Origin of the sequence: Paenibacillus pinihumi DSM 23905 = JCM 16419 (assembly GCF_000422505.1) — a bacterium.
GTDB classification, from domain to species: Bacteria; Bacillota; Bacilli; order Paenibacillales; family Paenibacillaceae; genus Paenibacillus_D; species Paenibacillus_D pinihumi.
Map to the genome: position 1 here is coordinate 1141020 of NZ_KE383864.1, position 57671 is coordinate 1198690.

The following is a 57671-nucleotide window of genomic DNA, read 5'->3' on the forward strand; positions in this document are numbered from 1 at the left end:
GGTGTGTTCTCCCCTTTCCTCTGTCATTCCCTAGCATAACGGAACAAAGATAGTGCCGCAAGCCTTCCAATTTATATGCTATATTTCAAACTATCTCATTTAATAGGAGGCGGATTATGAGAACGTTCCGATTCTGGCTTGTTCTGGTATCTCTGATCATCATCCTGATCCATTTATCCGGTCATGATGAATACGGTATTTTGCTTATGTTCAGCAACCCTCTAATATTATGGATTTATGAAGCCTCATCGGCTTTCCGTCAGGCTCAAATACCCGTTGGTTATTATTATGTAACAGCTCTGCTCTTTTGGTTCCTGGCCGGCTCTCTGATAGATTATCTGATCAAACGGATAAAACACCGCAACAGAAGTTAATCCAATCAATGAATATCAAAACTGCTGTCCAAGGAATTAGCCACTACCCATACAAGCAAGCTGGCGCTGCCTTATATAGAGGCAGCGCCAGCTTGCTTGCTATTTTAGTTGCAGTATTAATCGCTACAGATTATGAGTTCTCTTGTGAATGGCTTCTTCATATACAGCCATCATACGCTGAACCATCGTGTCCAGTGCCCAATGCTTCATTGCAAATTTATGGGCGCGGGCACCAAGCGCTTCATGGAAGTTATCATCATGCAGCAGTTCATAGAAAGCTTCGAACAAGCTGTCCGGGTCCGATACAGGCGTGAGCAGGCCGGTCACACGATGCTCCGTCATCTCCGGCAGTCCCCCGGTATTGGTCGTAACGACAGCCTTGCCAGCAAGCTGTGCTTCGATAACGGACATCGGCTGATTCTCGATCAGGCTAGGGAGCACATAAATATCCGACTGTTCCAGAATCCCCGGAATATCATCTCTTCTTCCCCAGAATACTACCATATCGCCCAGGCCAAGCATCTGGCTTTGCTGGGTTAATTCCGCCTTCTTGTCACCATCTCCGACAATCCAGCATTCCCAGTCCAGCCGGGATGCTTTGAGCCGGGCGAGCGACTGCAGGAGGTGCTGTACCCCTTTCAGTTCCACCAGGCGTCCCGTGTATACGATAACTTTTTTGCCCGGAGGCCGGCGAAGCGCTGAAGGTGTTTGCATCGCATTTAAAAATTTTGGGATATCATAACCGTATTGGAATACTTTCAACTTATTTTCAGGTACGTGGAATTCATCCGTCAAATTGTTTTTCATCCAGTTATTTGCAAGTGTCGTATACTCCGCTGACGAACCGCCGAAATGTTCCATCTGGTCATAATACACCCGGGCAATATGCGAGGCAGGGCTGCTGTACAGACTCGTCTCCAGGTGATACCGCATTTCATGCGCTACACATCCGTGAATTGTAGCAACCTGAGCGGTTCGCGGATGGCGGATACGATTGATCGAAATTGTCGAGAAAATATCCTGGGTATGAATAACATCGTAGGATTCGATACCCAAATAAGCAACTGACAGCTCATAGGCATAGCGCCTGAATTCTGTATATTCGATTAGTACATGTTCATGAATCGCCGGATAAAGACCAGAATTAAGCTTGGCTCTTAACATTGGCAGAAAATGACTGGTCTCAATTCGCTGCCCTTTATTGGCAATATGAACAAAACTGCCTGCTTCATCGCCGTAACCAAGCAAATCTACCTCATGACCCAACGCTTCCAGTTTCATCTTCAATTGTTCCATATAAGGCCACACGCCCCCCAGATGCGGGACATGCCAATAGGTTGCAAGGAGTATTTTCATTCAGATGCGCTCCTTTACTGTTTCTTAAGATGAAATCCGGTATGATGGCAAGAGACCGCTGCCTTCCAGCAGCGCCCTGATTTCAGACATGGTCATCAGTGAGTGCTCGCCCAGGTTGGAATATGCCTCAGCAGACGGAAAGTTGACGTAAGAACGGTTCAATTCAGAATGTCCACTGGCAGGAAGTACAACAATATAATGATCGTCAAGGATGACCGCATTTTGGCTCTCAAACGGCGAGAGCAGAATCTCATGCAGCTTCTCCCCCGGCCGGCAGCCGATCTCTTTCAGTTCTACCTGCTGCTCGCCGTAAGCTTCAATTAACACCTTAGCCAGATCAGTAATTTTACATGCCGGCATTTTGAGCACAAAGGTCTCTCCACCCTTGCCGTGCTCAGCCGCAGTAAGCAGCAAACCGCTTGCCATCTGCGGCGTCATAAAATATCTGACCATCCTCTTGTCAGTAATACTGATCTGCCGGCCCTCCGTAATCTGATCCAGGAACAGATGCAGGACGCTGCCGCTGGAACCGAGTATATTGCCGCCCCTGACATTGACGAACCGGGTGCGGGAGGTCTGCAGATTGGCATAGGTGATCAGCTTCTCACCAATCGCTTTGGTCATTCCGTAGAAGTTAACCGGGTCAGCCGCTTTATCGGTCGAAATATTAATGACTTTCTTGACATGGCATGCCATTGCAGCTTCAATGACGTTTTGCGTTCCCCCGACATTCGTTTTTAATGCTTCATTTGGCTGTTCTTCACAAATATTAACATGCTTGAGCGCCGCAAGATGAAACACATAATCCACTCCGCTGCAGGCTTTCAGCAGCGCCTCGCGATCCCGTACATCTCCGATGCAAAACTTCAAACGGGAATCATCCAGCTCCCACCGCATCTTCACCTGACCCGACTCATTGCGCGAGTAGACGATCACCTCACGCGGATTCTGAAGCAAAAGCTGCTTGACCAGCTCTTGTCCCCATGAGCCCGTCCCTCCGGTGACCAGAATGACTGCGTTCTCGAACATGTGTTTACCTCCTTAGATTAAATAAATGCCCTGGAGCATATGCTGCCATAAATGATTGTTGCCAGCCCACTTCTCCCCGTTAGGAAGCTGTATCCCACACACTTTCTCCAGCGGCCAATCCAGCTCGATAATAGTGCTTACAGGGGCATGATTGACAACCAGCACTTTGAAATCATGCTGAACAAGACCGGAGAGGACATTTTGCAAAGCAGCCGCTTCCTCCAGTGTGCCTTCCGTGCGGACGAACAGCATCCGCTGGCTTGTCGCCGCCTTCTCAAGGAAGCGTTGAATCCGGCGGTCATATTTGGCTTTAACTTCCGCATAAGTGCCCAGATGGTACAAGGAGTTAGGCCCTATCTCAAAATCATGATTGGACACAAAATTATAAGTGTCATCCGATACACAGATATGGGTATCTCCAGCGTATCCGATGACCCGCAGATTTTGGGCATCCATTAAGCCCGCAAACCGGTTCTGCAGCAGCCGGGTAACATCCGGCAATATGGGCGAGCCTGCCCAGTCCAGCACGCCTGCAAACGTGCGGAGGTTGTTTTGCTTGAGCTGAATAGATGCAAGACAGAGATCGCCGAGGCTGTAAATGGCATTGTAAGACCCTTTAATATCCTGAAGCTTCATCCCTGATCATCTCCCTGTTCGTCTTCATCTTCTTTCCATACCCGGATTTGACCCTTCATCGTGTAGCGGTAAGCAGCTTCGAGCCCCGCCTTGAGCGGCTGTTCGGGCTTCCACAGCAGCGCTTGCTGTGCCTTGATGTTGCTTAGGCAACTGTGGCGGATGTCTCCTGTTCTCGCAGGCTTGTAGATTCTCTGCAGCTCCCGGCCATTAATCTGACCCATCAGGTCTGCCAGTTCATTAACCGAGACACTGGCGGCCGTGCTTGCATGAAGCGTCTGCCCGTCCCCCCTGCTTGCTGCAGCCAGCAGGGCGGATACAATATCTCCGACGTAAATAAAATCACGGGTCTGTCCGCCGTCTCCATGGATCGAGACTGGCCGGCCCGTTTGCAGCCGCTCCAGAAATACGGCGACTACACCGCCTTCGCCTTTTGCCGTCTGGCCGGGACCAAACACGTTACTGAAGCGAAGAACCGTATACGGGACGCCATAAAGCTTGTTGTAAACCTGAATGTACGATTCTGCAGCCCATTTGGACAGCCCGTAGCAGGATATCGGGCGGGCAGGGTCCTGCTCCGAAATTTGCGTTTTCTCCAAATCTCCATACACAGCCGAGGTAGAAGCAAAAACAAGCTTGCTTCCCGTCACCCGGCAACCCTCCAAAAGATTGATCGTTCCCCCAATATTGACATCCGCATCATACCCGGAATTCAGCAGAGATTGCTGGACATCCGTTTGCGCTGCAAGATGAAAGACGACATCCGGCTGCTGCCGGACAATCAGTTCGCGCGCCTCACGGCTCCGGATATCAAGCTGCAGAAACTGCACCTTGGGATGTATCTTCTTTACACTTCCGGAAGCCAGGTTATCAATGACCGTAACCTGATCTCCACGGCTGGCAAGAGCGGCTGCAAGATGGGAACCGATAAACCCGGCCCCGCCTGTCACGAATGCTTTCATGGCGACTCTCCCCTATGGTTTTTTATATCCTATGTCAGATGGGAGACTTTGGAGTAAGATATTCGCCTGAAATGAAAGATAAATAGGTAGACAACGAGTTCTTCTAATTGGAGGATTCATATATTAATAGCAGCAGAACCTTTTCTTCACGCTAAATTGTGGCCAAAAACCGCTCACTTCCGTCGTAAAAAGACATATAAGGAGGCAGCATGAATGTCTGTCTATCGCATTTCATCCAATGTGAATCATTTGATTTCGAGCCCTCATGTTCAAAGCTTTGATCTGAGTGTTCATAACAGGGGGACCCGCAGCTTTGAATCACTGCTTGAGGTAACGGGGCCAAGCGGCATTTTCTACATGTCGCTGTGCAGCCTCGCTCCGTATTCTGGGGAGGGAGCCACCCATGTTTTTCGGGATGTCGCCACCTGGTATACCCCTTTTGATTTGAAGCTGGTTACGAACATCCACAATACGGATTCAGTAGCACTCGACCTGGAGATTAAAAATTGGGGCGGTGTTGTAGCCAGGTTTTCACATCTCGAATTTGAAGTCAGTTGAGAGCAGCTCAACTGAAAGGCAGATTTTGCGGCATGAATTTGAAGGTTGACCTGCGGTAAAACTATTAATTCATTATATGTATCAGGCTGCTCTCAGCCTGGTCTTGTAAAAGGAGGCGTTCGTTTGAGTTTTCCAGTGACGGGAGATTTGTATAACCGGATTTTTCAGCAGCAAATTTCCAACCCTGAAGTTCAGGTCGATTATGAAGTCTGGACACGGATCAATACCTTGCTGCCTGCCCATTATTCCCTGCCGGACAATAAAGTCATTCCGGTCATATCCCACATACCTAAATAAAACCAGGACAGTTGTAAAGGTTCACGGCACTGCTGTCCATTTCGCCGGGAAGAAGCCTCCGCCAATTCAAGATCATTGGCAGGAGGCTTACCTGGTATCAGACTTATGGCCGCCCGTTATATTTTCGAAACATACATAGAAGCAAAAACTGAACTTTTCACTTAACTCGAACGTCCAATTAGGACAAATGGAGCTGGTGCATCGTAATAAAAAACTACCAGCCTGGAAATAGTGGAGATAGTGCAAAAAAAAGGAGGCGCTTCATAATGCGCAAAAGACTGTCACTGCTCATGGTCCTGCTCGGCATCGCCACCTTGCTTGCGAGCTGCGGTACAGCAAATCAAGGCGCTGGCAACGGGAAGCCGCCCGTGTCGGAAACGAACAAACCGCCGGTAACAACTCCGGAAAAGCCTGAGGAAGAGCCAGCTCCCCCGGCAGACCCGATCCTGGAGCAAATAAGCAAGATGACAATCGAGCAAAAAATAGGCCAAATGATGCTGGTCGGCCTGGACGGCACAGCGCTGCAGACTGAAGCACGGGAGATGGTGGAGAAAAACCATGTGGGCGGGTTTATTTTGTACAAATATAATATTACCAGCCCTTCTCAAACACTCGGTCTGCTTAATGAATTGAAGCGTGAAAATAAAGATAATTCGGTCCCGCTGTGGCTGAGCGTTGACCAGGAAGGCGGCAGGGTCAGCAGAATGCCGAAGGAGTTTGTGAAGATCCCTTCCGCCCGCGCAATTGGCGGGGTCAAGGATTCCGGGTATGCCCGTGGTATTGGAGAGGCGCTTGGCGCGGAACTGAGTGCGCTTGGCTTCAATATGAATTTCGCTCCTGTAATGGATATCGACAGCAACCCGGCCAATCCGGTAATTGGCGACCGCTCTTACGGACGCAAGCCCGAGCAGGTCATCGATAACGGGATTGCTGTTATGAAGGGATTGCAAGCCCGTGATGTCGCAGCAGTAGTGAAGCACTTCCCGGGACACGGCGATACTTCGGTCGATTCCCATCTGGATCTGCCTGTCGTAAGCAAATCGCTGAAGGAGCTGGAGAGCTTTGAGCTGCTGCCGTTTGCTGAAGCTGTAAAGGAAGGGACAGATGCGGTCATGGTTGCCCATCTGCTCATTCCGGCGCTGGACAAGGATTATCCCGCTTCCATATCCAAAAACATCATTGGCGGATTACTGCGGGAAAAGCTGGGGTATGACGGCGTCGTCATTACCGATGATATGATGATGGGAGGCATTACAAAGCATTATGGGCTGACCGAAGCTGCTGTGCGTTCCGTTCAGGCAGGCAGCGATATTCTGCTGGTTGGCCACGATTATAAGCAGCAGACTGCTGTGATTCAGGCACTGATCAAGAATGTAGCGGATGGAAAGCTGACGGAAGACCGAATCGATGAGAGTGTCTACCGGATTTTGAAGCTCAAGAGCAAGTACCGTCTCGAGGACAAGCAGCTGGACAGTGTAGATGTGAAATCGGTGAACAAAGAGATTCAGGCCGCATTGAATGCAGGAAAGAAATAAGATAATGCTAACGCCCAAAGGCTCATGCTGCTTACTGGCCTTTGACAATAAAAAAACGTTGCCTTCTCATTTATTGAGAAGGCAACGTTTTTTGTTTCATCGGCATCATTTGGAGGTGATCCGCCAGCTGTGTAGAGACAAGCTGCGGGAGATTAGATCCGGCTTACACCAAGTGTTACAATCTCACACGGACCAACCGGAAGCTGGCAGACAGACTGTACGCTTTTTGCCAGCGCTTCGCCTTTATCCTCCAGCACATTGCTGCGGTATGCCAAGCCAAGCACAGGCGCGGCAGAACCGGCAGCAAGCTTAAGCCCGGTTTGTTCCGGTTTCATGTTATACCAGCGAAGCAGGAAGTCCCCGGATTGCTCGTTCACCTTCAATGAGGAGAAAGCAACCGAATCGCCCGACCAGTCGAAGAGAGCGCCAGCCGGAGCAAGCGTGCCTTCGTGCACAGCCGTCTGGCTCGCTGTCCATGGCACCTGGAACTGATAAGCCGCAGCATAAGCGCCGGACGCAGCCCCGTCTCCGTTATGCGGCAAAATCATCAGGCTGAAGCTATGCTCGCCCAGACATTGCGCCTCCGGTGTCGGGAATACGCCCCAGTCGCCCAGTTCGGCTACAGCGCGAAGCAGGGTAACGGCAATTGTATTGCGTCCGTCGCGCAGCACCTCGTATTCGTTCAGACCAAGATTGGCAACTGTCAGACCCGCCTGGTCGCTGCTGACATCAACGAATGCCTGCTGATGCTGGGCATTGCTCGGATTGATCCATTCTGCTGCAGGCTCATTGTCGCGCTCGGCGATTTCAAAGATGGAATCGGCGTGGTGAACAGATGCCACAAGGTCAGTCGGGAACAGAACACGGACACGGTGGTCCTTGGCCTGGTTATTGAAGGTGGATTTCCATTCAATGCCCTGGCCTTCACGAGTCAAGGCAATTACCGTACGGATCTTCAACGGAACCATCTCAGCTCTCCGCTGTGCTTTGCGCTCAGGGAAGTAAACCGCTTCACGCTTCTCCACTTCGAACAGCTCGTCCGCAGAAGCAGGGATTTCCCACTCATGAACAATTTCAATCGCCGCGCGGTAAGGGCTGTCCTCCTGAATGCGAATGCTCGCATTCAGTCCTTTCGTCGTCAACGCCTGTTCGCCATTTGGCTGCTTGTACATGTACTCGTTGCCGATATCGCCTGTATTCTCATAGACGCCGAGATCACGGTATACTTGGCCTGTACGCTTGTCAGTCAGGCTGAAGGAGCCGTCTTCGGCAACCTCCACGCGAAGATAGTCATTCTCCAACGCTTGTTGCCCTGCAACCATGGAAGTCTGCGACTGTCCGCTTACATTCGCATTGCGGACCCATGCGAAAGCTGCCAGTCCAATTGCCGGCACCTGCTTCGCCTCAAAGGTCAGGCGCACTTTGCGGCTCATGTACGGCTGGCGGAACTTGTCATCCGGCAGCTCATAGCCGAATTGCAATCCCAGATCGGCAACCGTATGCGCAATAACAGCACCCTCATGGTCTACAAGCGTCCGTCCGGTTACATCGACGGCATACATCCGTTTGTTCATTTCATCAAGCGGCACGCCTTCACGGAAGTAAATACGCGCAACATCGATTTCAACCTCAACGATTCCGCTGCGTGTCCATCCTGTCGTATTGTATACGACAACCGGCAGCGCATCCTCGCCATACTTTGCGAAGACTGTCGTATCTACAGCTTCTGCGATAACTGCCTTGCTCTCATCAATAATCGCCTCTGCTACGTGACGGCTCTTGTCAAAGCGGGTGACCATCTCACGGTGTACTTCATCAACACTGCAGCCGCAAATACTGTCATGCGGATGGTTCTGCATGAGCGTTTTCCACGCATACGTAAACAGATGATGCGGATATTCGTGTCCGAGCGAGTAGGCAAAGGCTGCAAGCGGCTCAGCGACCTTCTCCAGCATTGCCTGTCCAAGCTGGTTCATCTGCTTCAGATATACGCGGGCCGAAGCCGTATTCACAAGCGTTGACCAGCCGTCTGTCCGCTGGCTGCGCAGCTCGCCCTTGACGACAGACAGGTCTTGGATAAGCGACTTATTCACTGCCGCCAGATAATCCTCAAAGTTGGAGTGGATAAACTCCGTATCCGGATACAGCTTGCGGGCCATTTCGATAGCAGCAGGCAAATCCTGCTGGATCGGCTGATGGTCGCAGCCGTTCATGAACAGCAGCTGTCCGGTTGCTGCATATTTCTGTGCTTCCGCCAGCTTGCGCTCCCAGTATTCCGCCGCTTCTGCTTCATCAGTCGGCACTTCATTGCCGTTGCTGTACCAGTTGGCGAACAAAATGCCCAATACCTGCGAGCCGTCCGGCCCTTCCCAGATCAGCTCGGAGAAGGAGGATTCGTAAGCGGAATCGGCAACTGTATTATTGAAGCCGGTCGGCTTCACGCCTCTGCCGAACACCGCGTTGTCAATGCCGGCCTGGCGCATAATTTGCGGAGCCTGGCCGATATTGCCGAACGTATCCGGGAAATAGCCGACTTTGGCAATCGTGCCATAACGGCTGGCATCCTGATGCCCGATTTGCAAGTTGCGGATATTCGCTTCACTGCTTGTCAGGAATGCATCCTGCAAAATATACCATGGCCCGATTGCGATCCGGCCTTCCTTGATGTAATGCTCCAGACGCTCCCGGTTCTCAGGGCGGACCTGCAAATAATCTTCCAGAATGATCGTTTGTCCGTCCATGTAATAGCTCTTGAAGTCCGGATCCGTATCCAGCTTGTACAGCAGTGTATCCACCAGCTTTACAAGCAATACATGATGCTTCTCATATGGCAAATACCATTCCCGGTCCCAGTGGGTATGGGAGATGATATGGGCTGTTCTTTTTTGGGTCATTGCTTGAACACCTCTTTATGTTAATCAGTTCGCGGGTACTGCCTTGATTTCCACCTGACCGGGACGGTACACCGACAATATCCGGCCTTGCTGATCCGCTGCAAACAGTACGGAACGCTCCTTCTCCAATACAAATGCGTATTTGACGCCGGTTACCGGGTCTTCGACCTCAATTTCTGCATCCGCACCAAACTCAGATACAAAGGTGAAAAGCGCGCCATCTTTGAAGGTCAGCTTGCGGCCATAGATACCGTGCAGTTGTCCGCCTTGCAGCCAGTTCAGCTCAGTGCTGCAACCGGAAGAAGCGAGTGCATATTGGTAAAGCGCGGATACCGGCTCTGTGCGGTCATTCAGCTCCACAGGAAGCGGACACCACAAAATTCTTCCTTCGCCGTGCGCCAGCTCAATCAGCTGATCGGCACCTTTTGGAGTTGCGGCTGTCTGAGCTTCCTTCCAGACCTGCGCAATTCTGCGGCTGCCGAATGATACCGGGAGCAGTTGATCGCCGATGCGCAGCAACTCCTCACGGCGCACGTTTACCAGTTCTCTTGCTCCAAACAGCTCCTCATGACGGTCAACTGGACGCCAGTATGCATCAATGCCCGTCGGACCTGTCAGCAGCAAGGTCGCTCCCGTCCGCGCCGTATAATCCAGCAGCTGATCCAATGCTGCATCATCAATGTTATGAGCGCTTGGTACGATAACAAGCTTGGCAGGCGCCTGTTCCAGTTCTTGCAGCTGGTATTCACCGACACCGCGGAACGGCTTGTTCAGCTCATAGGCCAGCACGCGCGTTGCCCGGGTTGTCGCATCGAAAGCCAGCTTGCGGTTGGAGAAATCATTGGAGTACGGGAAGACGACTACGGTGTCCTCCAGCTCACGCCCGGTGAACAAGTCTCTGATCTCGTGAATGAAGCGTCCAAAATCATACGAAACATCCGCCTCCGGCTTCTCTGTCCCATCTGCCCGGAGCGCACCGATATGCGATTCGTTGGCGTTGTCCATGTAGAAGTTCGTATTCCAAATCCACTGGACAGCTCCCGCTCCGCCTGTTGCAAAGGCATAAGCATATTTACGCTCCAGAATGCTGCGAAGCTCTTCTTCTGAACGCTTCGCCCGGCCTTCCGGGGTCTCTACATACATAATTCCGGTCTCTTGAACGATTGTCGGCTTGTTCAGCGTCTTGGCGAAGATGCTGTCCCATACCAGCTGGTCATTAAGCCACCACGAATGGACAGTTGTATAGTCAACAGCCTCCCCGTAGAAGAACGGTGATGGACGCTGTGCGCCGAGCGCTTCGTCCTGACCGACGGTTACCATATGATCCGGGCATTCCGCCTTGATTGCCTCATACAGCTCTTTTGCCCAGCGGTTATGCATCTCCATCGAGAATAGTGCATAGTCCAGCCAGCGTGTTCCCTTTTTGCCCTGATGCATGTCCTGCACGTCAAAGTTGATTTCCTCTGCCTCTGGCGGCAGGGCCGACTCAAAGCCAGACAGCTGCTCCGGGGTCATATTCCACAGCATTTGCAGACGCTCTATGCTCTGGTGACGTTCCTTCAGCCACGCGGAGAAAGCTGCTTTCTCGAACGGATCACGCGCCGATCTGGGGCCGTCGGAGAAGATGCGCGGAGGATCGAACATGGACGGCTCATTAATCAAATCCCAGTCCACATGTTTGGAATCTGCATGTCTGGAGACAATCGATGTAATGAACCGCTTCTGCGCCTCTACGCTGCGCGGATCCAAATATGGATTCTCTCCTTCCCACGTCTCCGGGGTAAAGGAAAAGAAGGTAAATGTAATTTGCAAATCATGACGCTTCGCCGTCAATAAAAACGCATCGATCGCGCGCAGCACTTCCTCAGAAGCATGGCCGTCTACTTGCATCACATTGCGGTAAGCGGTCCAAATGCCGGTGCGAATCCAGTTGATGCCCGCATTGCGCATCTGCGCCATATCCCGGTCCCATACTGATGCATTAGGCAAAAACAAAAATTTGCGCGCAACATCCGAGGTCATATACGTCATGCCGACAACCGGCAGCGGACGGCCATCCTTCTCGAAATAATCGCGTCCGCAGGTAACCGGACTGCCTTCTGCCAGCAGCTCGCGATCCATTCCCCAGAAGCCCTGGCGGAGAATGCGAACCTCTCCTGTGAAGGATTCTGCCTTGCAGGTAACGGTGTAATAGCCGCTCTCCAGTTCAAGCGGAACCGGAATCCGTACAATGCGCTGTTTGGCAGAAGCTTCAATCTTCACTTGTTCATTCCAGCGCTGATCCTGTTTGCTGTCGTGCTCGATTCCAATGGAGAAGCACCAACTCGCACCAGATTCAGTATGCTCTTGTGTAGCAGAACGCGCGAGCTGCTGAATTTGCAATGTCAGCATGGCACGCTCGCCCGGCTCATAAGAGGCATAATTCGGTTTGATCCATAGCTCCGTTACACCTTGACCGCAAAATTGTGCCCAGCGTCCAAGTGTCTCCGCCCCATCAGCCGACCAGAAACGTTCGGACAACGGCTGATTGACAAACAGCCAGCGGCTGCCAGCGAAGCTGCCCTTCGTGTTCTCCCATAGCAAGACAGGAGCGGCAACCTGTCTGCCATCTACAGAAATTCCCTTGAGCAATGGATACAGGTGAGCATCCATTGGTCCGGCTGACCCCATCTGATGCGGCAGATCACTGCTCTTGGTTACATGCGGAACCATATTCCATGTATCCGATACGTCGAACATTGCTTCCTTGCCCTGCAGCAGCGGAATGTCCGCATTCGCAGACAATGTACGAATCGGCGCTGAATTTACAGGCAGCATCTCATGAATCCGAAGCTCGCGATGGTAGGCAGTCTGCTCGCTTTCCGCGATCCATGCCCCCGCCCCATTACGGACAACAGGACGCTTGAACGGGGAGGCACCAACGCTTATCAGGCCGCCACCACGTTTCAAAAAGCCGATAATCTCGCTCCATGCTTCTTTCGGGAAGTACGGCGCGTGCAGATTGACGAAGCTGCCGCCTTGTGCGGAGCGCAGCGCTGCTGCAAGGTCCCCTGCATCGACCACTTTCCCTTGACGGGAAAGCTGATCTTCTGCTTCAGAGCTTAAGCATGACTGCTGCGGAAACGATGCGTCGTAGAAAATAATGTTGCTCATAAAATCTCTTCCTTCATCGCCTTATACACAAGCTGGGAGAACAGGCTGTTCGACCATGCAAACCATTTGCGCGTAAAGATGGTTGGATCGTCAGCATGGAAGCCTTCATGCATATAGCCGGTATCCGCATCTGTCGCTTCCAGCATGTTGATCATCGCCAGCTTCTCCTCGTTGCTGGTCGCAGTCAGACCCTGCATCGACAAAGCCATATGCCAGATGTAGTCTGGCGGAGTATGCGGGCTGCCGATACCCTTGGCCATTTTCCCTTCATAGTAGAACGGATTATGCTTGCTCAAGGCAAATTTTCTTGTGTTCTGATAGATCGGATCATCAGCAGTCGTGTAACCCAGGTAAGGAATAGACATCAGACCCGGTGTACCCGCGTCATCCATCAGACAGTAATTGCCGAAGCCGTCTGTCTCGTAAGCATAGATCGGACCGAATTCAGGATGGCGGTAAACGCCATACAGCTGAATGCCGTGATCCACATCTTCCTCGAGCTTCTTCAGTTCTTTGACAAAGTCCATGTCACGGAATACCCACTCGGCAATTTCACCCATTTGACGAAGCGATACCACTGCGAACATATTGTCCGGCACATTGTAATGGAAATCGCAAGCATCATCGCTGGAGCGGAAGCCGGACCAGATCATTCCGGTATAGTTCACTGGCATGCCAAGACCGCTATTGCGCAGCGAATCTGTCGGAATACCATTGTCTCTTGTGAAACGGTAAGGCGATTGCTCAAAGTGGCGCTGTTCTGTCTTCCACAGTTCAACGATACGGCGCATTGCCGCTTTGAAGCCGGAATCGAAAATATCTGTCTGTTCTGTCTCTTTCCAGTAAGCATAAGCCAATCGGATTGAGAAGCAGATGGAATCGAGCTCAAACTTGCGCTCCCATACCCATGGGGACATTTCAGTCTCATCTGTGGTATTCCAGTGCCAGTCATTTGCCGATTCATTGAATGCATTGGCATACGGGTCAATTTGAATATACATCATATGACGCTTGATCAGACCGCTGATAATACGCTGCAAATCCTTGTCATCCTTTGCAAACGGCACATAGTGGATCACCTGCTCAACGGAATCGCGCAGCCACAGCGCAGGGATATCTCCTGTAATAACGAAGGTCGTGCCGTCGTCCATCAGCTTGGTCGTGGTTTCCAGTGTGTTCGGAAAACAGTTCTTGAACAACTGCAGCAGCTTCGGACGATGCGCAAGCTTCTCCTCCGCTTCCTTCAATACATCCTGAACCGCCTTCGGCAGCGTAAGCTCAGGCATCGGAATTTTTGGTAATCTGAATTGCTCCATAATGTATAGACTCCTTTTAAGGCTCAACATAACAGTCAGTTCTTGTCAATTCGGCTCCAGCAAGGCTGCGGGAGAATCCTCCCTCCCTTCGCCAGCTGCCTTATTTCCAAGCATTTTTGTTGAACTTCGTATGATAGTGTAGCAAAAGCTTAAATATATCCCTCTCATCGGGGATAGCTTTGTTCAAACTACTCTTTCACCGCACCAACGGTCAGACCTTGAACGAAGTAGCGCTGGAAGAACGGATACGCTAATACGATCGGCCCGGTTGCCAGTACAACCATCGCCATACGCGAAGTATCCTGCGGCATGGATTGCAGCACGCCGACGCTCAGCGATGTATTTTGCGCGTTTTGCAGAATGAATTGCATGCTGTTCTCAATTCGCATCAGCATGGACTGCAACGGCACCAGATCCGGGGTGTTAATGTACAGCAGGGCGTTGAACCAGTCGTTCCAATAACCCAGTGTACTGAATAGGGCAATCGTAGCCAGACCCGGCAGGGACAGCGGCAGCACCAGCTTGAAGAAGATGCCGAACTCTCCGGAGCCGTCAATTCTTCCCGATTCAATAATGGCATCCGGTACCATTGTTGAGAAGAATGTACGCAGAATCATAATGTAAAAGGCATTGACAGCAAGCGGCAAAATGAGCGCCCAGATCGAATCCTTCAGGCCAAGCAGCTGCGTAACAACGATGTACGTCGGTACAAGTCCGCCGTTAAACAGCATCGTAAAGAAAGCCATAAATGCGAAAAAATTGCGGTACTTAAAGCTTTTGCGTGAAATCGCATAGGCAAATAGCGCCATACAAACCACACCGATGACAGTACCGATAACGGTAACTGCAATGGTGACTCCATACGAGCGGAGCAATTGGTCTCCTGCTTTAAACAAATAAGCGTAAGCTTCCACGCTCCATTTTTCCGGGATGAGCTGATATCCGTTTTTTGCAAGCGTCGCCTCATCCGTAAAGGAGAGAATGGTGACGAACAGAAAAGGAAATACGCAGAGTAGCGCGAAAAAGCCAGCCACGGTATGGAAAGCGATATTCCAGACAGGCGTCAGCCTGTGAAAGTCGCGAGATTTCGTCGTTCCAGCGGACACAACGGGTTCCTCCCTTAATCAATGCTTGCCTGATCAGACAGGCGAATTTTGAAGTCTAGAACAGAGCATTGTCTTTATTAAATTTACGTACAATTCCGTTCGATGTGATAACAAGAATGAAGCCGATCAGCGATTGATACAAGCCTGCTGCCGTACTCATGCCGATCTCACCGGTTGATTTCAGACCGCGGTATACATACGTGTCAATAACATTGGTGACACTGTAGAGCGTTCCCGAGTCGCGAGGGACCTGATAGAACAGACCAAAGTCAGCATAGAAAATTTTACCGATGGCAAGCAGTGTCAAAATCGTAATGAGCGGCGTCAGCATCGGAATCGTAATGTTGCGGATTTGCTGCCACTTGTTCGCTCCGTCAATCATTGCAGCCTCATACAGCGATTTGTCGATCCCCATAATGGCGGCCAGATAAATAACACTGTTATAACCAACGGATTTCCATAAGAATACGACTACAATAATGATTGGCCAATACGTCGGATCAGAGTACCAGTTGATCGGGTCTATTCCGAACCAGCCGGTAATTTGATTCACAACACCGCGATCCAGGCTCAGAAAGCTGAATACGAAGTAGCCGACAATAACCCAGGACAGGAAATAAGGCAGGAACATCCCGGTTTGATACACTTTGGCCAATCTCTTATTGGCAAGTTCGGCGAGTATAATCGCCATCGCTACAGCAAGAACCAGGCCGATCACGATAAAGAAAATATTGTATACAACTGTATTGCGCGTGATAATATAAGCGTCATTCGTACTGAACAAAAATTTAAAATTTTGCAGACCGACCCATTTGCTCTCGATAATACTGGCCAAAAAGCCATCCCGGCTATACCGGTACTCCTTGAATGCAATCACCATACCGGCCATTGGCAAATAGGAGAAAAAGATAAACCAGAGTGTTGCCGGCAGCACCATGATCAACATGGCTTTGTTTCTATTAATGTCTTTGAAAAAACGCCCCAGGGCTCCCACGGGATTCACCTCTCGTCTTTCGGTTTAATGAGAGAAGGTATGAGGGCGAATGTGATCCGCTTGCCTCATACCTCCCCTTCGTATTACTTGTTCGCTGCTCTCCACTCGTCTACTTGACGCTGGGCTTCAGCCATAATTTTATCCAGTCCTGCCGCTTTGAATTTCTCGTTGGCACGGGCCAGATACGTGTCCGGATCTACAGTACCGGTCATCAGTGCTGCCCAGTACTCTTCTCTTACGTTTTGAACGGAAGCGATTTCTGTCGTTACTTTGGATGTATCGAAGTTGAAGCCAAGCAGCGGTGCCGGAACACCTGTGTCATTGAACTTCTTGAACTCTTCCCACTTGTTGGCAGGGTCTGTCGTATTCAAATATGTCAGCATAACGTTGCCAAGCGAGAAAGTTGGCATGTCATAGTTTTTGGACTCATCCAGGTTTTCCATCACGTTATCGCTGACTTTTTTGTAGTGAACGCCTTCAATACCGGAATCCACCATGTTGCGCAGTACAGGATCAGTATTGAGCAGGTTCAGGAATTCCATCGCTTTCTCCGGATACTTGGAGTTTGCGGAGATGGCTTGCATGGAACCCATAACCGACCAGTTGTAAATCGTCGCCTGGCTTGCCGGTGTCGATACAACCGGATAACCGTAGCTTGCAGACCAGAGGTTGGTCGCGAACGGCTGTGTCGTTGCACGGTCAGCAAACCATCTGCCGCTTGATTGGACATCCGTCATGGAATCAAGTGTAGCTGCTTCCGTAGGAATATAGCCGGCTTTGTAGTATTTATGCATGGTCTTCAGCGCTTGAATCATTTCCGGTGTTTCCAGAATGTTGACAACCTTGTAATCCTGCGTATCCAGCTTGACTGCCATTGGCAGCTTCTCGATTACGTAATCATAAGGCACGTATGGCATCTGGTTTTTATCCAGTGCGAACGGGTAAATGTTCGGTTCTTTTTCTTTGATTGTTTTGAGCAGCGGCTCCAGGCTTTCAAGTGTAGTCACGCTGTTCATATCCAGATTGTATTTGTCCAGATACTGTTTGTTGAAACGCCATACTTCTTGAGCAGGGAGCTCTTTGTTAGCCGGAATGCCGTAGTTATGTCCATCAACCTTGGAGCCTTCCAGGAAAGCAGGGTCCAGAGTTTTAATAATGTCTTGGCCATGCTCCTTTAGCAGATCATCGACTTGCATGAATGCGCCTTTTCTGGCATTTTGAACGTAGTCAAATGCCCAGGAGGACGTAAACATAATATCAACCGGCTCACCGGAAGCGGTCATGACTTGCAGCTTTTGCGAGTAGTCGCCCCAGTCGATCATTTTCATTTTGACGGCAACCCCGATTTTTTCGGCCGTATACTTGCTGACCTCAGCCATTACTTTGTCCACATCTTTTTGCGGTGTGCCAATGGTATACCAGATCAGTTCAACCGGCTTCTCAGCGGTACCTTCAGAGCTTTGGCTTTTGCCGCCGCCACATGCGCTAAGCACAAGAGACATGGCCAGCATCAGCAGCAATGCTGTCGTTAAGCTTCTTTTCTTTTTGCTCAAAGTAAATCCTCCCCGTTGTTTTGTTTCATTTGCTTTGCTTTATTCCTCAAGCATGCGCTTTCTTTAAAAAGCGCACTGCGTTTTAGGACTACATTAAAAATACCGGATGTAACGATTTTCAAATAGGGAACAAATTAAAGCTATGGTGTACAAATTAAAGAAAAAAGAACCGCCCCCTATATTCATTAGAGCAGTCCTTTGTAATCTGTGGGAGAAATCCCCACATATTTCTTAAATTGCTTGTAAAAATATCCCGTTTCCCAGTAGCCGACCTGTACGGCAATTTCCTGCACTTTAAGTTGGGTTTCCTTCAGCATTTCCTTCGCCTTGCCGATCCGGTACTTGTTGATATATTCAGTGAATGTCTCGTTCGTCTCCTTCTGGAAAAGATGACCAAGGTAGACCGGATGAATATTGTACTGTTGGCTTAATGATTTGAGCGATAACGGCTGGGCATAATGTTCATGAACGTAATTGAGCAGCAGCTGGATAATCGGGCTCTTCACATCCCGCATCAGAGAATCGACAGCCAGTCTCGCCGCCTCCTTGACAACAGATGCCAGCGCTTCAATTGTCTCGGCATTCATGATTTGCATAAACCCCGCCTCAAACAGCTCCGGCTGATCCGTCTGCTTGATTTCCTTCAGCTCCATCTTGAAGCGGATCATCATCTCGATCGCCATGCTCTGAATATAGGCGGGCGTAACGCCCTCCATCGTCTGGGCTCGCTCGAATTCCATATCAATTGTCTCCAGCAGCAGGTCCAGTTCTTTGGCCTTAATGTGCCTCGAATAGGATGACCAGTCCAATGATTGTGAGGTATCAATGGCATTTTTCTCCGCCAGCACATCATAATCCAAGATGGCATGATCATCCTGGAGCAGGAAGTATTCTTGCGCCTTCTTGGCGTGGGTGTAGCTCTGCGGCGCGCCTTCTCCCATGGCCTCCACGCTCCCGATGGAAATCCGCATCGGGCTAGCAGCCAGCCGCTTCTGCACGCTGTCCAGTGTGCTCAGTGCCTTTTTCTTGCCTGACTCACGGTCCTCCAGCATAAATACGATGACCAAATCACCGTCAATATCGACAAACGGCAGCATCGAGGGATCCTGAACAGCCAGTCGCTGTGCAGCCTCATAAGATGGCTCGAACTGGTTCTCTGTACGTATGATGGCGGTCACGATATAAGGCGCGTCCAGCCGGATATCAAGCATATCCGTCCTTTCGTTCAGCTCATTGGGTGCTATGCGGCCAGTCAGCCAGCGATATAATATATTATCCCTCAAAATACGAATATCATAATCACTGAACAGCCGGTCCGGCCTGACAGTATTCAGCTTGTCAATGGTGTTGGCCAGTGTCTCCTGAAGCTCATCGATGTTTATGGGCTTCAGCAAATAATTTTCGACACCGAGCTTCAGCCCGGACTTGATATATTCGAAGTCATTATAGCCGCTCAAAATAATGACTTTCAAATCAGGACGGAACTTTCGGGCTTCACTAATCAAGGTCAAACCATCCATCTTCGGCATCGATATGTCGGTGAGCAATATATCAGCCGATGCTTCCATAAGCGCTGCCAGCGCATCATACCCGTTCTCTGCCGAGCCGACAATTTCCAGACCATATTCCGCCCAATCAATGATATCGTACAAGCCCTCGATAATAAACGGCTCGTCATCCACAATGAATACTCTATACATGCTGCATATCCTCCTTCTCGGGAAATTCGAGAACAACGGTTGTACCCGCGTCTTGCGTGCTTGTAATTTGAATCCCAAATTCACTGCCGTAAAGCAGCTTTAACCGCTCATGCACGCTTCTTAATCCGAAAGATTCACCGTTCTCCTCCTGCGCGTCCAGCGATTGGCGGATTGAATTCAGACGCTCCGGCTCAATTCCCTTGCCGTTATCCTTCACCTCGATACGAATTCGTCCTTCCGACTGGCTGACATGAATTTGAATATGGTTGTCCGTTCTATGGGGCTGAAGGCCGTGTACGACATAGTTTTCAATGAGCGGCTGCAGCGCCATGCGCATCACTTTTGTGCGTTCCAGTTGTTTATCACAGTGGATTTCATAAGACAACTTGTCCTTGTAGCGAATGCGGAACAATTCCAGATACAGACGCGAGGTCTCTAACTCGTCCTTTAATGTATTTTCACCTTTGGGCTGCACGAAACTCTTGAACAGGACCGACAGGCTGTAGATCATTTCGCCGACATCCTTGGCTCCCTGAGATACGGCCCTCATGCGGATGACCTCCAGCGTATTGTACAGAAAATGCGGATTGACCCGGGCTTGCAGGGCTGAAAGTTCGGTATGCTTCTGCTGGATCTCCGCCTTATAGACCCTGTCGATATGACGGGTCAGCTCCCCGAGCATATCATTGAAGCTTCTGGAGATTTGCCCAAGCTCGTCTCCCTTGTCGTCCTGAATCCGCGCAGACAAGTCCCCGCTTTCCACCTTGCGCATGAAGCGGATAATCTTGTTGGTGCGCTTGGCATAGTTGCTCACGACCAGCGTCGGTACCAGCAGCACAAGAATAATACAAATCGCACTTATTAAAATGATCGTATTTCTTAATCCGCGATAAGCCTCGGCAATCTCTGCTTTAGGTGCAACGCCTACGACCAAATACCCCGCCTGATTTTGCGTAAGCGTCGTCACATACGACTCCTGATCCAGCATCTCCATGTTAAACAGGGAATCGATTTTGTCCGCATACGGATAACGTGCTCCGTAATACTGGCCGGACGAGTCAAACAGCACTTCTCCTTGCGGCCCCAACACGAGAATATAACCCTTAAGCTGTCCATCATAGCTCTCCAAAGCCTTTTGAACACCGTCCGAATTATAGTAAACAAGAAGCTGCCCGAGATTCTTTAGCGTATTCTTGTCCGTAACTGGTACACGTATCGAATACAGCCTGGGATCATACTGATCGATGGCATGGCGCACCCATGGACTTGGCACAGAAGCAATAGCACTGGCCAAGGCCATGGAATCCGGAATATACGAACGTGAAGCATTGGTGTCAATCAGCCGGTTCACTTTGTCCTGCCGGTAGGCAAACAAGAACTGCTTCTCCGAGCTGTACAGCAGCAAATTCTCGATATCCACGTCACTGTCGAGCTTGCTCTGAAAGTAGTCCAGCCCCCTGGGCAAGTAGCCGCTGGTATCATCTGCATACTGGTCGAGCTGATATTTCATAAAGTCCTCGAAGGGATGCTGCAAAAAGTATGCTAAATGCAGGGACAACGAGGCATTCCGGTATACGTCCAGCATAATGGTCTCTACTGCTTCATATTTGCGGTTCATGTAGCTGTTGACGCTCTCCATGGCTTTTTTCTGGTTCTCCAGCTCATTGCGCACGATCGAGCCGGACATGACATTGAACATAAAGTATGAGAAGGTCACCAGCGTCACCGTCGTTATGAGGGCGAACATCAGAATCATCTTCATGAACAGATTGTTTTTCACATAGTTGGTGTACAGGTTCTTCAGCTTCACCGCATTGATTCCTTTCCCTTGCCTGATCCTTGGTGTGCGTGCCGCACGAATCGTTAATTACAATAGTTAATAATACTTCAGTCTGGATTGGGGATACAAGTGGGAGAGGAAGATTGGCAGATCGTTTGTGCGGCTGCGAGATGGAGGGTTCTTCCGATTGCCAAGCGTAAACGATTGGAGCAGCCATTGGTAGCGGAAAAATCGTTGCGCTTAGAAATATAAGGAGTGCTGCAATTATAAAGGCAGAATTTTTATATTGTTAAAGACTGATTTCTCTCTTAATGAAATTGGAGTTAGGTAAGAAATCAATCTTTAAAGGCACATACTTTGTTTTTACAGAACCCTTATCTCTCCGCCCATGCCTCCTGTCAATCCATATTTATAAAATTAAAGAAATTATGTTATTACGACTATAGGATCGAAATCTTTGGTACCGATATCCGTAATATAAAAATAACTAGAACTAAATGTAATTCTTATTTTAATCAAAAAAATGCCACTCATATTCTATTCTCTCCTTTAATCATTTAACTACAAGTCCTGTAATATCGATCTATTTAGTTTAGGGAAACGTTTTACAAAACCTTCAGGCATGTATTCTCTCACATTCAATCTTCCGCTAAATCCCCCCAAAAATTTAGGCAATATGGATAGGCATCTGTCATATACTGGGCTATAAATGTGTCTTTGGAAGGGACATCCGAAGAGGAGGAGAGTCTTGTGGAGGATAATCAGGTAAGGGAGTGGCATCCGTTCATCGGGCCGTTCGACCCTTGTCCGCCTGTACGGGTCAAGACATATGTCGTGCCCCCGAATCAATTTATTACGTTTCAGCCGATGAATCTGCCGCAATTTTCGCCTGCTGAGGCGCTGCGGCTCGGCACCCTGTGGCCATCCTTGTACAGTAACTACACTTCGAAGCGCAGAGGCGAGGTGGTTACAGATGAGTGAAGTGCTAACAGAGGACTATTACAGAAAGCTGGAGGAGCTTCAGCAGCTTGATTTTGTGCTTGTCGAGCTGACGCTTTACCTGGACACCCACCCCAATGACATGCAGGCGCTCCAGCAGTTTAACAAGACTGCACAGCAACGGCAGCAAGCCGCTTACAATTTCGAGATGGAATACGGCCCGCTGCTTCAGTACGGGCACAGCTACTCCCGGTATCCGTGGCAGTGGTCACAGACACCCTGGCCGTGGCAGGTCTAATACAAACCTAATTTAAGCGGAGCAAGCAGCCGCTAGTTGGAGGCGACGACATGTGGATCTATGACAAAAAGCTTCAATACCCGGTGAGGGTTAGCAAATGCGACCCGCGCATGGCCAAGTTTTTGATGGAGCAATATGGTGGGGCCGATGGCGAGCTTGCTGCTGCGCTCCGGTATTTGAATCAGCGCTACTCAATTCCGGATAAAGTGATCGGATTACTAACAGATATCGGAACGGAGGAGTTTGCCCACCTGGAAATGATTGCCACAATGGTCTACAAGCTAACCAAGGATGCGACACCACAGCAGCTTGAGGAAGCGGGGTTGGGAGCGCACTTCGCCAACCATGACGGTGCATTGTTCTATGAAAATGCAGCCGGAGTTCCGTGGACTGCATCCTATATTGCTGCCAAGGGTGATCCGCTGGCTGATCTGTACGAGGACATTGCCGCCGAGGAAAAAGCTCGCGCCACCTACCAGTGGCTCATCGATATGACCGATGACGTCGACCTTCAGGACGGGTTGAAATTTCTTCGGGAACGGGAAATTATCCATGCCCTCAGATTCCGGGAAGCCGTGGAGATCATCAAGGAAAAACGCGAGGAAAAAACATATTATTAAACAAAGGCCGAGCCGCAGACTTTACAACGTCTGCGGCTCGGTTTTACTGATGCGGATTCGGTAGTGTTGTTTTCGTTGAACCAAGCACCCAAGCAGCACAGGCAAGAGTGTGAAATGATTCTGTAGAAGCGAAGCGTTCGCCTATTGTTCCCGGGTTTCCACCTTACACAGGTCAATTCAGGAAATCCGGGAACAACAGCGAGCGGCATCACACGGCTGCCTGCCACCAAAGTCGCTCCTTGATTTTGTCTTGATATCGACTTGGTTATTGCTCTGGTTACAACAATAGTTAGTTGTTCAACTCTGTATAGACTCGTTTGATACGGTAATTACGAACCAATAGCTTTAGCATTTGCCTTGATCGTTCTGCGCCCCATCCGCTGCTGAACAAAAAACAGCACCAGGAAGATCACCATAACTCCCGCAGAATAACGGTACATAACGGCAAAGCTGGTCGCAGAGGCAATCACGCCCAGCAGCATCGACCCGCCTGCTACCCCGAAGTCAATCGCATTATAGTACAGGCTATTCGCTGTACTGTGCTGATCCGGCGATACTTCCTGAAGCATCCATGCCTGCGCCGTTGGCTGAATAGTGCCATAGCCCAAGCCGTACAGCATCGCAGCCAGAATAACCATAACCATGGAATCCGCATACGATAGCAGCAGCATGCTCGCGATCGTAACCAATGCGCCAGGGATAATAACAAGTGCCGGCCCTTTACGGTCAAAGAGTTTACCGGAGATCGGACGGATAATCAGAATTGTACAAGCGATAAATAAAAAGAACAATCCGATATGATCAAAATGCTTCTCCTGCCCATACAACGCAATAAATCCGAGCAGTCCGCCGTAGGTTACGGACATTAGCACCGTAAGCAATGCCGGAACGATAATCCGACCAATCATATGCTTGGCAGAGCCCGGAACACGGCGCCCTGATGATGCTGACGATCCCGCTGGCGGCTGCGGTATGCTGCGGGTGAACAGAAGCAGCGGAATAATTGCAAATGCCGTAACTGTCCCGAGTATCGATAAGTTCATGAACCCGTAATCCTTGATAACAGCCAGCCCGACTGTAGGACCGACAGACATCGCAATACTGGTCGATAGGCCAAAATAACCGATACCCTCTCCCATCCGGTTATGCGGAATAGTCTGGGAGACGAGTGTCGGCAATACCGTGCTGGTCATTCCGAAGCCTACCCCGAAAATAACACGCAAAATTAGAAGCTGTGTCATGGAGGTCGCGAAAGGATAAAGGAAGGTCGTCACTGCTGCGAGTATAAGACCGAAAAACAGCAACGTATTCCTGTGTATATACTTTAGCAAAGCTGCCGTCGCGAACCGGGTCGCAATCGAGGATAATGCGAACATGCTCGTTACGAGGCTGAGCGCAAAATTCCCGGGATGGAACTGCTCCTTGACATAGGTGGGGAATGGCGACAGCAGCATTTGCATGCTGAGAAACAATAACAAATAACCAACGGTTAACGTAATGAATGATTTGGTCCAAAGTTTGTCTTGATGTGTGTCCATGCTGCTACTGCTCCTTTTCCTTCTCAATCCATTCAGCTGCATTCTTGCCCAGCTTCGTCAGCATCGCTGCCAGCTGCTCATACTCGAAGTCACTAAGTACATTGGTTACATCGGAAATGACCTTCTGCTCAATCGGCCTGATCGCATCTGCTGCTTCAATGCCTGAATCTGTAATATAAACTTGAAAGGACCTGCGGTCATTCAGACCGGGCTTCTTCGTAATGAATCCCTTGGCTTCCAAGGCATCCAAAATTCTTGTTGTCGTCGGTTTGTCTTTTTGAGACTTCTCACCAATTTCCTTCTGAATCATGCCATCCTTCTGTCGAATCCGGTGAAGCACAGCCCACTGCTCAGGGAACAAGTCGTATTGTTTCATTCTCATCGTAAAAAGCTGAATTAATCTGCGCTCCGCAATTCCAAGCAGAAATCCGATCGAATGGTCCAATTCATGATGACGCATTGTATTCACTTCCTTACAATTAGTTGCTTACGCAATTATAAGTTAGGCAACTTATATCGTCAATCACAAGTTTATACGGCTTTGTATCCCTTTGACAGACAAAAGCATCGCTTCACAAAAAAGCAACCCCACTGCCTCGTCAGGAGACAGCGGGGTTGCTTCAATGTTAATCCAATTTTATTTTTCCGCTCTGTAAGCGTTCAGGAATTCCTTGGCTTTAGCAGGATCAGCTACCAGTTCATTGCCTGTTTTCACGATCGGGCTTACAGTGGATACAGCTTTAATTTTATTGTTTTTATAGAACTGCAGAATTTCATCCTGATTTACGGAGTACAGAACCGCTTTACGCAGGTTTTCGCTCTTGGCTACATCTCTATTAGCCGTGTTAAAGAGCAGATAGGACACCGCATTGCTTTCGATTGTTTGCAGCTTCAGCTTGCTGTCGCTGTTGATAATATCATATTTGGTTTCCGGCAACCCGTAATACAGGTGAATTTCACTGCTGCGCAGCGCAGACAGCGCACTGTCAGCATCCGCGATAAAGCGGACTTTTACAGTCGAGATTTTTGGCTCGAATTCAGATCCTGTGCGATAGCCCGGGTTTTTGTAGAATGTTCCTTCGTAGTCATTTTTGGATGACAAAATATAAGGACCGCTGGCATACAGTGTGTTGTTGTATTTGTTGCCTTCTGTAACTGTATTTTGGTCACCATAAGGGATATCTTTGTTCACGTCGAATTTGGCTACATCATACGTATTGATGCTCTCTACCTGCTTCTTGGACACGATACCTGCGGACTGGTGAGCCAAATAGTTCAGCACTTGCGGGAATGGCTCAGTTGTTGTCAGCTTGATAACCTGATATTTACCGGATTTGCTGTCCGCTTGTTTCTTGTCTGCTACCAGAGATTGAATCTTGGTTTGCAGTCCGGCTTCCAGCGCGTCTTTTAAGCTTTTATCACCAGCAGCTGTCTTCTGGTTCTCCAGCACGGAGAGATCTGTTACAGCTTCTACAGTTTTGATATGCTCATGCAGGCTGTAAGTGCGGTGATCCGGTACGGAGTTTCTGTCCTTCGCACGGTCCAGGGAGAAGATAACGTCATCCGCCCCTACACGCTCTCCAGTGTCAACTGCTTTTTTGTTTTCGATTTTTGCAAAGTTGATATCATCACGCAAAATGAAATAGTATTCTGAATTGCCTTCTGCAATTGTATGGTTGTAAGACAGGGAACCGTCGGATGTAATCACGTCATCATCCGTCAGATTGATCAGGCGAACATAAATATTCGTGTTCAGTTGGTTGATCGAACCGTCATTGCCCTTGATCGGGTCAAGTGAAGTCAGGACGGATGCGCTCTGTGTCAGGATCAACGGATCTTTATCACGCTTGGACGCATCATTGAAGTCAATACTTTCCCAAGCCAATGCGCGGGATTTGGACAGTCTTACAGAATCCGGGTTCAAAATATCTTTGTTGATTGCTTGGCTCTTCAACGAAATATAAAGCGGAGCAATGTATGCTTTGTCAAATACAAGACGCTGTTCAAGCTGCTTGTATGTTTCGGTATACTGCTCTTTCGTTTCTGTAGCCGCTTTTTCGATTAGTGCATCGATTTCGGAATCCGCCAGGATGCTGTAGTCGCCGCCTGTTTTGAACAGCGATCTTACGGCATAGTCAGGGTTACCGGTAACAGTCGTCCAGCCGGACAGAGAAATGTCGTAGTTGCCTGCGTCCTGCTGAGCTTTGAAGGTGCTGTAATCAGGCTGAATGTTCAGCTTGACATTGAAGCCGTTTTTAGTCAGTTGGTCACGTACGATATTAATATCGGACTCGTTGGCGCTCATGCCGAGCAGCTCAATGTTGACCGGCGTCTCGATGTTGGTATTTACGTTTGTATCCACCTTCACATCCGTCTCGGATTTCGTCTTCACGGAGCATCCGCTAAGTACGACTACAAATGCAAGCAAAAGTGTAAATAAGGTGCGTTTCTTCATGTTGTTTCCCTCCACTTATTATATATATAGTCGTTTTCCGCGAACGAAAAACGCAGACTAACTTTCCTTCAAAAAACGGTTAGTTCACTTTCGGATCGAGCGCATCCCGTATCCCGTCACCCAGAAAATTAAAGGACAGAACGAGGGCGATAATCGCCAGGCCCGGATAAACAGCCAGATAGGAGTGAGACTCCAGATAGGCGCTTCCCAACTTCAAAATATTGCCCCACTCCGGAATATGCGGCTCTACGCCCAGTCCGAGGAAGCTCAGGCTGCTAGTAGAAATGACTGCCGCACCAATCGTCAAAGTAGACTTGACGATCATGGGAGCAAGGGAGTTGGGGATAATATGCTTCATGAGAATCGTTGAATCCTTGGCTCCCAGTGCACGCGCAGCCTCTACATATTCAAATGTGGAGACCAGCAGCACGTTCGCCCGCATCGTTCTGGCAAAGGTCGGTATCGCACCAACACCAAGCGCGATGATCAGATTTACGGTGTTTGCACCAAAAGCGGCAATAATCGCAATCGCCAGCAGAATGCCGGGGATCGCGTACAAAATATCCAGCAGCCGCATGATGATGTTGTCTGTCCGCCGTCCATAGTAGCCGGAGATGGCTCCCAGCAGCCCGCCGATAACAACTGGCAGGAGCGTAGAGAAAAATCCGACAATCAATGAAATGCGGGCCCCGAAAATAATGCGTGAGAACAGGCAGCGGCCAAAATTATCCGTTCCGAGCGGATAGGCCAGACTCGGATTCTGGAGAATCGCTCCGTAGTTGTTCTCTGTCGCCATGGCATAATCAAAGGTAAAGAAGCTGCAAATCGAGACAGAAAACAGAAACACAATAAATGCAAGCCCGACCATCGGCATGGTGCTACGGGTAAGCTTGGCCCAGACATCCGCCCAGCGGTTGGCGGCCAGACTGTCTTGACCGCGATGTTTGACCAGAAGATTGAGTCCAAGCAGCAGGGCAAAAAGATTGCCTGTGACAGCAGTTGCAATGAGCAATCCGGCTAGCCATGGCACCCATGGAGCCTTCCCTCCCCGCTTCGTATACCGGATGACTGGCAGCAGAATAATCAGATGGAACAATGAAATAAGCGTCAAGCCAAACATCGATGCCAAAAAGGTATCCGCTACATAAGGCTTGAACAAGTTAAGAGCCGACACGGCAATAACAAGAATGCCGTTAAGCAGCATATAGAAAGCCAGAACGGACTCCGGATTCCGCTGCTTCTTCACAAGAGGCGCAGAGAAGCCGGGGCTTGCGGATTTTCCGGACGGTTGTATACGGGTTTCAGTCATAGTTGCACCTGCTTTAATATTGTTTCATCTTGGTCCGTATTCTCGGATCAAAGAAGGCGTACAGCACGTCAATGATGACATTGACCAGCGATATAGTAATGGCCGTATAAATAACGCCCCCCATAATGCTCGGAATGTCCGGGATAAACTGCTTGTCGATAATGTAGCTGCCGAGACCGCTAATATTGAACACCTTTTCCGTCACAGCCGACCCGCCCAGCATACCGCCAAATTGCAGACCGATTACCGTAATGATTGGAATAATGGCATTGCGCACCGCATGCTTCATCAGCACATGGCGTCTGCTGAGACCTTTGGCCTTGGCAGTAATCATATAATCTTCATTTATGACTTCCAGCATGGAGGAACGCGTCATTCTGGCTACTGCCGCTGTAAGGGTTGTGCCCAGCACAATCGTCGGCATAATAATGGACAGCCAGTTCTGCGGATTGAATGTAGCCGGAAGCCAATGCAGCTTGATGGAAAAATTCAAGATAAAGATCAGACCCTGCCAGAAGCTTGGAATGGACAGACCGATCAGTGCGATAAACATAAATGTATAATCCCACAAGGAATTGCGCTTGGTAGCTGAAATAATCCCGACCGGAATGGCAATGATAATTGCCAGAATCAAAGAAATCAGCGTCAGCGTCAGCGTGATCGGAAATTTGCGGGCAATGGTATCCGTCACCTGTTCATTGCCTGCAAAGGATTTGCCCAAATCAAATGTGGCAATGCCTTTGATGCTGTTCCAAAGCTGAACAAGATAAGGCTGGTCCAGCCCATACACATGGTTAAAATTGGCGATTTGTTCCTCCGTTGCTGTTTCTCCAAGAATATTCGCAGCCGGATTCATGGGCGACAGATACAATATAGTGAAGACCAGAACCGAAACACCGAAAATAACGAATAAACTCATCACAAATCTTTCAAAAATATATTTCAAATACGGGTTACTATAGAGTAAAATTAAAAGATACATCAAGAGTCCGGGCACAAAGGAAAGCAACAGGAACATCCGCTGTTCCATCAACGATTGAAATGCCGTCGTGAATGTAAGCTTCTGCTTCCGGCCTGTCTGAAGCTTTCGCGACGTTTCCTCTTCTACTGCCTCGCGAAAACGAATATCCGCCAATTTCTCAATTTGACGTTCAAGTTCTCTCTGGCTGACCTTCTGTCCGAAGAAACTGTATTTATAAAGTAATTGCTGGCGAATTTCTTCCTTCAGCCTGTCAAGCAGGCCCGCCTGCAATAATTGATCGCGCGTCTCCTCTAATAGAGCATAATAAGAGTCCTTGCTCTTGTTTAAGAGGTAATACAAATATACAAAAATAGTAACCGGAGCTCCTAATGCCAGTACAACAATCCGATAAGACGGATTTATCAGTATTTTGGCAAATGCGCTGCTAAGGATACCGCTAAATGATGTATCTCCGCGTTGATCTCTGGTTATCCGTGCCGCGTCCACAACGTTCTTTGCCCCCTCGATGATCAAATTGCATTATTCCGATGAATATAGTATATTTTATTTTAGTATAAATTTTCTGTCAAGCTACTATAAAAAATAGAGTGATAGATGTAATAGATTTGGACAGCTATATAAGTTGAAAAAAGAAACGAAGGTCGAATAGCCAGAGTGTGAAAGGATTCTGGAGAAGCGAAGCGTTCGCCTTTGTTCCCGGATTTCCCCCTTACCTGTCGTTCATTCAAGAAATTCGGGAACAACAGCGGTCGAAAGAACCTTTCACACGGCGGCCCTACGCGACATTCATTCGTTTAACTTATATAGCTTAGATTGAAGCAAACTCGCAAAACTGGCAGGTGTAACAGATGGAAACCATATTGCAGGTTAAAAATTTGACCGTCTCCTTCTTGAGCGGAGAACGTGAGACCGAAGCCGTCCGGGGTATAAGCTTTGAGGTCGGCAAAGGTGAGACGCTTGGGATTGTAGGAGAATCCGGCAGCGGCAAGAGCGTGACCGCACGCTCGATCATGCGGCTGCTTCCTTCTCCTCCTTCCCATATGAAGAATGGCGAGGTTCTATTCCTCGGCCGCAATCTTGCCTCTTATTCCGAGAAGGAGATGGAGAGCATTCGCGGACGGGATATCGGCATGATCTTCCAAGATCCGATGACATCGCTAAATCCGACCATCAAGATCGGAGAGCAGATCGCCGAAGGTTTGATCAAGCACCAAAAGCTTTCACGCAAGGAAGCCAAGAAAGAAGCGCTTGAAATGCTGAAGCTGGTCGGTATTCGCAATAGCGAGACGAGATACAATCAGTACCCTCATGAGTTTTCCGGCGGCATGCGCCAACGGGCGATGATTGCCATTGCCCTGGCCTGCCGTCCTGCGCTCCTGATCGCTGATGAGCCCACAACAGCGCTCGATGTCACCATTCAGGCGCAAATTTTGAATTTGATGAAAAATATTCAGGAGCGCTTTGGCACCTCCATTATTCTGATCACGCATGATCTTGGCGTTGTGGCAGGAATGTGTGACCGGGTAGCTGTAATGAAGAGCGGCGAGATCGTCGAGAGCGGGACAACCGAAGAGATATTCGATAATCCCCGCCATCCGTACACCATCAAGCTGCTGAATGCTTTGCCGCGCCTGGATGAGAAGAAAAAGACCAAGCCAGTATCTCCTATACTGGCCGGACGCGATACTTCACGTCCTCTGGTTGAAGTCAAATCTTTGAAGCAGTATTTCGATTTGGGCAAAGGAAATGTGCTCAAGGCTGTCAATAATATCAGCTTTCAGATTAAAGAGGGCGAGACGCTTGGGGTAGTCGGTGAATCCGGCAGCGGCAAATCAACAACCGGGCGCGCCATTCTGCGTCTGCACCAGCCGACAGGCGGTGAAGTGCTGTATCAGGGCATGGCGGTAAACCGTCTGACCTCTTCCGAGATGAAGGTTATGCGGCGCCATATGCAGATGATTTTCCAGGACCCGTACGCCTCTCTTAATCCCCGCCTCAAAGTGGTGGATATTATCGGGGAAGCCCTCGATTTGCACAGGCTGACGGGCAGCAGCAGTGAGCGGCTCAAGCGTGTAGAAGAACTGCTCGATATGGTCGGACTTGATCCGGCATTTGCCCTGCGTTATCCGCATGAATTCTCCGGCGGACAGCGCCAGAGAATCGGAATCGCCCGTGCGCTTGCAGTGGAGCCCAAATTTATTGTCTGTGACGAGCCGCTGTCCGCGCTGGATGTCTCGATCCAGTCCCAGATCGTCACGCTGCTGGAAGAGTTGCAGCAGCGGCTTGGCCTGACATACCTGTTCATTGCCCATGACCTGTCCATGGTGAAGCATATTAGCGACCGGGTTGCCGTCATGTATATGGGCAAAATCGTCGAGCTTGCCGAGAGCGAGGAATTGTACACCAATCCGCAGCATGCATATACGAAGTCTTTGCTCGCTGCTATTCCGGTACCTGATCCAAAGATCGAGTCCAAGCGGATGAGAGCGCCACTCAAGGACTTCTCGGACGGAGATAAATATCAGGTAGAAAACTCGGAGCTGGTCGAGGTATCCCGGGGACACTGGGTGGCCCTGCCTGTCAGCTGAACCTGCAATACTAAATACAGTTCTTCTAATAAATTTAAGCAATTATTACCATAAATAGGCTTTAGAACTCATAAAAACCTCATTAAAGCATAAACAAGCGCCCCTCTTCCATTCAAGAAGACGGGCGCTTTGACTATTTTGAAATTAATGTTTCTTCAATGGAACAACAAATTGTGCTGCTTCTACCCATTTGCCTGCGGCGAAATCTCTGCCTTTTACAAGCACACGGTCTGCATACACTTCGACATAAAAGCCCTGGCTGCCGTCCTTGTGCTCGTCTTCATCCGTCCACAAATAAGCCGTAGAAGCCGCATTGAAGCAAGTCGCCATTTGCTCGCCACCGTCGAACATGACCGCCTTGGCTTCCAGTTCCCAGTGCGTATGACCGGTGAAGAGAATCGCCTGCGGATAACGGGATAGAATATGGCCCAGCTCCTCATCCTGCACAACACCATACCACTCCTGCTCCTCCATAGAACCAGCCACGGTATTCTTGAGCGGTTGATGAAGGAAGAGGAAGATCGGCTTGTCAGCAGCTGCCTGCTCAGCCAATTTTTCCTCCAGCCATTGAAGCTGTACCGGAGACAAATCACAATGCAGCCTAAGCCCCTGCTCCGTCCCGAGAAAGATAAAATGGTAGCCGCCAAGCCAATGGTCATGATAGGGGCTTCTTGTCCCGGAATTTTCATAGTACAGCGAGGAACGCGCCTTCCAATCCCCCAGCCCGACATCGTGATTGCCAAGCGTAAAGCGGATTTCCGGCAGCCCCTCCCGGTTCTCCCCGATAATCCGGTGCAGTTCCCGGTACTCCTCCGGGTCTCCATGATCTGTGATATCTCCGGCGTGCATGATGCCGCAGCTATTGTCCGCATGCCGGGTAATGTCCTTGAGCGCACGGTCAAAATTAACGTTATGCACATGCCCCGGATCTGTTGTCACATGCGTATCGGTGATGACCTGAAACGAAATAATAGGCTGGTCTGTTGCCATTTATGTGTTGGCTCCTCTCTCTATGTGACTTATTTCCACCCAAGTTAACGGCTAAATTGTGCGTGCCCGTCAGTGAACCTTGGCGCTCATGTTTAATCCCACAACACCAGCGACGATAACCGCAATCCACAGGAACGAGGCCAGTGACAGCCGCTCCGAGAAGAAAACAACGCCCGCCACTGTAATGAGAATGATCCCCGCTCCTGACCATATCGCATAGGCAACGCTTATTTTGAACGAATTTAAAGCAAAATTAAGCGATGTAAAGCTGATTCCATAGCAGACGAACATAAGAATGGACGGCCATAATTTCGCGAAGCCCTGGGACAGCTTCATGGAAAGGGTACCGGACAGTTCGAATCCGATTGCCAGGATCAAAAACAGCCAGCCCCAGCCGGATCCATCCTTCATCGTTCCATACCTCCGAATCCCATTTCCTCATAGGAATGCACAATCACATCGGCATCCTGCAAATTGCGGCTCATCAAAACGGCATCTCCGGAAGTATCGATCCCGATGGCGGCAGCCGCCCCGGCAGCCTTGGCCATAATCATATCGCCATTCGTATCGCCGATAACGGCGGTCCGTGAAGGCGCAATTCCCAGCTCACTGCAAGCGAGGAGAGCCAGATCAGGGAACGGCTTGCCCCGCTGTGCCTTATCTGTTCCGAGAACAACAGCGAAGTAATCACGAATGCCCAGCCATTCCAGATGCCGCTCGGCAGCCTCCGTCTCGTCTGCAGTGACTACCGCAAGCGGAACCCTCAGCTTGCGGCACTGCTCCAGAAAACCGACCACGCCTGGAATCGTTAATACCGGCCGCTCGCGCTCCAGCATCTCGTCAGCAGATACCCGGCAGGCATGAGCCAGCTCTCTGGCCTCTGCCCAAGACAAGCCTTGCGTATATCCCTGCCAAGCAAGCAGTGCGAGCAGATCATCCAGCGTTCCCATCGCCAGTGGTCCGTTGCGGTCATAATCGGCCGCTTGACCCCGGGAGTCTTGAATAAGGCCCCACAGGGAAGGAGCGAGCTCCCGGGGAAGGGACAATCCCCGCAGCTCGAGGGCTGTAGCAAACCTTTTAATAATTCCCAGGCTCCAGTTCCCCCATAGTGACATAAAATCAAGCAGCGTCCCGTCTTTATCCAGCAATATGCCGTCGACCTTATAGCGGCCGGTACCAATTCTCAGCTCTGGCATTGCGCCATTCACCCCTATTTCAATTTATCCAGTTCTCTTTGTGCAATCTCCTTCGCCGCTTTAAGTGCTTCAGCAGCCGGAATATTTTCGATTTGTACTTTGTCAGCCGCAATTTTCAGAGCATCGTTGATTTTACCGCCGGTCGGGTCACGGAATGGCTCGGAGCCATGGGATGCCTGGCGAAGCGGAACACTGATTTGCGGATTGGATTCACTGAATTTTTTGAATTCAGGATCTTCAAGTGCGGATTGACGAACCGCAATATAGCCGTTATCCATTGACCATTTAGCTGTGTTCTCCGCTTTGCTGAAGAAGGTAAACCATTTATATGCCGCTTCCTGTTGTTCCTTGCTTGCTTTCGCGGGAATACCTGCCATGATTGCTTCTGCAACCGGTTTGCCTTCGCCTTTACCTTCCCAGCCCGGCTGCTCCATCGCACCAAGAATCGTAAAGTCCAGATCACCCTGGTCACCGCTTGAGCCTGTGTAGCCTGCAGCTTGGCCCTTCATGACATCATCAATTGTTTTGTACCAGTACTCCCACCCTTGGCCTCCGGAGTGAATGCGCATGATTTTATCTTCATGAATCCATTTACGGAATTGCTCCCAAGTGTCTACCCATTCCGGAGAATCGATCAGAACCTGCTTGCCGTCCTCGCTCAGCACCTTGCCGCCTTTGCTGAATACGGCATCCATCATGTTGTCCTTGCCCCACATTGGCTCCCAGCCGAAGAATGTTGTTTTGCCGCCTTCCTTCTTCGCCATCTTCGCAGCCGCATCTGCCAGCTTCTCCCATGTTGTCAAGGAAGCAGGATCGATGTTCTGCCCTTGAAGCGCATCCTTCCGGTAGTACATGACCTGAGTTGTACCGTACATCGGCAGGAAGTATTGAACGCCGTCTACTTTACCCTGGTTCAGAAATGTTTGAACGAAGTCTTCGCTCTTGAAATCCGGGTCATTCTTGATCAGCTCATCGAGCGGTGCATAATAGCCCTTGCGCGCCCAGTCCATATTGGAGGACAGAACAGCTGCCGGAGCTTGTCCGGATGCAATCGCTGCTTGCAGCTTTTTCTCTGTCTCTGAATAATCGCCTTGCACGATTCCCTTTACGATAACTTCGTTCTGGGAAGCGTTGAATTTATCAATGGTTTTCGCCATATTCTCGCCCAGCTTGCCGCCAAGTCCATACCAGAATTCAATCGTTACAGGATCTTTGCTTGCCGGCGTCTCTTGCTTGACAGGCTGTCCGCTGTTGGATGGTGCTTCTGCTCCGGACTTGCCCGCCCCTGTATTGCCGCCACACGCTGCCAGGAACATCAGACTGCACAGCGTGGTCATTGCCCACCATTTTTTCATTTTCAACATGCTTTTTCTCCCCATTTCCGTTATATGTCGGTTCTTTTTTTAGCTCAATATGAAATCTGGTGCTAAATCGAGCTAAGCTGCAAAATGAAAGGTTCTTCCGATTGCTGTTAAAGAATGATTTCTTGTAATTGAAAAAGAAAGAGGTGGGAAATTATTCTTTAAAGGCAACCACTGTGTTTCTTCAGAACCATTCATTTCTCCGCCAGCCCTTTTGTCGAATTCCATAATTGAGCCTTTCTTTTAGCCCTTTTGAGAGCCTGCTGTCATATTAACGCTTTGCATAATGGTTTTCTGCGTGAACAAAAAGACGAACAAAAGCGGTGCGATGGTGAACGCGCTGGCAGCCATGATGAGCGGCCATTTTAACCCGTAAGCACCTCCTTCAACGAAAAAGCTTCGAAGACCGGCTGACACAAGCTGCAAATCCGGATTCTTCGTTATGAGCATCGGCCAGAAATAATTGTTGTATTGGTCGATGAACGTAATAAGGGCCAGCACTGCAAACGAAGACCTTGCAATCGGAGCAATAATCGTCCAGAGAATGCGCATATGCGATGCCCCGTCAATTTGTCCGGCTTCCACAAGCTCATGGGGAACCTGCAGGAAGGCTTGCCGAATCAGGAAGATTGAAAACACACTCACACAGTTGGAAATGATCAGACCGGTATAGGAATCCAGCAGCTGAAGCTTGGACAATACGATATACCCCGGCAAATATACCGCCGTATTCGGAACCATATATCCGAGCAGAACGAGCGCGGATAACGCCCCTTTAAGCCTGAATTTCATATGTGCTAGGGCGTAAGCCATCATGCCCGAGTTAAAAATTTGAATCAGTACAATAACGCAGCCGACAAATATACTGTTGCCCATGTATTTCCAAAAAGGTGCGGAAGCCCAGGCATCGGCAAAGTTGCTCCACAGCGGAACTTCCGGCCATAAAGTTGGCGGTGAGCGCCAGATCTCGTCATTTGTTTTAAGTGCGCTAGTAACCATCCAGTAGAATGGAAAAGCCATCAGCAAGGATACGGCTGCAAACAACAAGTGTTTGATGAACCGGCCCAGCGGTCTCGTGTTGGAAGCCAAATCGGATTGCTCCCCTTTCATCGCTTCATTGAAATTAGTAGTGTGTCGTCTTTCTGCTTGCCGTAAGCGTCAGCAAGGAGAACAGCATGCAGATAATAATCAGGATGGTCGCCACAGATGAGGCCTCACCGATATTGAATGACTCAAAGGCCGACTGGTAATACATGTACAACAGCGTCCGGGTTGAGCCTGACGGTCCTCCCTGGGTCAGTACGTTAATCTGGTCATAAGCCTGCAACGACTGGATTAGCAGTACAACGAACAGGAACAGCGTCGTCGGCGAGATCAGCGGCAAGGTCACCCGCATAAAGCGCTGGAACCGGTTCGCGCCATCCAGGTCGGCCGCCTCCATCAGGTCCTGCGGTACATTGCGCAGTGCCACCATGTAGAAGATCATCGCCCAGCCTACCAGTTTCCAGGCGGTTACGATCAGGACGCCGGCCAGTGCCCATTGCGGATCTTTTAACCATCCCAGTTCCGGCAATCCAACCAGCTTAAGAATATAGTTGGCAAGTCCGGCTTCCGGCTCGAAAATCCACGACCATACGATAGAAATCGCAACCGTCGGTGTCACCCAAGGCGAGAACAGCAGTGCCTGGTAAAAGCCTCTTCCTCTCATCCTCGTATTCAGCAGAAGCGCCAGTCCAAGCCCGATGAAGATGACCGGCACAACTGTTCCAATACAGAAAAGCAGGGTTACGCCAAGTGCTTTGTAAAAAGCCGGATTTTCAAATAAATAGCGGTAATTGTCCAGCCCGACAAACACCTTATCCGGACTCATAAAATCCCATTCAGTAAAACTTAGATAAAAAACGTAAATCAGTGGCCCCATCCAAAAAATCGCGAATGGGATCATTGCGGGCAGTGTAAAGAGCAGCGGCTTCAGCTCGCGTACCCATGTCGAACCCTTCAATGTTGCACGCCCCTTCCAATGTTCTGTTCAAAAAAAATTGTACATTAAACTTTGCGCCGTTTGGTTAAAGCAACGTAAAATGGATTTACGACTTTTGTAAAATTTTTAAGGCAAGGCAGGAACGAAGCTTTTCGCTTGGAATAGTAGTACACTGAACATTGAAATCTATTGAAATGCGGTGAATCTGTGAAACAAGCAGCCTTTGGTGAAAATAACCCGGACTTGTCTCCGCGCGAGCTTGCGCTGCGCCAAGTCATTGACGCGATTGCCCAAACGATGGACCTGTACGGTGCCAATTATTCCTTCGGCCAGCTTTATGGCATTATGTTTTTCGAGGATCAACCGATGACACTTGAAGATATGACGCAATATATGAATATGAGCAAAAGCAATATGAGCTATGGTGTACGCTCGCTTATCGCTTCGGGCATGGTCAGCAAGCTCGATGAGAAACAGGAACGCAAGGACCTATACAAGGCGGAGACGAACTTCTTCCAGACCTTCAAAAGCTTCTTCACGATGAAGCTGCAGCGGGAGGTTGATGTGATGACGGCCGCAATTGAGAAGGCCTTCCCTGAGCTGAAGGCAATGCTTGAATCTCCTGATTTGTCTGAGGAAGAACAGATGCGGATCGCAGGCGATCTGGAGAAGCTGAACCATGCGATGGAGTATTATGCCTGGCTTCAGCAGTTTGTGGATAAGTTGCGGGCGGATGATTATTTTCCGGTTTAAAAGCTATTTTGGCGCTTGCGGATAAAGCTCATTTGGGTGAAGCTGCGGGATAAAGGGGTTCCTCCGATTGCTGTTAAAGAACGATTTCCCCCTTATTACACTTTATTTGTAGGAAATCATCCTTTAAAGGCAAGCACTACGTTTCTCCAGAACCCCTTTATCCCTCCGCCACTGCTACGTTGATCGTTCAAGCTACTTCAAAAATAGACATTGCATACTGTAAAACAATCCGTTTACAAACAAAATGACCCGCAAGGGGGACACTGGACAGTACCAGTCCCCTTGCGGGTCATTACGCTATGTATGACAGGATGCAAAAGATCTTCACACCTTTACTCTAACCTTCAAAACAAAACTGTATATGTCTTAAGAACAGCTCTATAGCCCATCTTGCCATATGCCCGTCTGCCGCTATCTTAAACTTAAAGCTTGATCTTCGTCTGCAACAATCCGGCCTCACGCGCCGCGGTGTAAATAATGACCACCATCGGTCCGAGAAACACCCCGATAACGCCTACCAGCTTAAAGCCGACATACAGGCTGATAAGCGCGGACAGCGCACCGATGCCGACGGCATCACCAAGTATTTTCGGCTCCACGACGCGCCGGAAAATCGTGATGAGCAGGAATAACACCACCAACCCCGCACCGGTATAGGTATCCCCTGTACCCAGCAAGTAAGCAGCCCATGGAATGAGAATAGCGCCTGTACCCAATATGGGCAGCAGATCAACGCATACTATGAGTAATGCAATGGCAAGCGGATATTTTAAATCAAGAAATAACAGCCCTACAAGGGTAATAACGTAAGTCATTAGGCTTAGAATTAGCTGGGAACGAAGAAATCCGAAAATGGAACGGCGCAGGCTGGACAATACATTATCAACTTGTTGACGGGATTTGGATTCAAATAGTGTGAGGAAAGTGTCCTTGAGCGTATGCAGGCTGTAGCTGAACAAATATACGGCTACAAGAAACACGATGAAGAAAATAAACAGGCCGGGTATCCCTTTTGCAAAAGTAACAAAAGAAGTGGATATGCTCGTTACAAGCGATGAAATGGAGTTGGAAAAGGTGGATATCCAATTTTGAAGCTGGGACTTGGTATCTGAAGACAAACTTGTGTAATAAAGCTCGATGTCTGCTATCGTGTCCTGCACAAACAGATTGGCATCTCCTACATACTGGGGAACCTTATTCCAGAAATCGATAAGCTCGGCTACTACCTTCACACCAAGCAGGACCATCAGACCGATCAGAACAACGGTAAATACTGTGCTGGTCAGTGTAGCGGCGATAAATCTGGGGAGCCGGAATGACCGCATCAGCATCAAAATCAGCGGCTCCATAAATATTGCGACAACCAGGGCCAGCAGAAAAGGCGCTCCTGCTGTAAACAGCAAGTAAAGCAGCGCCAGTCCTACCGCCATAGATACAATCGCACGGACCGACATCGGAGTGCTTCGCCTCCCTTCGGCTGTTCTTAGAGTACAGCGCGGCGTGTAGTAAAGTCGGTGTCCTTGTAGTACATATCCTTCACCAGCAAATTCGGTCCGCAGCACCCTGCTGCAGGGCAGCTGCAATCCACGCTGCGCGCAAGCGGATGGTCGAGCCAACGGTCGAAGACATCGCTCAGCCGGTCATCCTTAATGTTGCCGAAGGCCGGCACATCGGAGAAATCCGTGACGAATACGTCTCCGGTAAACAGATTGACATTGAGCCGGTTCCGTCCATCGGGGTCATTGCGTACCGTCACATTGTGCTCCTGGCGAAGACGGGCCAGCAGCTTGCGCTCCGCCTCATTCTCACTGCAGGCAAAGAACGGCAATGTCCCGAACAGCATCCATACATCCGGATCACGATGATCCAGCAGACGCTCAATCGCCAGCCGCATCTCTTCCTTGGACAGCATCGGCAAATCGGCTGCGAAGGCGCTCGGATACATCGGATGAACCTCATGGCGCTGGCAGCCCATCTCCAGAATGAGCTTATGGATCGTATCAATATGCTGATGAGTGCGGTAGTTAATCATCGATTCTGCTGAAATCAGCATTCCGTTGCTGCTTAGCCGCTGTGAATTCTCAATCATCCGGTCATACAGCTTGGCTGCTGCGGCGACAGGCATCTTGTGCCGGGCTTTGGCAAAGCCGATTTCAAGAAAATCGTGGACATCCCTATAGTTAAAGGATATGTGCATGACGTCCAAATATGGCAACAGAATTTCATACCGCTCATAATCAAGCGTCAGGTTGGAATTCATCTGCGACTTTAGCCCTCTCTCCTTCGCATAGCGCAGGATCGGAACAATATAATCACGCACGGTCTGGGCGGAGAAGGACGGCTCGCCGCCTGTAATGGAGATCGTTTGAAGGTTATCGATTTCCTCCAGTCTGTGCAGCATTTGTGTAACCGGAAGCTTGCCGGGCTCATTGTAGACGAGTGTATCTCCTACCGCACAGTGCTCACAACGCATATTGCACAGATTCGAGACAGTCATCTCGACACTGGTCAGACGATGGCGCCCGTGACGCTGCATGGAATGAATCGGGTCCCACGGATCTGTGGAAGGAGACAGAACGAGCGGATGTTTCGGTTGTTTATTGCGGGTCAAACTATTCATCTATATCAACACCTTTTAGTTGGTAACCATACTTTATTATTGTAATGAACAGCGCAGTGTCTTGCAATCAGCAAAAAGCAGCCTCCGCCCCTCAATGCCCGCAGCAGGCATTTACAGAAGAGCAGCTAGCTGCTACTTTTTAGGACATGACATACCCTTCCGCATACTTGACTCTACCCCAAAATGGACGACGCCGATTCCAGGATATTGGCAGCAGCAAGCAGCAATAGAAGCGTTTCAGGCTGGATAAACATGTTTTGGAGGTGGGGTTATCGAAGAAAACAGGCTCACGGCCATTTGCAGACAGGAAACATGTACCTCAATTCCCTACACTTCTGCCGGCATTCCGGCATCACTAAAATTGACCTTGACGATCATCGTGCTCAGATGTATCGACAAGTCGATCTCATAAGGGACCGACAGTGTCTCCCCGGCCTCGTTGTATAGCGCCCGGATAATCGGCCGGTGCGGATAGGTCGCATTCGTATCAACCACTACCCCGCTATCCCCCGTGTTCAACTGCACCATCAGGCCAACCGGATAAATCACGACCTTGTCCCGGAACAGCTGCACCATACTTTGCTCATACAAGGTTCCTGTCCCTACATAGAGCTCTTCAATCGCCTGATGCGGCAGCATCGGGGCACGGTAGACCCGCGAGGTCGTCATTGCGTCATAAGAATCGACAAGACCGATCCATTTGGCATACTCATGAATTTCGTGGCCACGGATACCGCGCGGATAGCCGCTCCCATCGAGCCGTTCATGGTGCTGGTAGGCACAATGCGCCACAATCAGCGGAATGTTGGGCTCATCCTTGAGCAGTTGGAACCCGTGCTCCGTGTGACGCTTCATCTCTGCGAACTCCTGCTCCGTCAAGCCGCCGGGCTTGAATAATATCGAGGAAGGGACCTGGGTCTTGCCCACATCATGCAGCAGCGCTCCAAGGCCCAGTGTCATCAGTTCCTCATGCTTGTAGCCATGAGCCATACCAAGCAGCGTCGTATAAATACATACATTTAGTGAATGCTGGAACAAATACGAGTCAACCACACCAATATTCATCAGCATGATCATCGCATCCTTATGGGTGCCAATCTCATCCATGACCATTGCCAGCACCTGCTTGAACTGCTTGGCGATATAAGGATAGGTGACACCTCCGCGCAGCTTGGGGGCATTCATCATATCCTTAAAAGTGGTACGAATCTTCTCCAGCGCCCGAATGCGCGTCTCATCGCTGATCAGCTCGGGGATTACAAGGTCCGAAGTAAGCGAGTCCTCAATATATACAAAATTAATTCCACATTGGCCAAGACGAAAAATCAGCTTCTCTGTTAATTCGACATGCTCCCCAAGTAAAACAATCCCGTCCTCTGAAAGGATTCGCTTCCCCAGCCGCATCCCCGGACGGCACAAAGTAATGGGCACTAAACGCATACTATCGACCCCTGCCCGTCTGCTATTTGCTTCGATCCTGAACTCTTATATTCTCGTAATGTTAATGTAAGATATTTTCAAGAAAAGAGCAACTTAAAAAACGGGAATTTTCGACAAGTATAGAGAAAATAAGTGAATTTCGACACACTGTCATCATTCATTATGAATAGGAATACGAGACCATCTGTTCACAAAGCATTGCTGTCGCTCGTTTTCCTTTTGCAACTGGGAAGCCAAAAGATCGCGAATGAACTCCGGTAAGAAATAACGAAGTCCGGTGCCGTTCTTCAAGCTGAGATATCCGACCCCGAACGTAAACATATCAATCGTACCGACCGAATAGCAGCTATCCGGCTCTAGCGCCTTGTCCCCAAGTGAAGCCTCTATGATTCTGGCATAGGGAGGGCGGCTCAAATCATAGACAATATGAAGGCCATCCACTGCAAGAGCCCCCAGCACCTCCCCGCGAAATCCGAAGCCCTTGATCGGCTTGCTCCGGAATTCTTCCAGTAAAGACTCCTCCAGAGCCTGAAGCAAATCCGTTCCATTAAGCTGCATTAGGCAAGGATTAATGGGTGACGGGCATAATGCATGCAACTGTCCCGACGTTACACGCCCTGATGCAAGCCCCCCCAGGAGCTGTCCTGTATTGACCAGACCAATATCCGCACCTGTCCACTGCCGCAGCCCGGCTGCAAGCAGATTTGCCAGCGGGGCATCCGTATCATTTCCTGCGGGCAGAGGAAGGTCAAGCGCCACGATCTCACGGTTAAGCCGTCTGCAGCCGGCATCAAGAAAGCTGCGAATAATTGCAGTTGCTCTCTCCTCCTGCTCCTCCGCAGCCATCGCTACACAACCTCCACGAATGACAGGGCGGCCGGTATCCCGGTCCAGATCGAGCTCTACCCGGCCCAAATATTCGCCGAACTTGCCAGCCGCGCATATGGTCGTCGTCCCTCTTACAAGCGGCTCCAGAAGCAGATGATGGGTATGGGCACCCAAAATCAGATCGACGCCCGGAATTTCGGCAGCAATCCGCTCATCCGAGGGCAGGCCGAGATGGGACATTACAATCACGACATCTGCCTGCTCCCTTAATTCCGTCACCTGCTGGCGCAGTGCCTCAAACGGGTCCGTAGCCTCCCAGCCCAACAGACAGTAAAAATCGGCAAATGCCGCAGTAGCAGCGGTAACCCCGATTCTAATTCCATTCTTGACCATTATATAAGAAGGCAGCAGCCATTCCGGCCGCTCCCCTGTATTTAAATCCAGCATATTGGCGCATATCACCGGAAATTTCGCATGTCCCTGGTACGCAGAGACCAGCTCTTCACGGGAATACGTCAAGCCTTCATTATTGCCCAATGTGACAGCCGCATAGCCTGCCGCATTCAAGAGTTCAATATTCACAAGACCGTCGCTGCCTTCTGTCTCTACCCGCATTCTGTCCATATGATCTCCGCAATCGAGCACAAGCAGGCGGTCGTCCCCATATAAGCGGCGCTCGGCTGAAATATAAGAAGCGATTTGGGCGGCCTGTTCCAACCGGCTGTGAAGATCATTGCTGTGCAGCAGCACGACACGCGGAGCATGTTCAACTTTTGCGCTCATGCTAAAGCCCCTCCCTTGATTTTCCGAATCTGTTCACCGCCGCATCAAGCAGCACACCTTTTTAGCATACCATTTTTACACCGATTAGGGTATGGTTCTATGATCGAGCATGCTATCCGTAATCAGGAGTTTTGGGCCGGGAAGGCAGTACAATCCATGACGAATATTTGCTGTAAAAAAATAAAGGAAACCGCGGAAGAAATTTGTCTCCACAGCTTCCCGTTCATTGAAGGCTCATACTTGACTTTTATAAGCGGTTTTGCGAGATGAGAGGGCATGAGCAACAGCGGAAGCTTGCTTAATCCAGAATTCTTTTCGCATACAAGAATGTTTGCTTCCAGTAATCCTTGTCTATCTCGGTAACTTGAACACCATCTTCGGGCAGTGGGCTGGAATGGATCATTTTCTGGTTTCCCAGATAAATCGCTACGTGTCCAACCTGTTCATCGCTTTTGAAGCGGCCTGGCACATAAAAGAACAGCAAATCGCCAATGCGCAGCTCCGAGCGCTCTACATGGGTTCCTTCCGCAGCCTGGGCCCGGGCTGTGCGGGGCAGACTGTAATTAAATTTACCGAAAACGTATTGAGTGAAGGATGAGCAGTCAAAACGTTTGGATTCATCATAAGACCCCGTACCGAACAAATACGGTACGCCCATGAATTTTTTCGCTTCCTCCGTAACTTCACTGCCTGTACCAGCCAATGCTTTTAATGATACCGCCACATCGCGTTTGTTCTTGCCTGATGTGCTGCTGCCCTCCTTGGCTGGCTTTACGGACGGATCAAGCGGATCATCCTTGAAATCGGCAGCATGGCCGGCTGCAGGATCGATATATCCGGGAACCGGGAAGATCGTAATCTCACTTTCTCCAATGTTGAACACCGCTTCATCCTTAAACAGCTTCTCGATCGTCTGCGTCGTCACCATCATGCTGTCCTGCTGCTTGCGGGCAGGCGCGTCCATCACGACCTGCTTTCCTTCTGCCAATACTGTCTTGGAATCGGCCTGGAAGGACCAGACGACGTCATGATCGCCGATCAGCAGCTTCTTTCCATTCTCTGCCCAGCGGGTCTGAAATCCGATCTGTCCGGCCATCCGGGCGACATCTGCATAGGAGCCGCCGTCGAGCTTAACGATCGGGACAGGAGACTGCCCTTCATCCAGTTTGGCAATATGCTCCTCAACACTGAAATTCTCCACCCTGTTTGGCTCATTCGTTCCCCTGCCCTGCCATCCGCAGCCAGCTAGTCCCGTCATAATAGCCACACAAATCATTAAGCTGAGCAACCGTTTCATCCCATAGATCCCCTTTGTACATTTTGGTAATTTCTATCGTTAGGATGTACAAATAGAGGGGGATTATTCTGAATGTCCAGACTAAAATACCGGAAGATCCCCCACATAGGGAATCACCCGGTATGTCCGGTTCGTTCTGTTCTGATCAGACACAAGTGAAGGACTCGATCCGGTTCAGATCGAAGCCGGAGAAGGTCCAAAAGAAACCGTTCCAGCGAAAGCCGGAGACAGACGTCCGTCCGACGAAAACAGGGTAGAACCAAAAGCCCGGTCCGCCTCGCGGCCAAATGTATGTGTAGCGGAACAGACAGCCGGAGATCGCGCCCGGGTCAACGGCAAGCGTGGATGTGAAAGGCATTGCCGGGATGGTTGATGGCGGTGGTGATGTGGGAGCCTGCAGTTGTCCTTGCTGCCCTTGCTGACCTGGAAAACCTGGCTGACCTGGAATACCAAGGGGCCCAAATGGCGGTTGAATTGCCAACGGAATCACTCCTGTCGTTGTTAAATGACCTGCTGTACAAGCTTATAGCAGCGATATGGTGAGAAGATTGAACAATACCAGCGGGAGGATGAAATTGTTGCCTGGATAAGGTGGCGGGAATCCGAAACCCGGGACAAAAGCACGTGTGTACCCTTCATTGGACAGGCTCAGATAGAGGTTGCTGTTATCAAAATGCATGATATGTCCTTCGAAGACATCACCGTCGATCGTCTCAATTTTTACCAGCCGGTGGATATGCTCATTGCACAACTGATGGAGCTGTCCTCTAACCGAATTCAGCACTTGGTGTACTTCGGAACAACATTCATAAAGTGGTGTCACTGCGGGCTGTGTATTGCTTTGTATGTTCATGATGCAGACCTCCAATTCAAACTTCCCGTTATTCTATGCATCAGCCCAGTTCGGTGTTACTGAAGTTAAACTCATCTTGACCTGAATAGAATTCTAAACCTTAAGCCTGCTCTGTGTATAAAATCCAAGGTATTAGAATATTGATCATTTTCTCTACTAAAAATATTTAATAAATAGACGTAACTGTAGACTGCTTCTATGATGCGCAGATACAACTTGGGCGGCGGCTCCACTTTCGGACAAATAAAACTCGTCAAGCGAACAGACAAAAATGTCCGATCACTGTCCCATACTGGACAAATATGTCCAAGCATACTCGCTTGAAATTTGCGTCCCTTGACTGTTTCAAAAACCTCGTTGCCTCTCATATTAGCCCGGATAATAAAACTAAAAAGCGCCTATGGGCGCTTTTTAGCCTTAACTATGCCAGTCTTTCAATAACGATAGAAGCACTAACAGTCGGTGTTTCCGATGCTCCCCCTCCAATCGAGTTTTGCAAAGTAACTGTCCCCGTTGGGTCAATTCGGTTTAAAGTCAGGACACCTCCGGAAGTTAGTGATGTCACCACTTGCCCTTGGTAGGGATTATTTCCAGCTCCTGAACCGTAGTTGCTGCAAGGTACTAAAGCTGCAGGAGGGGCACCCGCCGGATCAAAGAATAAACCAAAAGCTGAGTTACCCGCCACAGGGAATACTTCCCAGCTAATATTATAAATTCCGGTCGTATTGATTGTAATACTGGAAGGTCCAACGAATGTAATGGCCGTTCCATTTACAGTTGAATTATTAAATGTCACGGCACCTCCTTGACCTCCAGGAGAAGGTGCTGCTGCTACTGTCTGTTGTACAGTACTACATAGGAAAGCGAAATCGGACAGCCCTCCTGGTGCTCCAGTTGCTCCAGTTCCTCCTGTTGCTCCAGTTCCTCCTGTCGCTCCAGTTCCTCCTGTCGCTCCTGTACCCCCTGTGGGACCGGTCGGGCCTGTTGGTCCGGTTGAGCCAGATGACGGGCCTATCGGCCCCGTCGGACCAACGGGGCCGATATCACCTCTTACCCCCTGTGGCCCTGGAGGACCCTGAATTCCGTTGGAACCTTGCGGACCAATAGGACCTTGTAATCCAATAGCACCTTGTGGCCCCGGAGGACCCTGTAACCCGTTGGTGCCAGGAAGCCCTTGTGGTCCGGTTGGGCCTACAATCGATTGTAATTTAATTATTGGTCTTGGGCATTTAACTGAGACTTTTTTACACCTTACCACTTTTTTTGGTTTATGAAATTTACATTCATGTTTCTTTTCATGCAATTTTCTTTTTTTCTTTTTCTCTGGGCAATCCATAACGCCACCTCCTCGAAGAATAGACTCAGTGTACGCCGTCGGGGAGAATTAAGTATTTACACCCGCCTATTACTTGATAGGTAATTAACTATTTTTAACAAAAAAAGGCAGGTGCGGATTATAATTTGTCCAAATGAATCCAATCAAATTTATTTTTATGGGATTCAATTTATAAAAGATAGAAAGTATTACAGGAATTCTTTATATTCTACTAAACATCCAATATTCAGCCTGATATTCAACAAAATAGCGTCCCCAAAGGAGCGGCATGTATGAGGCAAGATGGTTGCCTTAATTGGCCGATAGTGTCTATCACTGAACCCCAACTCCTGTGCCATCATGCTGTGTTTAAAACTTGTCTTTCCATTATGTCGCGTTTTCACCTCCCTTCACTGCTCCTCTTGCAGCCGTGGAGCGCCTGGGGATTATGTATTGTGCCCATAACAAACTCTCTAAAATGAAAAGAAGCATTAACATGATGTACAATGGTTTCGAATTGACCAACACAGTCGCGCAATAGCATGCCCTCAGCGGAAATGAAACTACCTTTTTTAAGCGCAAACTATTAAAGGCTTGGACAGAAGAAATAATGAAATAGAAATGGAAAAATCAATATCATTTTAATGGATTACTTTTATTATTAATTAATAGAAAACTTGAGCTTTCCCGCCGCAAGGCGGTTTACTATACATAAAAAGAACAAATGTTTGATTTTAGGTAACAATGGCAAGCTCGAGTGGCGAGAGATGGTGAAGAATTTAGCATTTGACACATTTCTTACAAAGAAAGAAGCCGGCAAAGTAGAGGAGCAGATATATTACGGCCAGACCCTTAACGACTGTAATATGCTGTTCGAGGGGGGAGGGATGACTGGTTCAAGCATAAATGCAGAGAATTGAAAGATCCCACAACAGGTGGAGGCTATTATGCAGCTGCACATTAAGCCTGGCTTCGAGAACAAAAGAATCATGAAAACGTAGAATCGACATCAAGAATTGGCTACAGAAGTATGTAGACAAGATTGACGAGAACGGCAAGTCAAAATATTCATTCCGTTCATGCCTGAAATACCTCTCAATCATGAAGAGCATCTTTCACTATGTGGTTCAAGAATTAAAGGTTTTGGTGAAAAATCCTGCTGATTGGCTCAAGGTGCCGACTCAAAACTTGGACACATGACAATCAAAACCACAGCGGATACCTACCTAGATATAACCCGGAAAATAGAAGAAGACGAACTCAAAGGTTCGCCTCCTACACCAAAAGAAAAATCTGAATCGGCATGAAATCGGCACAAACGACTTCTGCCAGTATATAAGAAACCTAGAAACCCTTGCTGAACAAAGGATTAACCGATCGAGCCTTCCATCTCGAACTTGATCAGGCGGTTCATCTCAACGGCGTATTCCATCGGCAGCTCTTTGGTGAACGGCTCGATGAAGCCCATAACGATCATCTGAGTCGCTTCTGCTTCTGACAAACCACGGCTCATCAGGTAGAACAGTTGATCCTCAGACACCTTGGATACAGTCGCCTCATGCTCCAGAATGATGTTGTCGTTCAGGATTTCGTTATAAGGGATCGTATCGGATGTCGATTCATTATCCAAAATGAGCGTATCGCACTTGATGTTGGCTTTGGAGCCCTCGGAGTTGCGCCCGAAGGAAGCCAGACCACGGTAGGTTACTTTACCGCCGTGCTTGCTGATCGATTTGGATACGATCGTCGAAGTTGTATCCGGAGCCAGGTGAATCATCTTCGCACCGGCATCCTGATGCTGGTTTTTGCCAGCTACTGCGATGGACAATACCATACCTTTCGCGCCGCGGCCTCTCAGCACTACAGCCGGGTATTTCATGGTCAGCTTGGAACCGATATTTCCGTCAACCCATTCCATTGTCGCATTCTCATCCGCAACCGCACGTTTGGTAACGAGGTTGTAGATGTTTGGCGCCCAGTTCTGGATTGTTGTATAGCGCACGCGCGCATTTTTCTTACAAAGGATTTCAACCACTGCGCTATGCAGGGAGTTTGTGCTGTAGACAGGAGCTGTACATCCTTCTACGTAATGCACAAAGCTGTCCTCATCGGCAATAATGAGCGTACGCTCAAATTGACCCATGTTCTCGGAGTTAATACGGAAGTAAGCTTGCAGCGGAATTTCACATTTAACGCCTTTTGGCACATAGATGAAGCTGCCGCCAGACCATACTGCACTGTTCAGAGCAGCGAATTTATTGTCATTCGGAGGAATGATCGTTCCGAAGTATTCCTTGAACAGCTCCGGATACTCGCGCAATGCCGTATCTGTATCGGTAAAAATAACACCCTGCTTTTCCAGGTCCTCTTGCATGCTGTGGTAGACAACCTCAGACTCATACTGGGCCGATACACCAGCTAAGAACTTTTGCTCAGCTTCCGGAATACCCAGCTTGTCGAATGTTTCCTTGATTTCAGCCGGTACTTCTTCCCAAGTCTTTCCTTGCTTCTCGGAAGGACGGACATAATACTGGATATCGTCAAAGTCCAGATCGTCCAGCTTGCCGCCCCATGTAGGCATTGGCATTTTGTTGAATTGTTCCAGCGATTTCAGACGGAATTCCAGCATCCATTCCGGCTCATTCTTCATTTCGGAGATCGTTTTGACGATTTCCGGGGTCAGACCTTTACCGGATTGGAATACAGCCTTGTGCTCATCGCGAAAGCCATACTTGTACTCTTCCATTTCAGGCATTGTTTTTGCCATGGTTCGCATACCTCCTGTAATTCTATTTAAAAATGCAATCCGCAAACGTCAATGGAGATTTGCTGCAAATTAAGATTTGGTCTCGATTCCCTTGCGCAGTGCATTCCATGCCAGTGTCGCGCATTTGATCCGTGCAGGGAATTTGTTCACACCGGACAGAGCTTCCAAATCCTCATATTCCTCAAAATCGACTTCGTCGCCTTTCATGAGGGAAGAGAATTTGTCTGCCATGCCAAGCGCCTCGTCAAGCGTTTTGCCGCGCACAGCATCGGTCATCATCGATGCTGAGGACAGGCTGATTGAGCAGCCCTCACCAGTAAAACGGGCCTGCTGCACGATGCCGTCTTTCAGCTCAAGCTGGAGAGAAATCCGGTCGCCGCAGGTCGGGTTGTTCAGGTTCACTGTTACAGCCTCTTCATTTAGAGTACCACGATTGCGCGGATTTTTATAGTGATCCATGATGACTCTGCGGTATAAATCATCCAATTGCATGACCGAAGAACTCCTTTGTTTTTAGTAGCGAGCTCACCAGACGGTCAACATCATCTTCCGTGTTGTACAGGTAGAAGCTCGCTCTGGCTGTCGAAGAGACTTCAAGCCACCGCATAAGCGGCTGGCAGCAATGATGTCCGGCACGGATGGCAATCCCTTCTGTATCCAGTACGGTTGCCACGTCATGCGGATGGATGTCTGCGATATTGAAGGTGACCAGGCCTACGCGTCCTTCGCGGGGACCATAGATCGTCACGTCATCAATTTCGGACAGGCGGTCATAAGCATAGGATGCAAGCTGCTGCTCATGACGGTCAATCTGATCCAGGCCGATTTCCTCCAGGAAATCAATCGCTGCTCCAAGACCGACGGCTCCTGCGATGATTGGCGTGCCCCCTTCAAACTTCCAAGGAAGCTCCTTCCAGGTGGAATCCTGCCAATCGACGAAATCGATCATTTCCCCGCCGAACTCGATCGGCTCCATCTTCTCGAGCAGCGCCTTCTTGCCGTACAGCGCGCCAATTCCCGTAGGCCCGCACATCTTATGGCTGGAAAAGGCGTAAAAGTCGCAATCCAGGTCGCGAACGTCCACCTTCATGTGAGGTGTGCTCTGGGCCCCGTCTATGACCATCACTGCTCCATTGCGATGGGCAATGGCTGCGATCTCCTTGACCGGATTAATAACACCTAGCACATTGGATGCATAAACGACAGATACGACCTTCGTACGCGAAGTAATAGTTTGCTCCACATCTTCAAGACGAATCGTGCCGTCTGGCTGGAGCGGAATATATTTCAATGTGGCGCCAGTTGCTTTGGCCGCCTGCTGCCAGGGGATCAGATTGCTGTGATGCTCCATCTTGGTGATGACAATCTCATCGCCCTCGCCGCAGACAGCTCTCGCATAGCTGCTTGCCACAAGGTTCAATGCTGTTGTTGTACCTCTGGTAAAAATGATTTCCTCAGTGCTCGAAGCATTGAGGAACCGGGCAACCTTCTCCCGCGCTCCCTCGTATGCATCTGTAGCACGGGACCCCAATGTATGCACGCCACGGTGCACATTGGCGTTGTCCCATTCGTAATAGCGTTTGACTGCCTCGATGACCTGCTGCGGCTTCTGTGAAGTCGCAGCACTGTCAAGATAGACGAGCGGATGACCGTTTACTTCCTGATGAAGGATGGGAAACAGCTCGCGAATCTCCCGGGCATTCATGATCCCAACTTCCTCTCAAGGAGCTTGTGCAGACGCTCTCTAACCGCCTCAATCGGAATTTCGGATACAACCGGAGTCAGGAAGCCGTGAATGATCAGTCGCTCCGCTTCTTGCTTGCTGATGCCGCGGGACATCAAATAGAAGATTTGCTCCGGATTTACCTGTCCAACGCTCGCAGCGTGACCAGCGGTTACATCATCCTCGTCAATCAGCAAAATCGGGTTGGCGTCTCCACGTGCTTGCGGGCTGAGCATCAGAACTTTCTCTGTCTGCACGCCGTTCGCCTTCGTTGCGCCCTTCTCGATTTTTGTAATTCCGTTAATAATGGCAGTTCCCTGCTCTTTCATTACAGCACGGGTTACCATATTGCTGTCTGAGCTCTTGCCAAAGTGAACCGCTTGGGTAGTCAAGCTCATCTTCTGGGAGCCGGAACCGATGCTGATCACTTTCGCATCCGAAGTAGAGCCGTTGCCTTTAAGCACGGACAGCGTATCGGACAAAATGTTGCCGTCCTGCAGATCCCCGATGATCCACTCGATGCGTCCGTCATTTTCAATTACGGCACGACGCAGCGTCAAATCGCTTACGGACTGACCCAATTGGTGGATTGTTGCGAACTGAACCTGTGCGCCAGGCTTAACGATAACTTCAACAATCGATTGGTGAATAGAAGCTGCAGCTCCTTCACCAAAATTCGTAATGACATTGTCCACATACGTTACACGGCTGTGGCTGTCAGCTACGATCAGAATGTGCGGAGCGAAGGTCGCTTCAGCATCATCGCTATACAACAACGCTTGAAGCGGCAGCTCAACTTCCACGTTTTTAGGAACGTAGACAAATACGCCGCCGCTCCACAACGCTGCATGCAGGGCTGTCAGTTTATCTTCATTTTTATTGATCGCTGTGAACAGATGGGCTTTGACCAGATCCTCATGCTCGCGTGCCGCAGTCTCAAGGTCAGTGAAAATAACGCCTTTGCTGCGCAGTTCCTCGGACAGCTGGGACAGGACAACACCTGAGTTGCGCTGTACAAGCAGGTTCGCAGATGCTTCAGCAGGCACAAGTTCTTTGACCGCTTCCGGAAGTGCGGACACATCAGCAACTTTATCGGATGCTTTATGTTGCCCGAATGCGTCCAGGTTCCAGCGGGTAATATTCATTTTTTCTGGCTTAGGCCATTCCAAAGTTTGAGCAGCCTCTGCCGCTTCCGTTCTAAGCGCAGTCAGCCATGCCGGCTCCTGCTTGCTTCTGGACAGCGCATCTGCCAGACTTTGATTAACCGGAGAATTCGTTTGTGTACTCATATTTAGCATTAGGCTCCCTTCTTTGCTCAGGCTTGGCCGACAGTTTCATCAACAATGCCGAGTTCTTCCTTAACCCAATCATAGCCTTCGTTCTCCAGACGCTCAGCAAGCTCCGGACCGCCGGATTTTACAATGCGTCCTTGCATCATAACGTGAACAAAGTCAGGAGTAATATAGTTCAGCAAACGCTGGTAGTGTGTAATAATCAGGAAGCCGCGATCCTCGGAGCGCATTGCGTTCACGCCTGCAGCTACAATTTTCAGAGCGTCAATGTCAAGACCGGAGTCAATCTCGTCAAGAATGACCAGCTTCGGATCGAGCAGCATCATTTGCAAAATTTCGTTACGCTTCTTCTCACCGCCGGAGAAGCCTTCGTTCAGGTAACGGTGAGCAAATTCAGGATTCATATCCAGCTCCTTCATTTTGCTCTCCATTTGGCGGATGAATTTGATCAGGGAAATTTCGTTGCCTTCCTCACGACGGGCATTGATTGCGCTGCGCAGGAAGTCGGAGTTGGTCACGCCTGCAATTTCACTTGGATATTGCATTGCCAGAAACAGGCCGGCGCGTGCACGCTCGTCCACTTCCATCTCCAGCAAGTCTTCGCCGTTAATCGCTACTTCACCATCTGTTACTTCATATTTAGGATGACCCATCAAAGCGGAAGCAAGCGTACTTTTACCCGTACCGTTCGGACCCATGATGGCATGGATTTCGCCACCTTTGATTTCCAGGTTGATACCCTTCAAAATTTCCTTGCCTTCGATTGTTGCCTTCAGATTATTAATAGAAAATTGTGTAGACATGTTCTAAAAGCTCCTTCCAATGGATCAATTATTTAAAGTAATTGTTATTTGATTCTCACTGATTCTCAATAATCATTCTATCTTAGTTCTTGCTACAAATCAATCATGATGCCAACATTAGACGAATATCCGCCCCATATTTCGCCTCATGTCCAGTGTCCAGTTTTACAGGGCAGGGGTACCGGATAAAGCCTGCCTGATCGCTTCGGCACGCGCTTGGTATTCCTCATCACTTAGAACAGGCGCAGCTTGCCGCGAGATTGTCCCCTGCTCCAGTGTTACCCATGATTTGCAGCCAGTATACTCGGGACGCATCGGAAGCGTTACTTCCTCCTCCAGCCTGTACACCCTGACGAGCAACAGATGCAGGGGCTTTTTGCGCTTCCATTTCAAGCGCTCCTCTGCAAAAGTGTCCGTCCATATATGAAAGCCCTGCAGCCTGTCCAGCGTCTCCTGATCGGTAATTTCGATATCATCAGTCACTTCGCCGTAAGCCTGCATCGTCAACTCCTGTGAATCAGGCTGCCAGCCTGCAAGCAGCTGTTCCAGGCGCGGCTGGTCATTTGGCTTTAATAAATGAAGTTTCTGGTGCTCATAAGCAGGCATCAAGTAGAAATGCGGGCTGATCAATTGAAAATCCCTGGTTTCCTCGATGATTCCCCCTTTGCGCAGCAGCATAATCTGGTCTCCCTCCAGCAGTGCCGAAATGGTAACCGCCCAGTCCTTGAGCGCTACATGATTCGACACCTCCACTGGCAGATTTGCCATTCAAACCCCTCCTTTATCCTCTCTTTCGTTCTATTATAACAAAAGCGGGTATTCCAACGCGAAAAAATATTCGATATACTAGGTGAAGAAAGCTTGGACGGGCGTCGACTTATGACAAGAGACAGACCCTGGTTTGGCCTTCAAGCACTATACTTTTATGGAGGTGGACTGCTGTGTCTGCATATCACCCTTTAACTGAACAAGAAGCCATCGGCATCGCCCGGTCCTTATCGGATTTCTTCCCGCAGGATGCGAATCTGGAAAGCCGGGAAATCGGAGACGGCAATTTGAATCTGGTGTTTCATATCCGTGATTCCGGGAGCGGGAAAAGCCTGATTATGAAGCAGGCGCTTCCTTATGCAAAGGTTGTTGGTGAATCCTGGCCGCTGACGCTTGACCGGGCACGTATTGAGAGCGAAGCCCTGATTACCCAGGCCAGGCTTGCTCCCGGACTTGTTCCTGAGGTATACCATTATGATGCGGAGATGGCATTGACCGTGATGGAGGATCTGAGCGATCATGTCATTATGCGCAGCGGCTTGATGGAAACCGGACGCTATCCCAAATTCGCTTCGGACATTTCCGATTTTATGGCAGCCACGCTGTTTTACACCTCTGATCTGGGCATGAACCAGCAGGAGAAGAAGCTCAAGGTTGGTCAATTTATTAACCCGGAGCTGTGCAAAATCACTGAGGATTTGATTTTTGACAATCCGTATACGGATTCTTCCAATAATAATTGCGAGGCGGCAATCGCCGATGAGGCTAAAGCGCTGCAGAGCGATTCCGGGCTGCATATGGAGGTCGCACTGCTGAGACAGAAATTCCTGACCGAAGCGCAAGCGCTCCTCCATGGGGACCTGCATACAGGCAGTGTCTTTATCACTCCGGAATCGACCAAAGTCATTGATCCGGAGTTTGCATTTTACGGGCCGATCGGCTTTGATGTAGGGGCCGTAATTGCCAACTTCCTGCTGAACTATGCCGGACAGGAGCACTGGAGCGGAGATGATACGCGCGAGGATTACCGCGAATATCTGCTCAGCAGCATTGTGGATATCTGGGAGCAATTCGAACAGAAATTCCGCAAACTGTGGAATGAGCATGGCGTAGACCGTCTGGCGAATTCCGCGGCGGGCTATCAGGACCTGTATATGAAGCGGCTGCTTCAGGACACCATTGGATTTGCCGGATGCAAGATGGTCCGCCGTGTCGTCGGATTGTCCCATGTCGTCGATATTGATAAAATTCCGGATGATGTGAAACGTGAGAAAGCTCAGCGTCTGGCACTGGCGATCGGCAAGGCACTGATCAAGCTGAACCGCCGGGCAGAATCCATTCACGAGCTTGTGGACATTGCCAAGAAAGGAAATTGAGAATAGATGAGTACAGAAAGTACGGAATATGCAGGACTGCAATCTGTTATTTGGGCGGGAGAGCATCTTGACCTGCTCGATCAGCGTCTGCTGCCGGAGGAAGTTGTGTACCTCCCCCTCCAAACCTCTGAGGAAGTATGGGAAGCGATTCGCCATCTGAAAGTACGCGGAGCTCCGGCAATCGGCATGACCGCAGCTTATGGTGTCGTGCTGGGAAGCCGCGGCGTGGAAGAGTCGCTGGAAACCTTTCATAAGATTGTCCATGAGCAAGCGGATTATCTGGCAACCTCCCGTCCGACCGCTGTCAATCTGTTCTGGGCGCTTGACCGGATGAAGGCCAAAGCCGATACGATCGTGCAATCCGCTGCAAGTCTGGAGCATGCAAAACATGCGTTGCTTGAGGAAGCACTCGCGATCCAAAGTGAGGACGAGGAGACTTGCCGCCTGATCGGTGAGCACGCGCTGGAGCTGTTCAAGGATGGCATGGGCGTGCTCACGCACTGTAATGCAGGAGGGCTTGCAACAGCCAAGTACGGTACGGCACTGGCGCCAATCTATCTGGCGAAGGAGAAGGGCATCAATCTGTCCGTCTTTGCCGATGAGACCCGCCCTGTGCTGCAGGGCGCCCGGCTGACTGCCTTCGAGCTGCAGCAGGCTGGCGTGGATGTCACACTGATTTGCGACAATATGGCCGGCATGGTTATGTCCAAGGGCTGGGTGGATGCGGTTATCGTCGGGACGGACCGTGTCGCTGCCAATGGCGATGTCGCCAATAAAATCGGAACGTACAGCGTAGCTGTATTGGCAAAGGCGCATAACATTCCGTTCTATGTCGCTTGCCCGCTGTCAACTATCGATTTGCAGACCGAATCCGGTGCTGAAATTCCGATTGAGGAGCGGCCTGATGAGGAAATTACCGAGGGCTTCGGCAAGCGTACGGCTCCGCGCGGCGTGAAGGTATTCAATCCGGCATTTGATATTACCCCGAATGAGTATGTCAGCGCCATTATTACGGAGAAGGGGATTGTATATCCGCCGTACAATGTCAACCTGAAGAAGCTTTTTGACGTATAGGAATGAGCAGCACAGCGATTAGCTATTACCGCTACGGCGAGCCGCTTGAGGTGCTCAAGCAGGTGCGCAGGCTCAGTCCTATACCCGGCAAGGGAGAAGTGGCGGTGCGGGTGACTGCGAGACCTGTCAATCCATCCGACCTGATCCCGGTACGCGGCGCTTATGCGCACCGGATCGCCCTCCCCGCAATTGCCGGCTATGAAGGTGTAGGGATTGTTGAGGCTGCAGGAGAAGGCGTATCTGAACATTGGATAGGGATGAGAGTGCTTCCTTTGCGGGGAGAGGGGACGTGGCAGGACACTGTCTTGTCCCCGGCCTGCTGGGCGGTGCCCGTCCCTTCTTTTATACCCGACGGGCAAGCTTGTCAGCTGTATATCAACCCTGTGACATCATGGGTACTATGTACGGCCCGCCTCGGGCTTGGGGCGGGGGATTGCCTCCTGCTCAATGCGGCCTCCTCTGCCTTCGGTAAGATTACGGCG

General features: G+C 49.7%; 50 protein-coding genes (1 of these 50 only partly in view). 12 read left to right on the top strand and 38 right to left on the bottom strand.

Annotation, left to right across the window (positions count from 1 at the left end):
* Window positions 1-116: 116 nt before the first annotated feature.
* A complete protein-coding gene (locus tag H583_RS0119430; protein WP_028561932.1) occupies window positions 117-374 on the top strand; it encodes a hypothetical protein in 258 nt (85 codons plus the stop codon).
* A 123-nt stretch (window positions 375-497) separates the two neighbouring features.
* On the opposite strand, the gene H583_RS0119435 is transcribed toward H583_RS0119430, so the two are convergent.
* From H583_RS0119435 to H583_RS33530, 4 genes are read right to left on the bottom strand one after another with little or no spacing between them, the layout of a single operon-like run.
* Entirely contained in the window at window positions 498-1730 is a 1233-nt protein-coding gene (locus H583_RS0119435) for a glycosyltransferase family 4 protein (protein ID WP_028561933.1), read from the bottom strand.
* Between the two features lie 24 nt (window positions 1731-1754).
* The gene (locus tag H583_RS0119440; protein ID WP_028561934.1) at window positions 1755-2759 is read right to left on the bottom strand and encodes an SDR family NAD(P)-dependent oxidoreductase; all 1005 of its coding nucleotides are present in this window, start codon (window positions 2757-2759) and stop codon (window positions 1755-1757) included.
* A gap of 12 nt (window positions 2760-2771) precedes the next feature.
* Window positions 2772-3395, bottom strand: a complete 624-nt coding sequence (locus H583_RS0119445) for a DUF1796 family putative cysteine peptidase (protein ID WP_028561935.1) — start codon at window positions 3393-3395, stop codon at window positions 2772-2774.
* On the bottom strand, window positions 3392-4354 hold the full coding sequence (locus tag H583_RS33530) for an NAD-dependent epimerase/dehydratase family protein (protein ID WP_051236654.1): 963 nt from the start codon (window positions 4352-4354) through the stop codon (window positions 3392-3394). Before H583_RS33530 ends, H583_RS0119445 begins: the two co-directional genes overlap by 4 nt.
* Window positions 4355-4567: 213 nt before the next feature.
* Between H583_RS33530 and H583_RS0119455 the strand changes: the two genes are divergently transcribed.
* The 3 genes from H583_RS0119455 to nagZ all read left to right on the top strand — a co-directional run bounded on the left by H583_RS0119455 (window position 4568) and on the right by nagZ (window position 6744).
* The gene (locus H583_RS0119455) at window positions 4568-4912 is read left to right on the top strand and encodes a hypothetical protein (RefSeq protein ID WP_028561936.1); all 345 of its coding nucleotides are present in this window, start codon (window positions 4568-4570) and stop codon (window positions 4910-4912) included.
* A gap of 123 nt (window positions 4913-5035) precedes the next feature.
* Complete coding sequence (locus H583_RS37235; RefSeq protein WP_169456502.1) at window positions 5036-5209, top strand: hypothetical protein; 174 nt, start codon at window positions 5036-5038, stop codon at window positions 5207-5209.
* A 266-nt stretch (window positions 5210-5475) separates the two neighbouring features.
* Complete coding sequence (gene nagZ / locus H583_RS0119465) at window positions 5476-6744, top strand: beta-N-acetylhexosaminidase (RefSeq protein ID WP_028561937.1); 1269 nt, start codon at window positions 5476-5478, stop codon at window positions 6742-6744.
* Window positions 6745-6896: 152 nt separating this feature from the next.
* On the opposite strand, the gene H583_RS0119470 is transcribed toward nagZ, so the two are convergent.
* The 8 genes from H583_RS0119470 to H583_RS0119505 form a co-directional block, all read right to left on the bottom strand.
* A complete protein-coding gene (locus H583_RS0119470) occupies window positions 6897-9638 on the bottom strand; it encodes an alpha-mannosidase (protein WP_028561938.1) in 2742 nt (913 codons plus the stop codon).
* Window positions 9639-9662: 24 nt separating this feature from the next.
* Window positions 9663-12791 (bottom strand): alpha-amylase family protein, encoded by a 3129-nt coding sequence (locus H583_RS0119475; RefSeq protein ID WP_028561939.1) that lies wholly within the window; start codon window positions 12789-12791, stop codon window positions 9663-9665.
* Entirely contained in the window at window positions 12788-14107 is a 1320-nt protein-coding gene (locus H583_RS0119480; RefSeq protein WP_028561940.1) for a glycoside hydrolase family 125 protein, read from the bottom strand. Before H583_RS0119480 ends, H583_RS0119475 begins: the two co-directional genes overlap by 4 nt.
* A 188-nt stretch (window positions 14108-14295) precedes the next feature.
* On the bottom strand, window positions 14296-15213 hold the full coding sequence (locus tag H583_RS0119485) for a carbohydrate ABC transporter permease (RefSeq protein ID WP_028561941.1): 918 nt from the start codon (window positions 15211-15213) through the stop codon (window positions 14296-14298).
* A gap of 55 nt (window positions 15214-15268) precedes the next feature.
* Window positions 15269-16207 (bottom strand): ABC transporter permease, encoded by a 939-nt coding sequence (locus H583_RS0119490; protein ID WP_028561942.1) that lies wholly within the window; start codon window positions 16205-16207, stop codon window positions 15269-15271.
* A gap of 83 nt (window positions 16208-16290) precedes the next feature.
* A complete protein-coding gene (locus H583_RS0119495; RefSeq protein ID WP_028561943.1) occupies window positions 16291-17760 on the bottom strand; it encodes an ABC transporter substrate-binding protein in 1470 nt (489 codons plus the stop codon).
* A 185-nt stretch (window positions 17761-17945) separates the two neighbouring features.
* The gene (locus tag H583_RS0119500) at window positions 17946-19460 is read right to left on the bottom strand and encodes a response regulator transcription factor (RefSeq protein WP_028561944.1); all 1515 of its coding nucleotides are present in this window, start codon (window positions 19458-19460) and stop codon (window positions 17946-17948) included.
* The gene (locus tag H583_RS0119505) at window positions 19453-21270 is read right to left on the bottom strand and encodes a sensor histidine kinase (protein ID WP_028561945.1); all 1818 of its coding nucleotides are present in this window, start codon (window positions 21268-21270) and stop codon (window positions 19453-19455) included. The genes H583_RS0119500 and H583_RS0119505 overlap by 8 nt, the downstream gene beginning before the upstream one ends.
* Window positions 21271-21990: 720 nt before the next feature.
* Between H583_RS0119505 and H583_RS0119515 the strand changes: the two genes are divergently transcribed.
* Genes H583_RS0119515 through H583_RS0119525 form a run of 3 tightly spaced genes read left to right on the top strand, consistent with a single transcriptional unit; the run spans window position 21991 to window position 23097 of the window.
* Entirely contained in the window at window positions 21991-22221 is a 231-nt protein-coding gene (locus tag H583_RS0119515; RefSeq protein ID WP_028561946.1) for a spore coat associated protein CotJA, read from the top strand.
* On the top strand, window positions 22214-22477 hold the full coding sequence (locus H583_RS0119520; protein WP_028561947.1) for a spore coat protein CotJB: 264 nt from the start codon (window positions 22214-22216) through the stop codon (window positions 22475-22477). The genes H583_RS0119515 and H583_RS0119520 overlap by 8 nt, the downstream gene beginning before the upstream one ends.
* Window positions 22478-22527: 50 nt before the next feature.
* Window positions 22528-23097 carry a manganese catalase family protein gene (locus H583_RS0119525; RefSeq protein ID WP_028561948.1) on the top strand — a complete coding sequence of 190 codons (570 nt, stop codon included), beginning with the start codon at window positions 22528-22530 and terminating at the stop codon, window positions 23095-23097.
* A 329-nt stretch (window positions 23098-23426) separates the two neighbouring features.
* On the opposite strand, the gene H583_RS0119530 is transcribed toward H583_RS0119525, so the two are convergent.
* The 5 genes from H583_RS0119530 to H583_RS0119550 all read right to left on the bottom strand — a co-directional run bounded on the left by H583_RS0119530 (window position 23427) and on the right by H583_RS0119550 (window position 29867).
* Complete coding sequence (locus H583_RS0119530; protein WP_028561949.1) at window positions 23427-24635, bottom strand: MFS transporter; 1209 nt, start codon at window positions 24633-24635, stop codon at window positions 23427-23429.
* Between the two features lie 4 nt (window positions 24636-24639).
* Window positions 24640-25095 (bottom strand): MarR family winged helix-turn-helix transcriptional regulator, encoded by a 456-nt coding sequence (locus H583_RS0119535; protein ID WP_028561950.1) that lies wholly within the window; start codon window positions 25093-25095, stop codon window positions 24640-24642.
* 177 nt (window positions 25096-25272) lie between these two features.
* Window positions 25273-27090 carry an ABC transporter substrate-binding protein gene (locus H583_RS0119540; protein ID WP_028561951.1) on the bottom strand — a complete coding sequence of 606 codons (1818 nt, stop codon included), beginning with the start codon at window positions 27088-27090 and terminating at the stop codon, window positions 25273-25275.
* A gap of 79 nt (window positions 27091-27169) precedes the next feature.
* Complete coding sequence (locus H583_RS33535; RefSeq protein WP_081667349.1) at window positions 27170-28399, bottom strand: ABC transporter permease; 1230 nt, start codon at window positions 28397-28399, stop codon at window positions 27170-27172.
* A gap of 13 nt (window positions 28400-28412) precedes the next feature.
* Window positions 28413-29867, bottom strand: coding sequence for an ABC transporter permease (locus H583_RS0119550; protein WP_245585942.1), 1455 nt, complete (start codon window positions 29865-29867; stop codon window positions 28413-28415).
* 362 nt (window positions 29868-30229) lie between these two features.
* Here H583_RS0119550 and H583_RS0119555 point away from each other — a divergent pair, with 362 nt between their 5' ends.
* A complete protein-coding gene (locus H583_RS0119555) occupies window positions 30230-31969 on the top strand; it encodes an ABC transporter ATP-binding protein (RefSeq protein WP_028561953.1) in 1740 nt (579 codons plus the stop codon).
* Window positions 31970-32113: 144 nt separating this feature from the next.
* Here the strand turns inward: H583_RS0119555 and H583_RS0119560 are convergent, their stop codons facing one another.
* The 7 genes from H583_RS0119560 to H583_RS0119585 form a co-directional block, all read right to left on the bottom strand.
* Window positions 32114-32959, bottom strand: coding sequence for a metallophosphoesterase family protein (locus H583_RS0119560; RefSeq protein ID WP_028561954.1), 846 nt, complete (start codon window positions 32957-32959; stop codon window positions 32114-32116).
* A 69-nt stretch (window positions 32960-33028) separates the two neighbouring features.
* Window positions 33029-33370, bottom strand: a complete 342-nt coding sequence (locus H583_RS0119565; protein ID WP_028561955.1) for a DMT family transporter — start codon at window positions 33368-33370, stop codon at window positions 33029-33031.
* Window positions 33367-34155, bottom strand: a complete 789-nt coding sequence (locus tag H583_RS0119570) for an HAD family hydrolase (protein WP_028561956.1) — start codon at window positions 34153-34155, stop codon at window positions 33367-33369. Before H583_RS0119570 ends, H583_RS0119565 begins: the two co-directional genes overlap by 4 nt.
* A 14-nt stretch (window positions 34156-34169) precedes the next feature.
* The gene (locus H583_RS0119575; protein ID WP_051236656.1) at window positions 34170-35519 is read right to left on the bottom strand and encodes an extracellular solute-binding protein; all 1350 of its coding nucleotides are present in this window, start codon (window positions 35517-35519) and stop codon (window positions 34170-34172) included.
* 72 nt (window positions 35520-35591) lie between these two features.
* Window positions 35592-35744 (bottom strand): hypothetical protein, encoded by a 153-nt coding sequence (locus H583_RS36705; RefSeq protein ID WP_154665921.1) that lies wholly within the window; start codon window positions 35742-35744, stop codon window positions 35592-35594.
* Window positions 35745-35759: 15 nt separating this feature from the next.
* Entirely contained in the window at window positions 35760-36605 is an 846-nt protein-coding gene (locus H583_RS0119580; RefSeq protein WP_028561958.1) for a carbohydrate ABC transporter permease, read from the bottom strand.
* 34 nt (window positions 36606-36639) lie between these two features.
* A complete protein-coding gene (locus H583_RS0119585; protein ID WP_081667385.1) occupies window positions 36640-37461 on the bottom strand; it encodes a carbohydrate ABC transporter permease in 822 nt (273 codons plus the stop codon).
* A 243-nt stretch (window positions 37462-37704) separates the two neighbouring features.
* On the opposite strand from H583_RS0119585, the gene H583_RS0119590 reads away from it, so the two are divergent.
* Complete coding sequence (locus tag H583_RS0119590) at window positions 37705-38250, top strand: GbsR/MarR family transcriptional regulator (protein WP_028561960.1); 546 nt, start codon at window positions 37705-37707, stop codon at window positions 38248-38250.
* A 422-nt stretch (window positions 38251-38672) separates the two neighbouring features.
* On the opposite strand, the gene ytvI is transcribed toward H583_RS0119590, so the two are convergent.
* The 14 genes from ytvI to H583_RS0119675 form a co-directional block, all read right to left on the bottom strand.
* Window positions 38673-39704 carry a sporulation integral membrane protein YtvI gene (gene ytvI, locus H583_RS0119595; protein WP_028561961.1) on the bottom strand — a complete coding sequence of 344 codons (1032 nt, stop codon included), beginning with the start codon at window positions 39702-39704 and terminating at the stop codon, window positions 38673-38675.
* Between the two features lie 29 nt (window positions 39705-39733).
* Window positions 39734-40870 (bottom strand): radical SAM/CxCxxxxC motif protein YfkAB, encoded by a 1137-nt coding sequence (gene yfkAB / locus H583_RS0119600; protein ID WP_028561962.1) that lies wholly within the window; start codon window positions 40868-40870, stop codon window positions 39734-39736.
* Window positions 40871-41197: 327 nt separating this feature from the next.
* Window positions 41198-42310, bottom strand: a complete 1113-nt coding sequence (locus H583_RS0119605; RefSeq protein WP_028561963.1) for an HD-GYP domain-containing protein — start codon at window positions 42308-42310, stop codon at window positions 41198-41200.
* Window positions 42311-42463: 153 nt separating this feature from the next.
* Window positions 42464-43921 (bottom strand): bifunctional metallophosphatase/5'-nucleotidase, encoded by a 1458-nt coding sequence (locus H583_RS0119610; protein ID WP_028561964.1) that lies wholly within the window; start codon window positions 43919-43921, stop codon window positions 42464-42466.
* 298 nt (window positions 43922-44219) lie between these two features.
* Complete coding sequence (locus H583_RS33540) at window positions 44220-45218, bottom strand: C40 family peptidase (protein WP_051236659.1); 999 nt, start codon at window positions 45216-45218, stop codon at window positions 44220-44222.
* Between the two features lie 145 nt (window positions 45219-45363).
* Entirely contained in the window at window positions 45364-45708 is a 345-nt protein-coding gene (locus tag H583_RS37350) for a transporter (RefSeq protein ID WP_425414531.1), read from the bottom strand.
* Between the two features lie 33 nt (window positions 45709-45741).
* Window positions 45742-46071 carry a hypothetical protein gene (locus tag H583_RS0119635; protein WP_028561966.1) on the bottom strand — a complete coding sequence of 110 codons (330 nt, stop codon included), beginning with the start codon at window positions 46069-46071 and terminating at the stop codon, window positions 45742-45744.
* A gap of 421 nt (window positions 46072-46492) precedes the next feature.
* Window positions 46493-46867, bottom strand: coding sequence for a hypothetical protein (locus H583_RS37625; protein ID WP_245585956.1), 375 nt, complete (start codon window positions 46865-46867; stop codon window positions 46493-46495).
* Window positions 46868-48755: 1888 nt separating this feature from the next.
* Window positions 48756-50153: a Fe-S cluster assembly protein SufB gene (gene sufB / locus H583_RS0119650; protein ID WP_028561969.1), complete on the bottom strand. Its 1398-nt coding sequence runs from the start codon at window positions 50151-50153 to the stop codon at window positions 48756-48758.
* A gap of 69 nt (window positions 50154-50222) precedes the next feature.
* A complete protein-coding gene (sufU, locus tag H583_RS0119655) occupies window positions 50223-50645 on the bottom strand; it encodes a Fe-S cluster assembly sulfur transfer protein SufU (RefSeq protein WP_028561970.1) in 423 nt (140 codons plus the stop codon).
* Window positions 50632-51858: a cysteine desulfurase gene (locus H583_RS0119660; RefSeq protein ID WP_028561971.1), complete on the bottom strand. Its 1227-nt coding sequence runs from the start codon at window positions 51856-51858 to the stop codon at window positions 50632-50634. The genes sufU and H583_RS0119660 overlap by 14 nt, the downstream gene beginning before the upstream one ends.
* A complete protein-coding gene (gene sufD, locus H583_RS0119665; RefSeq protein WP_028561972.1) occupies window positions 51855-53165 on the bottom strand; it encodes a Fe-S cluster assembly protein SufD in 1311 nt (436 codons plus the stop codon). The genes H583_RS0119660 and sufD overlap by 4 nt, the downstream gene beginning before the upstream one ends.
* Before the next feature lie 26 nt (window positions 53166-53191).
* On the bottom strand, window positions 53192-53971 hold the full coding sequence (gene sufC, locus H583_RS0119670) for a Fe-S cluster assembly ATPase SufC (RefSeq protein ID WP_028561973.1): 780 nt from the start codon (window positions 53969-53971) through the stop codon (window positions 53192-53194).
* A gap of 165 nt (window positions 53972-54136) precedes the next feature.
* On the bottom strand, window positions 54137-54739 hold the full coding sequence (locus H583_RS0119675) for a DUF1802 family protein (protein WP_036709983.1): 603 nt from the start codon (window positions 54737-54739) through the stop codon (window positions 54137-54139).
* A gap of 173 nt (window positions 54740-54912) precedes the next feature.
* On the opposite strand from H583_RS0119675, the gene mtnK reads away from it, so the two are divergent.
* The 3 genes in view from mtnK to H583_RS0119690 are tightly spaced (at most 6 nt apart) and all read left to right on the top strand, a layout consistent with a single transcriptional unit that may run on beyond the window.
* Window positions 54913-56115, top strand: a complete 1203-nt coding sequence (gene mtnK, locus H583_RS0119680; protein ID WP_028561975.1) for an S-methyl-5-thioribose kinase — start codon at window positions 54913-54915, stop codon at window positions 56113-56115.
* Window positions 56116-56121: 6 nt separating this feature from the next.
* Complete coding sequence (gene mtnA, locus H583_RS0119685; RefSeq protein WP_028561976.1) at window positions 56122-57189, top strand: S-methyl-5-thioribose-1-phosphate isomerase; 1068 nt, start codon at window positions 56122-56124, stop codon at window positions 57187-57189.
* Window positions 57190-57191: 2 nt separating this feature from the next.
* Window positions 57192-57671 carry the start of a zinc-dependent alcohol dehydrogenase family protein gene (locus tag H583_RS0119690; RefSeq protein ID WP_028561977.1) on the top strand. Its footprint extends 522 nt past the window's final position, so 480 of the gene's 1002 nt are visible here — the first part of the coding sequence; its start codon is at window positions 57192-57194; its stop codon lies beyond the right edge, outside the window.

What these genes read in the sequence shown, in the direction of transcription:
- H583_RS0119430 (WP_028561932.1), top strand. Translation starts at nt 117, where the DNA reads ATGAGAACGTTCCGATTCTGGCTTGTTCTGGTATCTCTGATCATCATC.
- H583_RS0119435 (WP_028561933.1), bottom strand. Translation starts at nt 1,730, where the DNA reads ATGAAAATACTCCTTGCAACCTATTGGCATGTCCCGCATCTGGGGGGC.
- H583_RS0119440 (WP_028561934.1), bottom strand. Translation starts at nt 2,759, where the DNA reads ATGTTCGAGAACGCAGTCATTCTGGTCACCGGAGGGACGGGCTCATGG.
- H583_RS0119445 (WP_028561935.1), bottom strand. Translation starts at nt 3,395, where the DNA reads ATGAAGCTTCAGGATATTAAAGGGTCTTACAATGCCATTTACAGCCTC.
- H583_RS33530 (WP_051236654.1), bottom strand. Translation starts at nt 4,354, where the DNA reads ATGAAAGCATTCGTGACAGGCGGGGCCGGGTTTATCGGTTCCCATCTT.
- H583_RS0119455 (WP_028561936.1), top strand. Translation starts at nt 4,568, where the DNA reads ATGTCTGTCTATCGCATTTCATCCAATGTGAATCATTTGATTTCGAGC.
- nagZ (WP_028561937.1), top strand. Translation starts at nt 5,476, where the DNA reads ATGCGCAAAAGACTGTCACTGCTCATGGTCCTGCTCGGCATCGCCACC.
- H583_RS0119470 (WP_028561938.1), bottom strand. Translation starts at nt 9,638, where the DNA reads ATGACCCAAAAAAGAACAGCCCATATCATCTCCCATACCCACTGGGAC.
- H583_RS0119475 (WP_028561939.1), bottom strand. Translation starts at nt 12,791, where the DNA reads ATGAGCAACATTATTTTCTACGACGCATCGTTTCCGCAGCAGTCATGC.
- H583_RS0119480 (WP_028561940.1), bottom strand. Translation starts at nt 14,107, where the DNA reads ATGGAGCAATTCAGATTACCAAAAATTCCGATGCCTGAGCTTACGCTG.
- H583_RS0119500 (WP_028561944.1), bottom strand. Translation starts at nt 19,460, where the DNA reads ATGTATAGAGTATTCATTGTGGATGACGAGCCGTTTATTATCGAGGGC.
- H583_RS0119520 (WP_028561947.1), top strand. Translation starts at nt 22,214, where the DNA reads ATGAGTGAAGTGCTAACAGAGGACTATTACAGAAAGCTGGAGGAGCTT.
- H583_RS0119525 (WP_028561948.1), top strand. Translation starts at nt 22,528, where the DNA reads ATGTGGATCTATGACAAAAAGCTTCAATACCCGGTGAGGGTTAGCAAA.
- H583_RS0119530 (WP_028561949.1), bottom strand. Translation starts at nt 24,635, where the DNA reads ATGGACACACATCAAGACAAACTTTGGACCAAATCATTCATTACGTTA.
- H583_RS0119535 (WP_028561950.1), bottom strand. Translation starts at nt 25,095, where the DNA reads ATGCGTCATCATGAATTGGACCATTCGATCGGATTTCTGCTTGGAATT.
- H583_RS0119540 (WP_028561951.1), bottom strand. Translation starts at nt 27,090, where the DNA reads ATGAAGAAACGCACCTTATTTACACTTTTGCTTGCATTTGTAGTCGTA.
- H583_RS33535 (WP_081667349.1), bottom strand. Translation starts at nt 28,399, where the DNA reads ATGACTGAAACCCGTATACAACCGTCCGGAAAATCCGCAAGCCCCGGC.
- H583_RS0119555 (WP_028561953.1), top strand. Translation starts at nt 30,230, where the DNA reads ATGGAAACCATATTGCAGGTTAAAAATTTGACCGTCTCCTTCTTGAGC.
- H583_RS0119560 (WP_028561954.1), bottom strand. Translation starts at nt 32,959, where the DNA reads ATGGCAACAGACCAGCCTATTATTTCGTTTCAGGTCATCACCGATACG.
- H583_RS0119565 (WP_028561955.1), bottom strand. Translation starts at nt 33,370, where the DNA reads ATGAAGGATGGATCCGGCTGGGGCTGGCTGTTTTTGATCCTGGCAATC.
- H583_RS0119570 (WP_028561956.1), bottom strand. Translation starts at nt 34,155, where the DNA reads ATGCCAGAGCTGAGAATTGGTACCGGCCGCTATAAGGTCGACGGCATA.
- H583_RS0119575 (WP_051236656.1), bottom strand. Translation starts at nt 35,519, where the DNA reads ATGTTGAAAATGAAAAAATGGTGGGCAATGACCACGCTGTGCAGTCTG.
- H583_RS36705 (WP_154665921.1), bottom strand. Translation starts at nt 35,744, where the DNA reads ATGGAATTCGACAAAAGGGCTGGCGGAGAAATGAATGGTTCTGAAGAA.
- H583_RS0119585 (WP_081667385.1), bottom strand. Translation starts at nt 37,461, where the DNA reads ATGATCCCATTCGCGATTTTTTGGATGGGGCCACTGATTTACGTTTTT.
- ytvI (WP_028561961.1), bottom strand. Translation starts at nt 39,704, where the DNA reads ATGTCGGTCCGTGCGATTGTATCTATGGCGGTAGGACTGGCGCTGCTT.
- yfkAB (WP_028561962.1), bottom strand. Translation starts at nt 40,870, where the DNA reads ATGAATAGTTTGACCCGCAATAAACAACCGAAACATCCGCTCGTTCTG.
- H583_RS0119605 (WP_028561963.1), bottom strand. Translation starts at nt 42,310, where the DNA reads ATGCGTTTAGTGCCCATTACTTTGTGCCGTCCGGGGATGCGGCTGGGG.
- H583_RS0119610 (WP_028561964.1), bottom strand. Translation starts at nt 43,921, where the DNA reads ATGAGCGCAAAAGTTGAACATGCTCCGCGTGTCGTGCTGCTGCACAGC.
- H583_RS33540 (WP_051236659.1), bottom strand. Translation starts at nt 45,218, where the DNA reads ATGAAACGGTTGCTCAGCTTAATGATTTGTGTGGCTATTATGACGGGA.
- H583_RS0119635 (WP_028561966.1), bottom strand. Translation starts at nt 46,071, where the DNA reads ATGAACATACAAAGCAATACACAGCCCGCAGTGACACCACTTTATGAA.
- sufB (WP_028561969.1), bottom strand. Translation starts at nt 50,153, where the DNA reads ATGGCAAAAACAATGCCTGAAATGGAAGAGTACAAGTATGGCTTTCGC.
- sufU (WP_028561970.1), bottom strand. Translation starts at nt 50,645, where the DNA reads ATGCAATTGGATGATTTATACCGCAGAGTCATCATGGATCACTATAAA.
- H583_RS0119660 (WP_028561971.1), bottom strand. Translation starts at nt 51,858, where the DNA reads ATGAATGCCCGGGAGATTCGCGAGCTGTTTCCCATCCTTCATCAGGAA.
- sufD (WP_028561972.1), bottom strand. Translation starts at nt 53,165, where the DNA reads ATGAGTACACAAACGAATTCTCCGGTTAATCAAAGTCTGGCAGATGCG.
- sufC (WP_028561973.1), bottom strand. Translation starts at nt 53,971, where the DNA reads ATGTCTACACAATTTTCTATTAATAATCTGAAGGCAACAATCGAAGGC.
- H583_RS0119675 (WP_036709983.1), bottom strand. Translation starts at nt 54,739, where the DNA reads ATGGCAAATCTGCCAGTGGAGGTGTCGAATCATGTAGCGCTCAAGGAC.
- mtnA (WP_028561976.1), top strand. Translation starts at nt 56,122, where the DNA reads ATGAGTACAGAAAGTACGGAATATGCAGGACTGCAATCTGTTATTTGG.